We start from the raw sequence: 57671 nt of genomic DNA, 5'->3' as shown, positions 1-57671 counted from the left end.
AGAAACGCCTTGGACCCCCGGTCGAATCCAGGAGGAAAAGGGCCACCTGTCGCCTGTGCGTGGCGCGGGGATCCCGCAAGACAAGTTGGAGCCGATCCTACGTAAGGCCGCGCGTGAGCGCGGGGCCGATCTGCGGCTAGGCGTCGAGCTGTTGAGCTTCCTGCAAGACGCCGCAGGTGTCACCGCCGAAGTGCGCGACCGACTGACCAGCCAAGCTTATAAAATCCGCGCCTGCTACCTGATCGCAGCTGACGGGGCCGACAGTCCGATCCGCGAAAAGCTCAGCATCCCCCGGCAGGGGGTCGGCTACCTGCGAACCTTGCGCAGCGTGCTGTTCTATTGCCCGGCGGCGGACGAGGCCCTGCGCCATGGCATCCAGCAGTTCGAGATCGAACAACCGGGCTTCAAGGCGTTCGTGACCACCTACGGCGACGGCCGATGGGTGCTGATGTTCGGTGACGATCAGGAGCGCACCGACGACGAATTACGGACTGCCGTTCTCCGGGCGTTAGGCCGCGCCATGCCGTTTGAGATCATCACGACTGGGCGTTGGGATATGGCTGGGCGCATCGCCAAGCGCTACCGCGACGGCCGGGTGTTCCTAGTCGGTGACGCAGCTCATCAGCTCCCACCAACACGCGGCGGGTTCGGGGCTAATACCGGCATCGATGACGCCTACAATCTCGCCTGGAAGCTGCAACGGGTCATCGAGGGGGTGTCCACCCCGGCTCTGCTCGATACCTACAGTCCGGAACGTCAGCCGATTGGTTGGCTGCGCCACCAGCAGACCTTCGCCCGCCCCGACTACACGCGCTGGGTCGGCGACATCCTCAAGGGTGAACAGCTCTATGGCGATGCGGCCATGGAGCTGGGCCAGCTGTATCGTTCGGATGCGATCCTTGGTGCGGGACCGGAGCTACCTCCGGCTGCGCATCCGGACGTGTGGGCCGGTCAGCCGGGCACCCGTGCCCCGCACGTTTGGGTCGAATTCGGTGGGCAGCAGGTATCGACACTCGACCTATTTACGCGCGAGTTCGTGCTTCTGACGACCGAACCGCGCTGGTGCGCGTCGGCGCATCGCATCGGTGGCGTACGGGCCTACTGTGTCGGTCGGGACGTGGTGTTCCCCACGGCCGAGCCGTTCACTCAGAAATTTGGTGTCTTGCCCGGTGGGGCGACGTTGATCCGTCCAGATGGCGTGGTGTGCTGGCGGGCGGAAGGAATGGCCGCCGAGCCCACTTCCGCTCTCAGGGCAGCGATGCACCAAGCAGCGGCTTGGCCAGCCTGAGTTAAGTCCGCGAGGCGGGTGGTCATCAGCGTTGCCCCCGCCGGCCTATTGCGTTGTTAGTCCGCTCCAGAGCAGCTCCAGGCGCTTTTAGTGGGTTTGCTCTGGGGTCGGAGCAGGGTCGGATGCGATCCCGGCGGCTAGATCCGTTTCGATGCATTCGCTGTCCGGAAGCGGAAAGGCAGAAAACCACCCGGAGCGGTCCTACGGCTCGCGACCCGAGCCAGACGTAGAACGAGTTCGGTGCTCATCTCATAAGCGGACGTGCCGGGCGTACGCGGACGGACGCTCAGTGAACCCACTCCGCCTTGAATGAGCGTCCGCGCTTAAACGTCTTCCATTATCGACCGCCTGTCCGCCGATGATTGTCAGGGATCGCCAGCGCAATGGCGACCGGCGGCCGGTCGCAGTCTTGTCAAGGCAGGCGGCGGTAGACGCCCGCGAATACCACGCCGCCCTGCAGTTCGCAGGTGCCGGCCTGGATGACCTTCCAACCGTCCGCGCCGAGGCGCTCGAAGGTTAATCGACAGCGGCCGTTCAAGACGGTGGCTGTCCCTTTCCGGAGATCCAGGAATGCATCCGTGGCCGCGGTGTCCACGTCGCCGGCCTCCTCCCCGCCGGGCCCGACATAGTTAGACATCAGGGACACGCTGGCGAAGCCATGGACCGGTCCCACGACGTTGAGGATGCTGTGATTGCCCTTGGGCTCCTCGCAAAAGAAGTCACTGCCCACCTTTACCCCTCCCTCAGACCGCTGGAGTTCGGCGTTCCGCTCGTCGTAGGCTTCGGCCAGGCAGGCTGCTGTGGCACAGGCCTGCGCCTTCCCTAGCCACGCCCGCTGCCGAGCCTCGACGGCCTCGCGCTTCCCCACTTTCAAGGCGCCCGAGTAGAGCCTCGCCAGGATCTCGTCCCGGCTCCCGAGAGCGGCGTCCCCGCAGACGAGGCGTTCAATTCCGGTCGATGCCTTGGCGCAGTCGAAGCTTGCCGCATGGGCAACCGGCGCCGTGAAAGCGAATGCCGCCGACGCCCCGATGCGGGCCGCGGTACGGTGGAAGTCGCTCACCGCTCGCATGATAGGTCCCCGCCCGGGCAGGCTAGTTGATCAGTCAGGTCGCGGGTGCGGCGCTCAGTAAGGGCCGTCGCGCACTCGCCGATAAGCATGGGCATGATCGTGCCGTTTTCATCGGGGTGTTCGGCGTCGTAGCCGGTCTCAAGGTTGCATTCGAGGTCGCGGAAGCGCCGCCAAGCCTGCTGCGCGAGGTCGAGGTTGTGTCGCCCGCTCGGGTCGAGTTTGGCCTGCAGGGCCTCTCGCGCCTTCGCCAAACTGGCCTCGGCGGCGTCCAGCTTGCGCTTGGCGCATAGGGTCCCCTCGGCTTGGTTCGCGACGTCCGCGCAAAGTGCCGGCACCTCCCCCGTGGCCGCCGTCGACCAGAGTATCAGGACCACCAGTTGGGCGTGCTTCATCGCATGGACCCCGCCGGACAGAGGCCTCGTCGCGGTCCTGCCCCACCTTTGCCGGTGGTAGCACGGCGCGCTAGCCTCTCCCACGACCGAGCCCGAGGAGGCCACGACGCCGAACCGCATCACGACAGACAGGTCCGGAGATCCCGTCGTACGGGTGCTCGGCGGCTACCTCGCCGCCGTGGCGGCGGCGGTGACGACCTTGATGCTGGCCAGTGCGGCCGGTGCTCTGTTCGGAACTCCCCCGTCGCCCGCCGCCGAGCCTACCCTCCCCTCCGACTTGATCTCCGTCGCCATCACGTTCGTCATCGCCACGCTGTTCGTGACGGTCTTCGCGACGCCGGCATTCTTGCTGTGCCTGGCGGTCTCGATCCGGACGGGATGGCGCCATCCGACCATCCACGTGGCTTGCGGCGGCGCCATTGGTCTCGCCCTCGGGCATCTGTTTGCCGGCATGGTCGAAAGGCCGCTGCAAGCCGTAAGCGCCGGAGTGGTGGGGGGCGGAGTGTACTGGTGGCTCGCCGTGCGCGAGCGGCGATGGTCAGGGTCGTGACCTCACTGGTTACTGGTCGAGACACGGCTCTGGTCGAGCGTGCCTGATCTGTGAGCGACCGAGAGCGGACCTTCGGCTTGGCGACCGTACCGACCTCGGGGTAGCTTGGCCCCAGGCTGATGCTGCCTGTTGTAGTCGTCGCTCGGTTTTCAGGCCCTGCCGACCGGTCGCACGTCCGTGGCGGCGGCGAACGAGGTGAACCGGTCCGGCTCGTCGAGGGGTACGTCGAGGCTGCAGCGCAGACCCTCGGGGGCGAACTCCAGACGGACCTCGCCCCCCAGTTCACGGCTTACCCCGCCCGTGATCAGGCGCGTGCCGAAGCCGCGTTTGCCCGTCTCCCGCACCGGCGGGCCGCCGCTCTCCCGCCATTCCAGGGCGAGCCGCCTCGCGCCGCTCTCGCCGACGACGACCTTCCAGGTGACGTCAATCCGGCCCGTATCGGTCGAGAGGGCGCCGTACTTGGCCGCGTTGGTCGTCAACTCGTGCACCGTCATCCCGAGCGCCAGGACGTAGCGCGGCGGCAGGTCGACGTCGGCCCCTTCCAGGCCGAAGCGGTGCAACTGCTCGTCCCGAAAGGGTGAGAGTTCGTTCTCCAGCACCGTGCGCAGCGAGGCGCCCTCCCAATCGTCGCGCGAGAGCAGGTCGTGGGTCTTGGACAGGGAGAGGATTCGTCCCTCAAGCCGCTCGCCGCGGTCCTCGTCGCGGCGGGCCTGCCGCGCCAGGGACTGCACGGTGGTCAGGGTGTTGCGGACCCGATGGTTCAGCTCGTGCAGCATCATCGTCTGCCGCTCCTGCAGGACCCGGCTGCGGGCGACCTCCTCGCGCAACTCGCCCTGGTGCCTCTGCAGCGACGCCGCCATGGCGTCGAACGCCTCGCCGAGCCGGCCGAACTCGTCGGTCCCGGACAATCCGGTCCGGGTCCCCAACTCGCCCGCCCGCCACGCGCCGGCCGCCCCGAGCAGGCGCCGCACCGGCCTGCGGATGAAGGCGCGACCGGCCAGGAGCGCGGCCGCGACGGCCAGGATTGCGCCGACGCCGATCAGCACGACCCCGCGACGGGTCGCGGCATCGATGTCCGCGAAGGCCGTGGCGGGCGAGAGGCCCACCGCCACCGTCATACCATCGAGGTCCCCCGGCGCGCCTCCGGCCACCGCCGTGATCCGCGGGTTGCCCCGCAATCCGGTCAAGTCCGCGACGCCGCCGCGGTGGTCGGCCAGGGCCTTCCAGAAGGCCGTCGGCAGCGGCTTGCCGGCCCAGGCTTCGTGGTCGGGAAGCCGGACCAGGATCGTGCCGTTTCGGTCTGCGACCGTGAGGGCGGCGTCGGGCGGCAACCCGGCATCGGACTGCCGTGCCGCGAGGTAGGACAGGTCGATGCTCGTGATCACGATGCCTTCGGGGCGACCGTCGCCGTCGTCGTCGGCTATGGCTTGGGCGAACTGGATGGTGGGCCGTCCGGTGACCCGGCCGGACACGACCTCCCCGATGGCGAAGCCGCCGGTGCGCATCGCCTCCTGGAAGTAGGACCGGTCGGCGACCGAATAGGCCCCGACCGGGGATCCCAGGGTGTTGCACCGGATGCGCCCGTCCGGGTCGGCGACCCCGAAGAAGAACGAGCCGGGAACCTTCCCGCCGACCGTCGCGAGGTATGCCGTGCAGGCCCGGGGATCCCTGCCGCGGATCTCGGCCACGCCGGCCAGGATGGCGAGGATTTGCCTCGCCCCGCGACCGAACTGCCCGAGGTCGGCCGCGACGGCCTTCGCCCCGCGCATGGCCTCCCTCCGGACGGCCTCGGCCCGGGCGGCACGAAGCGCGTACTCGTTGTAGCCCTGGACGGCCAACGCCGGGATCAGCGCCAAGACGACGAGGCCTACGATCCGCTTCGTCAGTGACATCGAGTTCCCGAGCTCGGTGAAGCCCGTCGTCTTCCGGGACCCGGCCACCGAACTAGGTCGGTTCGGCTGCAAAGCCATGGGCAGCGCCTCGACCCGCTAGCCAGGTCTATCCATCGATCGAGGCGCGGCGGGCCCGATGGACGCACCCCGACCTGGGGACGGTCGCCGCGGGATTCCCCGCGACGGCGGTCAGTGCGCGCCGGTGCCGACGCCCCCCACCGCGCGCCTGAGGATGCGCGAGAGGTCGGCCACGGAGTAGGGTTTGCGCAGGAGCTCGAACCCGTGCGTCCCCTGCTCGGCGAGCACCTCGCTGTAGCCCGACGTCAGGACCACCGGCAGGTCGGGCCGGCGGCGGCGGAGCTCGCGGGCGAGATCGACCCCATTCATCCCCGGCATGACCACGTCGGAGAACACCACCTCGAACCGGTAGGGGATGCGCTCGAACTCGTTCAGGGCCTTTTCCGCGTCCACGGCCCACACGGTGCTGTAGCCGAGCTCTTCCAGCGCCTGCGCCGCGAAGGCCCCGACCTCGTGGTTGTCCTCCACCAGCAGGACGCAGGTGCCGTGGCCCTCGGCGAGGTCCGCCGGCTCGTGCGCCTCGGCCTCGGTGGCGGCGGGGGCCTTGGCGCGCGGGAGGTACAGGGTGAAGGTTGCGCCCTCGCCGAGGCGGCTCTCGGCGATGACCTCGCCGCCGGACTGCTTGGCGAAGCCGAAGACCTGGGACAGCCCGAGCCCGGTGCCCTGGCCGACGCCCTTCGTGGTGAAGAACGGCTCGAAGATCCGGTCCAGCGCGTCCGGGGCGATGCCGCTGCCCGTGTCGGTGACCGAGACCGCGACGAAGTCGCCGCGCATGGCCGGATGGGCCCGGACCGCGGGGACGACGCCGACCGGCCGCACCCGGATGGTGATGCGCCCTTCGCCCGACATCGCGTCGCGGGCGTTGACCACCATGTTGACCAGCGCGGTGTCGAACTGGCTCGGGTCGGCGTCGACGAGGCAGGGACCCTCTCGTCCCCTGGCGTCCCGGAACGGCTCGACCTGGGTCTCGACGTGGATGCGAGAGCCCGTGATGGTGCGGACCATGTCCGAGACCGAGGCGACGCCGCGCCCGACATCGAACACCTCCGGCTGGAGCGCCTGCCGCCGCGCGAAGGCGAGGAGCTGGCCGGTCAGCTTGGCCGCGCGGTCGACGGTGTCCGAGATGGCGTCGACGTAGCGGATCCGGCGCTCCTCGGCCAGGTTCGGCCGCTTCAGCAGGTCGGTGGACGACTTGATGACCGTCAGCAGGTTGTTGAAGTCATGCGCTACGCCGCCGGTGAGCTGGCCCACCGCCTCCAGCTTCTGGCTCTGCCGGAGTTGCTCCTCCAGGGCCTTGCGCTCCGTCACGTCCCGGCCCGCCGCATAGAAGTGGTCGTCGCGGGGGATGGCGTACCACGACAGCCATCGGAAGCCCCCGTCGCGCGTCCGCATCCGCACGTCCAGGCCGTCGAGGACGATACCGTTCACGAGGTCGCCGAACACCCCCTCCACGGCGGACCTGTCGGCCGGGTCGATGAATGCGTTGAAGTGCGCGCCGACGAGGTCGTCCTCGGACCAGCCGAGCGTCTCGGTCCAGGCCGGGTTCACCGAGCGGTAGCGGCCGTCGAAGCCGCAGACGAGGAACAGGTCGCGGCTCGTGCGCCAGACCATGTCGCGCTCGTCCGTCCTGTCGCGGGCGGTCTCCTCCAGGACCCGCTCGGCCTCGCGCCGCTCGGTGATGTCGTTGAACAGGATGGCGACCCGGCGCCGGGCCGGCTCGCCGATGCGCAGGGCGTGGACGTCGAACCACCGGCCGAGTGCCACCGCGCCGCTCTCGAAGCGGGCCGCCTCGCCCGTCAGGGCCACCCCGCCGTAGGCATCCAGCCAGGACCGCTCCAGGCCCGGGACGACTTCGCTGACCCAGCGTCCGGCCACGTCGCGGAGCCCGGTATGGCGTTCGAACGCCGGGTTGACCTCGACGAAGCGGTAGTCGACGGCGCGCCCGGCCGCATCGTAGCGCATCTCGACGATGCAGAAGCCGGCGTCCACGGCCTCGAACAGGGTGCGGTAGCGCGCCTCGCTCTCGGCGAGCCGGCCTTCCTCGGTGCGAAACCGGGTGACGTCGAGTTGGCTCGCGAAGAAGTAGCGCAGGTGTCCGTCCGGATCGAACACCGGGCTGACGTAGAGCTCGTTCCGGAACGGCGTGCCGTCGCAGTGGTAGTTCAGGATCTCCACGACCACGTCGCGCCGCGCCGCGACGGCGTCGCGGACCTTGGCGACGTCGGCGGGATCGGTGCCCGGGCCTTGGAGGAATCGGCAGTTGCGGCCGATCAACTCGTCGGCTCCGTAGCCGCAGAGCTCCTGGAATGCGCGGTTGGCGAAGACGATCGGGTTGTCGGGCAGGTTCGGATCGGTGACGATCTGCGGCATGCGGGTCTTCTCCGCCGCCGTGAACAGCAGGTCGGTCCCGGCCGCCGAGGTGCGCTCGTCGCCGGTCGGGGCATGGACATGCCCCTCGTTTCGCCGCCGCAGCCGCTCGATCTCAGCCTTCGCGTCCGCCAGTTGCCGGCGCAGGTCCTCGAAGTCCGTTTCCATCCTGCCTGTCCAGACCGGGTACTGGGTGGGTCCGTCCGTTGGTATCCCGACGGAGCCGTCGGTTTCCGCTGCGTGCCGTCGGCCGACGCATCCCGGAGCCGTATGACGGAGGCCGGGTCGTCCGGGAAGTGTGGCCCGGGATTGCAGGGCGAGCCGTTTCGCCCCGTTCCCGGCCCGACCGTGGTGACGCACAGCCCCGGACGAACGGGATGTGCACCCCCGTGTTCCCGGAACGCCGGCGTTCAAGACCGACATGGTACCGAACCGTCGGGCGGTCGAAGGCCCCATGAGCCGGTCGCGGGAACGTTTTTGCACCCCTGTTCCCGCCGGTTGAACGTCGGCAGCCGCTTCCGAGCAAGTGGCGATCTGCCCGGTCACCTTCCCGTGTCTGTATCGGCCACCTATGGCATAGAGCGTCTCAGTCATTCACATCAGATCCACAGGCCTGCCGGACCCAAACGACGGCCTGGGATCGACGCTGGGTGAACGGGTGGCCGTGGAACAGATCGACAGCACAGCGCGACGCCAAGCTGCGCTCGCCGCCTACGATATTCTCGACACGCCGACCGAGGCCGAGTTCGACGGCATCGTGAGGGTGGCGTCCGAGACCTGTGGCATGCCGGTGTCGCTGATCTCCCTGCTCGACGGCGAGCGCCAGTGGTTCAAGGCCGAGACCGGCTTTAGCCACAGCGAGACCCCGATCTCGCAATCCATTTGCGCCTACGCCGCGCAGCAGAACGACGTGTTCGAGATCCCCGATCTCACCCTCGATCCGCGGACCGCCGACAACCCCCTCGTGACCGGCGGGCCGGAGGTGCGGTTCTACGCTGGCGTGCCCTTGAAGACCGCGGATGGTGTCGCCCTCGGCGCCCTGTGCGTCCTCGACACCAAGCCTAATCGGCTGACCCCGTCACAGGCGTTCACCCTGCGCACGCTTGCCCAGCAGGTCATCACCAACTTGGAGCTGCGACGCGCGCTCAAGGAGCGCCGCGAGAGCGACCGGCGCAACAGGGCGATCCTGCAGAGCGCGATCGACTACGGCATCATCGCGATGGATCTGAACGGCCGCGTGACGAGCTGGAACGCGGGGGCCGAGCAGATCCTTGGGTGGACCGAGGCCGAGATGCTCGGTCGGCACGCCAACGTCTTCTTCACCCGAGAGGATGAGCGCGACCAGATCGCCGAGAAGGAGATGGGGGCGGCCCTGCTGCACGGGCGCGGCACCGACGAGCGTTGGCACCTGCGCAAGGACGGAACCGAGTTCTGGGCGAATGGCGAGATGATGCCGCTCACGGACGAGGACGGGCGGCCTGAGGGCTTCATCAAGATCCTGCGCGACCGCACCGAGCAGCGCAACGCCGCCGCCCGGCAGCAGGCCGATGCCGAGTTCATGCGCAGCGTGCTCGCCTCCTCGGCCGACTGTATCAAGGTGCTCGACCTCGACGGCGGCCTGACCTTCATGAGCGAGGGCGGCATGCGGGTGATGGAGGTCAGCGACTTCAACCTCGTCCGTGGCTGCCCGTGGCCGGACTTCTGGCAGGGCCAGGGTCATAAGGATGCCCTCGTGGCCCTCATGGCCGCCAAGGCCGGCGGCGTCGGCCACTTCCAGGGATCGGCCAATACCTATCTCGGCACCCCGAAGTGGTGGGACGTGCAGGTGACGCCGATCCTCGGCCCGAATGGGCAGCCTGAGAGGATCCTGTCGGTCTCGCGGGACATCACCGACCAGAAGACCGTCGAGCGCCAACTCGCGGTCAGCGAGGAACGCTGGCGCGGGCTGTTCAGCGGGATGCAGGAGGGGTTCCTCAGCGCCGAGCTGATCCGCGATGAGGCTGGCAAGGCGGTGGACTTCCGGTTCCTGGAGGTCAATCCAGCGTTCGCCGGGCTGACCGGGCTACCGGCCAGCAGCGCCGGGCGTACCATGCGCGAGCTTGTGCCGGCCATCCCGCAGTGGTTGATCGACACCTACGCCCGCACCGTCGAGACCGGCCAGCCCGAGAAGTTCGAGATCCACGTCCCCGAGCTGAACCGTACGTTCGAGGTCCGGGCACACAAGCAGTCTGGCCAGCAGTTCGCTGCGTTGTTCCTGGAGATCTCGGGCCGCAAACGGACCGAGGTTCGCCGCGCGGCCATGACGGAGCTGGGCGACCGGCTGCGCGACGTGGGCGACAAGGGCGAGATCAGCCGGATCGCCGCCGAGGTCATGGGGCGCACGCTCGGACTGAGCCACGCGGGCTACGGGCAGGTCGATCCCGACGCCGAGACGATCCTGGTGGAACAGGGGTGGACTGCGCCGGGCCTCACGGACATCGCCGGGCTGCACCATTTCCGCGCCTACGGTTCGTACATCGAAGACCTCATAGCCGGACGCAACGTCGTCATCGACGACACCGGCAGTGATCCCCGGACCGCCGCCGATGCCAAGGCACTGGCTGCCATCAGCACGCGCTCGCTTCTCAACTTGCCGGTGATGGAGCACGGCCGCTTCGTGGCCCTGTTCTACGCCGTGAGGGCGGAGCCGGGGGAGTGGGCTCAGGAGGACATCGCCTTCGTGCGCAACGTCGCCGACCGCACCCGGTCGGCCATCGCCCGCATCGAGGCGGAGGCACAGCAGCAACTGCTCAACCACGAGCTGAGCCACCGCATGAAGAACATGCTGGCGATGGTGCAGTCCATCGCCACGCAGACGATGCGTGGAGCTGCCGATCTCGACACCGCCCGGGATGTGCTGGCGAACCGACTGATCGCCCTTGGCAAGTCGCACGACCTCCTGCTCGGCGGCTCCCTGTCGAAAGCCCCGCTGGCGAGCGTGATCGAGAGCGCGCTCGACATCCACCGTGATTGTCCGGATCGGTTCGTGCTCGATGGCCCGGCTGTGATGGTCGGTTCCAGGGCGGCGCTTTCGCTGTCGTTGATGCTGCACGAGCTGGCGACCAATGCCGCCAAGTACGGCGCGCTCTCGAACGCGGAAGGGCGGGTCACCATCAGTTGGGATATCGACGGCGACGGCGACGACGCTCCGGTCACCTTGCGTTGGATCGAGGCAGGCGGTCCGGCGGTGGTCGCGCCGAAGCGCGCGGGGTTCGGCACCCGGCTGATCGGACGCGGGCTTGCTGGAAGCTTCGATGGCAAGGTGGACTTGAGCTACCCGCCCTCTGGTGTGGTCTGCACCATCGTCGCGCCGCGGCGCGGTCTCATGGCGAGCTAGACCTCGGATCCCACGACGGGAGCATGCCGGGCGATCAAACCGTCCCGCCGGCCGTATCCAGCTGGGCAAGGAGTTGGTTCAGGCGGTCCGGCAGGGGCGTTGCCGGGATCTGGGCGTACATGCCCTGCAACTTGCGTCCGAGGTGGTGCTGGATCGCGTGAGGTGAGCCCGGCTGCATCCATATGACCGACCCTTCCGGGAGAACTTGTCCGTTCTCGTCGCGAACAGGATCAATTCCAGCATCAGAGGCGCGTTTCCCCACCGAAATGCCTCCCTGGCCCCAGACCACGTAATAACGGGCAAACAGCCAATCTGGATTGAGTTCCCATTGAGGCCCTGAGCAATCGGCACAGTGCCATCGGCGCCACACCAACATCGCAGACGCCGACCACAGCGTCTTCTCCCACTAGAATGCAGACCGTCAGCTGGAACTAATTTTCCGTTCGTGAAGGGTGGTGAACGGTCCCGTAGCTCTGTCCGCTTCGATGCACCGGCCGTCCGGAAGCGGACTGGCAGAAAACTACCCCAAACGGCCATTCCGAAAGCGACCCAACCCAGTCGCCTCGATAGCTAGCGGCGTTGCCCAAAAGCGGCCGTTCCTTGGCTTTCTCAGCTGCTCGCCCGGCCAGCTTTTCATAGGTTGGGGCGCTTGCCCGGCATCGTATCTACGGTGCTGTGGTCGGCTTCGGCTGACCGCCACGCCCGTCCACAGATATGCCCCTCAAGCTGTCGAAGGCGGGCGTGGACGCTCCTGCTCCCCCATCGATGGTCTCGTCAGCGTCACCCGCACCTAGGCGTCGTGCGGCGGCTCGGGGATCCTGGGCAGGGCGCTGACCGCTTCACGAAGTACGAGCAAAAACCTCTATCCAGCTGCCATGTCGGAGGATGCGGCGAGGTTCTGCACGTACCGGAGACAGGTTCGCCTTATCTCAGGATCTGTGAGCGTCGCGAATAGCCTCAGAAGCTCTAATTCTTCCGATATGGCCGTGGCAGGCGACACGCCTCGGGGGTGGCCTTTCAGAAACACGTCCTCGCTGACGCTGAGCGCCTCCGCCACGCGCTTCAGGGCGCTCTTGGTACGGTCGCCATCCATTCTCGTCACCTTTTTGTGCCGAGAGCGAACCGCCCTCACCGTTCCAAGCCAAGAGAACAATCTTCTCCAACGTGCAACCCTATCCCGAATTGCAATTCACGATTGCGGCAACAGACCGCAGCTTGTGAACCCTGTTTGTCGGATGCGGTTTGTTGCCGCCCTCGTTGTCAGCGCAGCATTAATCGGGTTGAGAACGTGGGCACGGCGGAGGGAGCTAAATGTTCTCCATAGCTGGGATGGCTCCTGCCCTACGCGCAGCTGGGCTCATCGGCACCTGGGGCACGAACGTCGCTGCAGGTCGCTCCGTGCTCGATGAGGGTGCGGCCGCCCTGCTGGCGGGCAACGCCGCTCTCGCTGGCCAACCGCTCCCCCTTGAAGCAGCCCTCGCACGCACGCACCCAGACGATCGCGATTGGGTGTTCGAGCGCATCCGTCGCGTCCGGCAGACTGGCGGCCCATTCTCGGCGGAGTTCCGGATCCTGACGGATATGAACGAGGTCCGCTGGGTGCTGAACCGCGGGGCGCTCACACCCGATGAAACTGGTGCGATGCAAGGTCGTGGCGCTTACATTGACACTACCGATGCTCACCGCGACGCCTTCATCTCCGCTGCCTCGCTCAGCCAGGATCCTGTCAACACGTTAGACGTCGCTGCAGATCATTGCATCGCGGCGCACACGGCGCTTGAAAGGGGCGGCCACTTCGATCTGCATCGCATATCCGAGATGCTGTTGTTCGGTATTGGGCAGGCGCTCGCACGGCGCGGATAACGCGCGCTCTCGAAGGTCCGCTTCCGCCTTATGTTTGAGCGGAAGCGGACGGGTAGAAATCCACCCAACCCAGCCATTCAAAGGCGCCCGCCAACGCGACTGGAGCTGCCCGTAATGGCAATTCGGCATGACGTAGTCTGGCCGTAAGCGGAACGGCCGCTTCGGAGCAAGGCCGTTGGAAAAGCAGACGGGCTCCTAGCGACCCAACACGATCACTCTTGCGCGGCTGCCCGGATCCCGAAAGCAGACACATGTTTCGTTGCTACAATGGCGGCGATGCGCCTTTGGTCACCACTTGGCCGGGCCCGACAGTATCCCAAAGGCAGATGTCAAAGGGGATACCTTCGCCACAGCGTGGTGGCCGCTTTGCAGCTCACAGGGTTGGCACGTTTTAAGGCTCGACGAACTCGACTTGAGCGTGAGAGAGCGCACGCCACCAAGCGTCTGGCGCGTGGAAGGCATCGTAGGCCAACCGCAGGACGGTCTTTGGCTGCCGATGCGACGGGTCAATCCTGCCGCGCTCCTCGTTGCGGGCGAGGAGCATTTCCCAGGACAGGTCGAACACCTTCCACTCGACCGTGAGGCCATACCGCTCAATGACCTGAAGCTCGGCCTCGAACACCTCCCGGGTCAGGTGGGTGTCGGCCATCACCACACTGAACCCTGCCGCCAGGGCCGCATCCAGAGCGGCGACCTTCACACCGTGGAGCAGTCGGCGCGCCCGCTCGTCCCAGTCCGTCCGGCGTACCTGCCAGTAGACCTGACGGTCCGGCGGCCAGAACGTCTGACGTAGGTCGTCGAGGGTGAGGTGCACCCAGCCCTGGAGTGGGTCGTACCGGCGTGCGTAGGTCGTCTTGCCCGCCCCGGGGCATCCGATCAGCCCTACCACCCTCTGTCGGCGCGGGTATCCCTCATCGTCCATGAAGAGCGGGATCAGGCATGGTGGGCGACATCCTCGTCCTCATCGATCTCGGGGTCGGCCTCGACGGTGTCACCACGAAGATAGCGTGCTTGGACCTCGGCGACGCGGCGAGCGGCCTGGGCGTGGCGGTTGGACACAAGGCTGTCCGGGCCGAGCTCCGCGCCACGCTTGGCCGCGAGCAAGTCCGGGTCTCCCCATTGGTCTAGGAGAACCTGGAAGGCGTCGTGCCGGGCGACATCGAAGGCGATGCGCTGGCCCATCATGTCCTTGTAGGGGTGAGCCGGATGAATGCCGGCGCATGGGACCCAGCCCGCCGGGATCGGCGTGGTCGCCGCGTGCGTACGGCCTCCGCGCAAGAGCTTTGGCAGGACATGAGTGTGAGGCCCCTCCGGGCTGGTGCCGCCGGGTCCAGGGATCGGGGCGTAGACCTCGATGCGGCCGACCCGGGCGAAGAACACCCGGTGGGGGCTCAGCGTCACGAGTTGGCGGCCGATGGGGCTCGCAGGGTCGAACAGGGGAACCCCGACACCGGACCGAAGACAGGCGATGGCCTCCAGGTCGCTCGTGCGCACGCAAGCATCGACCGCTAGGAGGCCGAGCCCCAGGTCGAACAGGATGGCATCCCGATCCCGTTCGCGGGCGGCGTCCCGGTCGGGGCCGAGCTCGGTCACTTCGCCGCGCCGGTTCATAGCGCAACTCGCCTCGGGCAGGCACAGGGCGACGGCGTGGTTCCAGCCGGTCGCGACGGCGGTCTCATAGGCCACCGGACGCAGGTCGGGACTGGGAGCGAGCGCGATGGCGCCCCGCTCGGTCGACAGGCCCATGCGCCCGTCCAGCAGCGGCGACGTGGCCTCGTCGGGATCGCGCATGAACTCGGCGATGGCCCCGAAGCTGCCGAGGCTCCAGGCGGTGCCGGGATCCGCCAACGCCTCGCGCAGCAGGGTCGTGACCGCGTCAGCCTGTGATGGTGACGTCATCGCGTTCCTCCGTCTGAGCCCCGGACCGCGCCCAGGGCAGGATGTATCGGGATCCGTCAGAAGCCCAGCCCCGCTCGGCCGTGACCCCGAACGCCCTGGCGAGTAGGACGTCGGTCAGAGCTTCCTCCGGGGTATCGTCGGCCAAGAGGCGGCCACCGGTCAGCACGACGATGCGGTCGCAGAACCGGGACGCGAGCGTCAGGTCGTGCAGCACGGCGACGACACCGGTTCCGTCCTGCGCGGTGCGCCGGAGCAGCGCCATGGCGTCGATCTGGTGCGCCGGGTCGAGGGCCGTGACCGGCTCGTCGACGAGAAGCCAAGGCGCCTCGACCGCCAGAGCCCGGGCGAGCAGCGCGCGCATGCGCTCGCCCGAGGAAAGGGTCGGCTCGGCTCGGGCCGCGAGGTGGAGGATGTCAGTGCGCGCCATTGCCCGCGCGACCGCGGCATCGTCGACTTCGGTGGGGGATGCGAAGGCTCGGCGGTGCGGCAGCCGGCCGAGCGCCACGATCTCGCGAACCGTCATCGGCCAGCCGACCCCCGCACCCTGGAACAGGGCGGCGATGCGGCGGGCTCGCTCCTCGCGGCCCATGTCGGCTAGCGGACGGGCTTCGAGGGTGACCCGCCCCCGGTTCGGGGTGATCAGCCCCGCCAGGACGCGAAGGAGCGTGGTCTTGCCGGCTCCGTTCGGGCCGACCAGCCCGACGAAGCGGCCCGGCTGAAAGGTCAGATCGATGTCCGAGAGGATGGCCCGGCCATCCAACGTAACGTGGGCTTCGTGCAGACCGAGGCTCATGCCCGCCTCCCGCGACCGCGTAGGAGCAGCACGATCAGGAACGGCGCCCCGACCAGAGCGGTCACCACGCCGAGCTTGAGTTCCGGCCGGGTGGCGAGCAGGCGCACGCCGATATCCGCGGCAAGGACCAGGACCGCCCCCGCGAGGCCGCTCGGCAGCAGGCAGGCGCCGGGGCGGGCGCCGACGAGCGGCCGCATCAGGTGCGGCACGACGAGACCGACGAAGCCGATGGCGCCGGAAACCGCGACCCCGCTGCCGACGGCCAGGGCCGCACCGGTGACGAGACGCAGGCGCACGGAGACTAGGCCGACCCCGAGGCTCGCGGCGGTGTCCTCGCCGAGCGTCAGGGCGTCGAGGGCGGAGCCGGTCGACAGCATCAGGGTCCAGCCGACAGCCATCAGCGGTAGGCACAGAAGCACGTGGTCCAGACTACGGTCGCTGAGAGAACCCATCAGCCAGAACACGATCTCCAGGGCCGCATAGGGGTTCGGCGAGAGGTTCAGTGCCAGCGCGGTCAGTGCCCCGGCCAAGCTCGACAACCCGACTCCTGCGAGGATCAGCCCGAGGGTACTGCTGCCGCGGGCGGCGAGCGCGTTCAGAAGGAGCGCGGCAATACCGGCACCGGCGATGCCGCCGAGCGGCAGGGCAAGGCTCATGGTGGCGGCGAAATCGCCGTAGAAGACGATGACGGCACCGAGCGCCGCCGCGGAGGAGATGCCGAGGATGCCGGGGTCCGCGAGCGGGTTGCGCAGGTAGCCCTGCATCGCGGCGCCGGTCAGGCCGAGGCTGAAGCCGACCAGGGCTCCGAGCAGGGCGCGCGGGATGCGAAGCTCCCACAGGACCAGGGCCGGCAGCGTCGGGCGGCCGGCGACGAGGTCAGCGAAGGCGGCGGGCACGTCGAAGGGCGCGTAACCGATGGCGATGGAGGCGAGCGTCAGCGCAAGTGTGGTGAGCCCGAGGACGGCGATGACGGTTCGCCGGGCACGCGCCGTACCGAGGCGCCGGGATGCCGTGGAGTTGAGCGCGGAAATGGGGGCGTTCATGGTCCGGGCGCCCGTTCATTCGCAGCCTCGGCGAGGCGCGCCACGACCTCGGCCACCTGCGGTCCCGGACACGTCCAGAAGCGGTTCGGGATGTCGACCGTCCGGTGTGCCCGCGAGAGGGCCCTGAAGACGGGATGGTGCAGGAGCGTGTCGGCCAGGGAAGGCCAGCCCGGCGCTCCTTCATCGACGACGATCAGGTCCGGGTTCGCCAGCGCCGCCGCTTCGAGGGGCACCTGCCCCAGGCGGTCACGCCCGATCTCGGCCGAGACGTTGACGAGGCCGGCGGCGCGGATCAGCGCGTCCCCGAGCCCGCCGGGTGCCACCGTGAAGGCGTTCGGACGCATCACCAGGGCGCGTAGAGGCCGCTTGGCCGGCACGATGGCGGCAAGACGCGCATCGAGCGCCGCCACCATCGCCTCGCCCCGTTCGGGATGGCCGAGCGCCGCCGCGACCTGCCGGATCTGTGCGCGGACGCCGTCGAGGTCGGCCGGCACGCCGAGTTCGAGCACGGGGGCGCCGACGCGCTTGAGCATGCCCACCGTCGTGCGGGTGGTGAAGGCACCGGCGATGACGAGATCGGGCTTCAAGGCCACGACCTCCTCGGTGAGCCCCCGCGTCACCGGCAGCCCGACCGCCTCGGTCGCGACCGTCGACCCGCGCGAGTCGCGTGCGAGGTAGGTGACCGCCAGCACCTGGTCGCGGTCGGCCAGCCGCAGGACGAGCTCGTCGGCGCACAGGTTCATCGAGACCACCCGCACGGGTGCCGCCGCCGCGCCGATGGGTACGGCGGACATCATGGCCGCGAAGGTGATTACGAGGCGCGACGGCATCGGCGACCTCAGAACGACGTCACGCGGACGCCGCCGTAGACAGCGAGCCCCGGGCCCTGGAAGCCAGTCGGGTTCTGGTAGCGCTTGTCGAACAGGTTATCGATCCGCCCGAATACCGTCAGGGTCTCGCTCCAGGCGTAGTTGACCGACAGGTTCACTAGCGTGAAGCCGGGGGCCTTCAGGCGAGGCACGGAGAAGTCCCGGTTGCCGTCCACGAACGACCCCAGCACGATGAGCGTGCCGGTTATGGTCAGGCCCGGCATCAGGTTCCAGATCGCGGTGGCGCTGACCTTGTTGCGAGGCCGACGCAGCAGCTCCTGGTGGGCGATCTCGTCCTTCGTCACCGTGGTGGTCCAGTCGAGCCGCCCGCTCCAGAACTCGTTGAAGCGCAGGGCGACGAAGCTCTCGGTGCCGTAGGCAGTCGCCTGACCGACGTTCACGTTGGTGGAGAAGGTCGGGTAGTAGGCCGTCTGGATCAGGTTCTTGAAGTCGGTCTGATAGTAGGTCGCGCCCACGGTCATGAACCCGTCGAACAGCGGCTGCTCGAAGCCGCCGTCGAACCCGAAGCTTTCCTCCGGCCGTAGGTTCGGGTTCCCGAAGAAGCGGAAGCCCGGATAGTCCTGGTAGAGCTGGCTCAGGGTCGGCGGTTTGAAGCCGGTCCCGACGCTGCCCTTCAGGCGGGTGTCGGTGGCGGGCACGATGTAGCTCGGCGCCACCCGAAAGGTGGTCGCGCCGCCGAACTGGTCGTTCGAGTCGTGGCGGATGTTGGCGACCAGCGCGGCGCCCGCGAAGGGTGTCGTCTGAAGCTCGGCGAAGCCGGCGGAGTTGCCGTTGGACCGGTCGATGCCGGTCGTCTCGAAGCGCTCGTCCTCGCGCTGTGCCCCAAACAGGACGAGGTTGCCGGGTGAGACCTGCCAGTCGCCGCGGTAATCGAACCGGGTCCGCTCGCCGAGGTAGGTGGTGGGTGTCGGCGGCGCGAGCGGGTCGAGCGGGCCGGCGAATAGCCGGTCGAACTTCGAGTAGTTCGCCCCGAAGACGTTGTGGAAGCCCGGCACCGGCGTCCACTCGGCCTCGCCCCTCATGATCAGTTGCTGCTGGTCGTTGAGGTTCCGGTACGGCAGCGGCACGTACGGGAAGCCGCCGTCGGCCTGGTCGAGGTAGGCGCTGTCGGAGAAGCGCAGGACGTAGTTGAGGCGGAACTCGTCGGTGAGTTGCGCCCCGAGCTTGGTCGAGACCGTCTTGATGTCGGTGAAGGCGGTCCGCAGCGGTACGCCGCGGGGCAGCAGCTCGAACGGGGTGACCTGCACGGCGGATTGCCGGATGTGGCCGACCGACACCGAGTAGTCGAAGATCCCCTCCGAGCCGGAGACGTTGCCGAACTGGTTGAAGGTGCCGAACGAGCCGCCTTCGACCGTCGCCATTGCCCGAGTTGGCCCTTCGCCACGCTTGGTCACGACGGAGATGACGCCGCCGATGGCGTCGGCCCCGTAGAGGCCGCTCTGGGGCCCGCGCAGCACTTCGATCCGCGAGAGGTCGTAGGTCTGCAACTGGCTGAAGTCGAAGGCGCGGTTCGGGGTCGAGGGGTCGTTGACGTCGATGCCGTCAATCTGAACCTTCACGTGGTTCGAGTTGGTGCCGCGGATGAAGACCGAGGTCTGGCCGCCGGCGCCGCCGGTCTGCACGACGTTGAGGCCCGGCACCTGCTGCAGAGCATCCGGCACCGTCCGGCGCTGCTGCTCCTGAAGCAGGCGGTCGGTGAGCACGGTGACACTCGATCCTGTGTTGGCAATCGGCGTCGGCACGCCGGTGGCCGACACGGAGATCTCGGACAGCGAGACCGCGGCCTGCGCGCCTCCCTGAGCATCGGCGAAGGGCGCGGCGACCTGCTGCGAGCGGGCGGGAATGGAGACGAGCAGCGCGGATGCGGCGCAGGACAACGCCAGCGTGCGCCGGAGCGCGGAGGAAACGGGACTGGACACGGGACGGCCTCGGGGGACGGCTGTGGCACGTCACCGCGAACGAGGCCTCGGCGGTCGCGTCCTCCAAGGAACCACGACGCCGCGACACCTCCCAGGACACCCCGCCCGGCAAGCTCCGCGTGTGACCACGGCTGACGGCAGGTCTCCTGGCTCGCGGGTCGTCGCCCTCTCATCGTCTTCCCGGGCGAGGCCGCCCAGTGACGTGGTGATGAAGGACTCGCCGCTTACAGTTGCGGGGGCAGCCGCGGCATCGGTCGAGCCCTCACGGGCGTGACCTCACCGCGTTCCCTTTTGATCCCCGAGGGGAACCGTCACGCTCAAGCTAAGCTGCGGTGCATCTATCCGTCAACGCACGGAAGCACATTGTTCAGATGTGTGGCTTTTGAGGCGTCAATCGATGTCTGAGCAGGGTGGATTTCCGCCGATCCGTTTTGAATTCACACCCTCGCCAAGCGACGAACGTCCGCCGGGCTATCACAGGATTGAGGTGGGGCGTGCTGAACACCTCTGCGAAGGGTGTCCAATCCTCGGTCGCGGTGAACACCCTGTAGGAAATGGTTCACGGTCAAGCTTGGGCAGTGTATGACGTTCGGCAACGATCCTCATACCGCGACCCATACATGACCAAGTCGGCGACCCTCGCCGTCGCCGCGTTGGCGGCGAGCTTCCTCGGACCGCCCCAGACAGCCGCCGGGCAACTCACCTACTCGTGGCCCTCGAACGTCGGACCGCTGAACCCGCACCTCTACGCGCCCAACCAGATGTTCGCGCAGGCGAGCCTCTACGAGCCTCTGGTAAAGTACCGCGATGATGGATCGGTCGAGCCCTGGCTCGCGACCTCGTGGAACATCTCTGAGGACGGGCGGACCTACGATTTCGTCTTGCGCCCCGGCGTCACCTTCAGCGACGGGGTTCCCTTCGACGCGGCCGCGGTCAAGGCGAACTTCGACGCGATCCTGGCCAACCGCCCGCGGCACGCGTGGCTCGATCTCGTCCAGCAGATCGAACGCACAGAAGTTGTTGGGCCTCTGGCGTTCCGCCTCGTCCTGAAGGCGCCGCACTACCCGACACTGCTCGAACTTTCCCTGCCGCGGCCCTTCCGGTTCCTGTCTCCGAAGGCCATGGGCCCCGGCGGTACGACGGCCGTCAACATCAGGGCGCCGGTCGGCACAGGGCCGTGGCGGCTCGTCGACACCCAGCTCGGCGTCTCCGACACGTTCGAGAGCAACCCGGGTTACTGGGGCCCGAGACCCATCTTCGACCGGCTCGTCGTCAAGGTCATCCCCGATCCTAACACCCGCGTCATCGCCCTGCAGACGGGGGAGATCGACCTCGTCTACGGCGCGGGCGGACAGATTCCTTCGGAAGCCTTCGTCCGACTTCGAGACATGGCCCCGAACTTCGCCTCAGCGGTCTCGCCGCCGCTGGCGACCCGGGTGCTCGCGATGAACTCCGCGCGCTTCCCGACAGATGATCGGGCGGTCCGCCTCGCCATCAACCACGCCGTCGACAAGGACACGCTGGTCCGGACGGTACTCGATGGGATCGAGCCGCGCGCGGACTTCCTGTTTGCGCCGCGCGTGCCGTACGCCGACGTCGGGCTGAAGCCCTACGGCTTCGACCGGGCCGCGGCCTCCCGCATGCTCGATGCAGCCGGCTGGACGCTTGGGCGTGACGGCGTGCGTGCGAAGGACGGACGCCGCCTTGCCGTCGAGGTTGATTTCGTCGGTACAAACGCTCAGCAGCGGGCGATTGCCGAGGTTCTCCAGGCCGACCTTGGGCGCGTGGGCATCGATAGCCGGCTGATCGGCGAGGAGGAGAGTTCGATCCTGGCCCGCCAGAAGGACGGCCGCTTCGGCCTCATCTTCGGCGAGACCTGGGGGCCGCCCTACGATCCCGCCTCCTTCATCAGTTCGATGCGCACCCCGTCGCACGCGGACTATCAGGCGCAGGTCGGGCTGCCGGAGAAGCCCGGCATCGACGCGGCCATCGCGGAAGTCCTCGCCTCGACGGACGAGACTGAGCGCCGACGGCTTTATGCCAAGCTGCTGACTACCCTCCACGAGGCCGCGATCTACCTGCCGATCTCTCACTCCGTGGCCATTGAGGTCCATCGCCCGACCATCGCGGGCGTCGGCTTCGGGGCGACGATCAACGAGATCCCCTTCGCGGCGATGCGGCCGGCGGCCCGGTGACCGGCATGCCGATGCTCCGCTTCATCGCCGTGCGTCTCGCGCTGATCCCGCCGATGCTGCTCGGCGTGTCGATCCTCGTGTTCGTGATGCTCCGTCTTGGCCAAGGCGACCCGGCCCTCGACTACCTGCGCCTCTCGCAGATCCCGCCGACCGACGCCGCCCTCGCCGACGCACGCATCCTGCTCGGCCTCGACCGACCGTTCGTCGTCCAATACCTCGATTGGCTCTGGCGTGCGCTTCAGGGTGACTTCGGCCTCTCCTACGTCACGCGCCGGCCGGTCCTGCCTGAGCTCCTCGGCTACCTGCCCGCGACCCTCGAACTGGCCGGGACCGCGCTCGCCGTCACCATCGCGGTCAGCCTGCCGCTGGGCGCCTGGGCGGCCACGCATCGCGGCGGCTGGCAGGATCGCCTCGTGCGTGGGATCGCCGTGCTCGGCGTCTCACTGCCGAATTTTTGGATCGCCTTCCTCCTCGTCGCGCTCTTCTCGGTCACCTTGGGCTGGCTGCCGCCGATGGGCCGAGGCACGCTCGCCCACCTCATCATGCCGGCGCTGGCGATCTGCCTGATGTCGCTGTCGGTCAACGCGCGCCTCCTGCGGGCGAGCATGCTGGAGGCCGCGGGTGGGCGTCACGTCCTCTATGCGCGCCTGCGCGGGCTCTCCGAGGGAGCCGTGCAGCGCCGGCACGTGTTCCGCAACGCCCTGGTGCCGGTCGTGACCGCCACCGGCATGCATGTCGGCGAGCTCCTGGGCGGCGCCCTCGTGGTGGAGACGATCTTCTCGTGGCCGGGCGTCGGCCGCTACGCGGTCTCGGCGATCTACAACCGCGACTACCCGGTCATCCAGTGCTTCACCCTGGTCATGACCGCGGTGTTCGTCCTCTGCAATCTCGCCGTCGACATCGCCTACGCGTGGCTCGATCCGCGCATTCGGCTGGGTGCGGAGGAGGCGGCATGAGGCTGTCCGAATCCTTAAAGGCCACCCGCACGGGCCTTGGGCCCTTCGCGGTCCCGGTCGCGGTCGCCTTGGTAATCCTCCTTCTGGCGCTTCTCGGACCGCTAGCCGCGCCGCACGACCCCCTGGCCGTGAACCTCACGGTCCGCTTCGCGCCATCGAGCCTCGTCCACCCCCTCGGCACCGACCACCTCGGGCGGGACATCCTGTCCCGCCTGATCACCGGTGCCCAGACGACGCTTGGCGCCGTCGCGGCCGCCCTCGCGCTTGTGGTCGCACTCGGCCTTGGGGTCGGCGCCCTCTCAGGCATGATCGGCGGCCGGACCGACGCCGTGCTCATGCGTCTGTGCGACGTGTTCCTCACCGTGCCGACCTTCGTGCTGGCGCTGTTCCTGATCGGCGCGTTCGGCACCGGCCTCGTCAACGTCATCGCGGCCATCGCCCTGTCTCACTGGGCTTGGTACGCCCGCATCGTCCGAGGTCTCGTCCTCGAACTCAAGACGCGCGACTACGTCCTGGCCGCCCGGATCGCGGGGGCGTCGCCGGCGGCGGTCTTCATCGAGCACGTGCTGGCGGGGGTCCTGCCGCCGCTCGCCGCGCTCGCCACCCTGGACGTCGGCCACATGGCCCTCCACGTCGCCGGCCTGTCCTTCCTCGGCCTCGGCGTGCAGCCTCCGACCGCGGAATGGGGCGTGATGATCAACGAGGCCCGAACCTTCTTCTGGACACGGCCCCTGCTGGTCGTTTGGCCAGGGCTCGCGATCGCCGTCGCCGTCCTTGCGTTCAACCAACTCGGTGACGCGCTGCGCGACCGCCTCGATCCGACGCTGGTTGCGGAGCGGGGCCTATGAACCCGCGCGTGCTCCGGGCCGAGAACCTGCGCGTCGAGACCCGGCGCGGAGCCGAGGCCGTGCCGCTGGTCGCGGACGCGTCGTTCGAGTTGCGCACGGGCGAGGTGCTGGCCCTCGTCGGCACGAGTGGCTCGGGCAAGTCGCTGGCCTGCGCGGCGCTCCTCGACACGCTGCCGCCGGGGACCAGGCGCGTCGCTGGTCGCGTCCACCTCGATGGCACGGCGGTGGCACCCGCTGAGCTCCGCGGCCGGACAGTCACCACCGTACTCCAGGCCCCCCGCTCGGCCTTCAACCCGCTCCGCACGATTGGCGACCACGCCGGTGAAACCGGCGCGGCTGCGGGCCTCCGGCGTACCGAGAGCCGCGCGGCGATGCGCGAGGCGTTGGAGGCCGTCGGGCTCGGCGACGATCCACAGGTACCCGACCTCTACCCGTTCCAGATGTCGGGCGGCATGCTCCAGCGCGCCATGATCGCGCTCGCCTTGCTCGCGAGGGCTCCCTTCCTGGTCGCCGACGAGCCGACAACGGATCTCGACCTCGTCGCCCAGGCTCGTATCCTCGACCTGCTGGCAGCCCTCGTGCGCGACCGAGGCCTCGGCCTCCTGATCGTCACGCACGATCTGGGCGTCGTCGCCCGCCTCGCTGATCGCATGGCGGTGATGGCGGACGGACGGATCGTCGAGACGGACGACACGGCATCAGTCTTCGCACGGCCGGACCGACCGGAGACGCGGGCGCTGCTCGCGGCCCATCAAGCCCTCCATGAGGCCGCGCCATGACGGCCCTCCTGTCCGCCCATGGGCTCGGCAAAGTCTACGCCGGCACTGGCTGGCGCCCCGGCACGCCTCGACCCGTCCTCGCAGATGTCGAGTTTGCCATCGAGGACGGCGAGTGCGTCGCCCTGATCGGACGCAGCGGTTCCGGCAAGAGCACGCTCGCCCGCCTCCTCCTCGGCCTGGAACGACCCTCTGCCGGTGTCGTGCGGTTCCGCGGATTGGGTCTGGCCGGGCTCGACGACGCTGGACGGCGAGCTTTCAGGTCGGCGGTTCAGATGGTTCTCCAGGACCCGCTCTCGGCGGTGAACCCACGACACAAAGTAGGCCGGACGATTGCGGAGCCGTTGCGGCATCTCACCGGCCTCTCGGCGGCGGCGAGGCGAGCCCGGGTTCATGCGCTGCTGTCTTTAGTCGGGCTCGACCAATCCATGATCGGGCGGCTCCCCGGCCAGCTCTCCGGCGGCCAGGTGCAGCGCGTCGGCCTCGCCAGGGCGCTGGCGACCCGACCTGCGCTCATCGTGCTCGATGAGGCGGTCTCGAACGTGGACGCGCCGCTGCAGATCGAGATCCTCGACCGCCTCGCTGTCCTGCGACGTGAACAGGGAACCGCGTTCCTGCTCGTCACGCATGACATCCGTCTGGCGCGCCGGTTCGCGGATCGGGTTGTCGTTCTCGACGCCGGGCGGATCGTCGACGCGTCGCCGTGCCGACCGAGGCTTGCGCTGGGGCATCCGGCCGCGCGCGAGCTCGTCGACGCCGTCCTCCCGGCCTTCCCAGTGGTTGCAAGCTGATGCAGCGGATTACCGTCACCCTGGACCACGAACTCGTCGAAGCGGTCGACTGGATCGCCGAGGTCCGCTGCTACGCAGGCCGTTCGGAGGCGATGCGCGACCTGCTGCGTCGAGGGCTCGCGGAGGCGCGCCGGGAGCGCGACCCCGACCATGCCTGCGTGGCGACCTTCAGCTTCGTGGCGGAAGCCGGCGTGCGCGACCTCGGGCAGCGCCTCGCGGAGGAACAGCGGGCACGGCATGACCTCGTCATCACGCAGGTGCAGGTGCCGCTGGACCACGAAGCGGCGTTGCACACCCTCGTCCTGCGTGGGCGTGTCCGGGAGATCCACGCCTTCGTCGACGCAATCGCGACGCAGCGCGGCGTGCGCCACGACAGCCTGTCAATCATCCCAGCGCAGATCGAGGTCGTGGACCACCCGCACGGGCACGCGCCCCATCCACACGAGCATATCCGGACGTGACGATGCGCGCGCTCGATCCGACCCGTGCCCCTGTCCGTCGGCGACTGACCCGGCCGCCGCATCGCACGAGAAGCGGCACCGGCCTCGCGTTGGCGGCCGTGCTCTCCGCCGGTACGCCAGTGGGCGAGGCACGGGCGCAGGAGAGCGTCACGCTGGATGAATTGTCGGTTGAGGCAGTTGGGACTGGCGCCCCGGCCGGCACGACGACCGCCGCCGGCACGATTGGCCAGATCGGACCGACGCCGGGCTTCGGTGCCGGGCGGGCGGTGAGCAGCACCAAGATCGACACGCCGCAGCTGGACGTGCCCCAGGTCGTCTCCGTCGCGCCGCGCGAGGTCATCACCGACCTCGCCGCGACCCGCGTCGACCGGGTGTTCAACTACCTGCCGGGCGTCGCGCAACAGAACAACTTCGGCGGCCTGAGCATCTTCAGCTACGCCATCCGCGGGGTGACCACCTCGGAGATCTACCAGAACGGCTTCCCCCTCAACCGCGGCACGCCGCCCCCGCCCGACGCGCAGAACATCGAGCGCATCGAGGTTCTGAAAGGCCCTGGCGCCGGCCTGTTCGGACGCAGCGATCCGGGCGGGCTCGTCAACATCATCACCAAGCAGCCGACCGCACAACGCTTCGTCGAGTTCGGCAATCAGGTCGACTCGTTCGGCCTGACCCGCGGGACGGTCGACGCGGGTGGTCCGCTCAACGAGGACGGCACCGTCCTCTACCGCTTCAACTTCGCGGCCCAGGGCGCAGGAAGCTTCCGCGACTTCGTCGACAGCGACCGGCTGCTCGTCGCTCCGGTGGTGAGCTGGCAGATCACGCCGGACACGCGCATCACCGTCGAGGCCGACATCCAGCGGAACCGGATCATCTTCGACCGGGGCGTGATCGCCATCAACAAGCAGCTCGGCTTCCTGCCGATCTCGCGCTTCCTCGGGGAGCCGGGACAGAGCACCTACCAGAGCCAGAACATCCTCCAGGCGCGCATCGACCACCGCTTCAACGCGGACTGGCAGATGCGGCTGGCGACGCACTTCGCCACCGGAACCCTGGACGGCGAGTCTGCCGAGATCCGCTCTATCGCCTCCGACAACCGGACGGTGGCCCGAGACCGGAACGTGCGCGATTATCGCTGGGACGTCGCGGTCGGGCAGGCGGACCTGATCGGGCGCTTCGACACCGGCGGGATCAGCCACACGCTGCTTCTCGGCTTTGAGCGCGAGAGCACTGACAGCCGGACGCTCTACCTGCGCTCGAACTTCCGCACGAGCCCCTACGCCCTCGACATCTATGCGCCTGTCTACGGGCAGGCGCTGCCGCCGCTGACCATCCCGCGCAACAACCTGGAGCGGGTCACCAACACGGCCCTCTACGCCCAGGATCAGATCGTGCTGAGCCCGGAGTGGAAGGCGCTCGTGGCCACGCGGCTCGACATCTTCGAGGACTCCTTCCGCGAGCGCATCCCGCGCAGCCAGGCGGACCAGTCGCGGGTCGCTGCCTCGCCGCGGGCCGGCCTCATTTACCAGCCGATCCCATGGCTCTCGCTGTACACCAACGCCGGGACGAGCTTCCGGCCCAACATCGGCCCCGACGCCGCGGCCGTGTCGCCGGGCAAGCCACTGAAGCCGGAGACGGGACAGGGCTACGAGATCGGCGCCAAGGCCGAGCTGTTCGGCGGCAACCTGCTGCTGACTGCGGCGGCCTTCCGGGTGGATCGGCAGAACGTTTTGACGCCGGACCCGAACAACAGCGGCTTCTCGCTCGCGGCGGGCGCGGTGCGCAGCCAGGGCTTCGAGCTGACGGCGCAGGGGCAGCTCTCGCCGGAGCTGAAGATCCTGGCCGGCTATGTCTACGCCGACGCGGTGGTGACCAAGGACAACGTGCTGCCGGTGGGCGCGCCACTCATCAATGTGCCGCGCCACTCGGGAAGCCTGCTCGCCGTGTACGAGGTGCAGGGTGGGGACTGGAAGGGGTTCGGCATCGGGGGTGGCGTGCGCGGCGTCGGGGAGCGTCCGGGCGACGCGGCCGGCTCCGGTTTTGTCCTACCGGCCTACATCGCGGCCGACGCGTTGGCGTACTACCGCTACGAGAACCTCCGCTTCGGCCTCAACATCGAGAACGTCTTCAACACGGTCTATTATGAGAGCTCGCTCAACGTGTTTCGCGTTTATCCGGGATCTCCACGACGTATCACCGGGTCGTTCACGGTTCGATTCTGACCCAGTGATCCACGTAGATTTTCCTCGACCGCATTGTGGGCGCCGAGCTGATGTCCGCTTCGAGCCTTCACTAAAGGGACGTTGCACGACCATCATGGGTCGGGAACAATCCTCACCACCGGTACCGAAGGCCTCCGTAGATTGCCCGGCCGGTGCCAGGGTTGAAGATCTCTGAGCTGGCGTTAGCGATGCCGGCGATGGCCACGCTTGAGATGTAACGCTTGTCCAGGAGATTGCGTGCCTCAAGGTAGCCTGACCAAGCCGAGCCCTGATCGAAGCCGATCCTGAGGTTCAGGAGCGCGTAGGCGGGCACCGTCAGGCTGTTGGCGTTGTCGGCGAAGTAGGACTGCGGCGACCACTCCACGTTGGGGCCGGCGTAGAAGCCGCTAGGGTGTCGGTAGAGCACCTCGGCGCGCAGGTAGTGGGTCGGCACGCCGGGCAAGCGGTTGTTGCCATAGAGCGCGTCGCGAACGAAGAAGAAATCGTTGTAGGTGTAGGCGGCGTTGAACCAGACACGGTCTTCAACCGTGACGAGCGACTTCAGGAACGCCACCTCGAGACCGGCCTCGACACCCTGGTGAACGGTGCGGTCCGCGTTCACGATGCTGCAGGGGCTGAAGATCGACGTCGTCAGGCATTGCAGTTCGTTCTGGATTTCCGAGCGGTAGAGCGAGAGGTCCCAGCTCAGGTCCGGTCGGACCCCGCGCGTACCGACCTCGTAGGTGGTCGCGGTCTGGGCGCGCAGGTTTGAGGTTGCGAAGGTCGCGAAGGAGTTCGCGTCGAAGGTCGGCGCCTCGGCGCTGCCCGAGACGTTGCCGTAGACCTGCCACGTGGGGTCGACGTCCCAGAGCACGCCGAACTTCGGCTTGGCGATGTCGTAGGTGGAGCGGCCCGACTGGTCGCCGTCTGTCAGGAGCCGGTCCTTCCGGTCGCGGACCGCGCGCAGGAAGAAGCCGCCCCCGACGAGGGCGACGTTCGGCAGGATGAAGAACGAGTTCTCTGCATAGGCCGACAGGTTCTCCGAACGGTCGAGGGTCGAGAATGTTAGGGGGCCCTTCACGGCGCCATTCAGGTTGACGAACTGCCTGTAGTCGATGGTGCCGTTGTCGACGTTCACGCCCACGACCAGGCGGTTGCGAAAGCCGCCAATGACCCTGTCGTCGGTCGCGCGGACGAAGCCGCCGTAGTCCTGCACCGTGTAGTCGAGGTACTCGTAGATCGGATGGTCGACGTGGCGCTGGACCGTGAAGACGCCGAAGTCCAGGGTCGTCTCGTCGAAGCGCAGCGTGGTTTTGTTGGCGAGCCGCACCGAGTCGATGTTGCGCTGCTGGTCCTGCAGGACCCAGACCGGGTTCGCGGCACGTGGGTTCGTCAGCGCGGATTGCCGGGTCACCTCGCCGGGGATGCGCTGGTTGATGGTGTTGGCGTTGACGTAGAAGCGCGTCTCGGCGTCCGGCGAGAACTGGTAGCCGAAGTTGGCGTTGCCCCGAACCGAATTTCCGTCGCTGTGCTCGCGGAAGCCGTCGAACCGGTCGCCGGACAGCGTGAGGAAGTAGTCGAACGGGCCCGACACCCCGCCGGTGGCGGCCTGCCCCTTTAGGTATCCGAAACTGCCGGCATCGATGCGGGCCTCGAAGGGGGAAACGTCTCGGCCTGTCGGCGTGACTAGGTTGATCGCGCCGCCGAGCGCGTTGGCGCCGAACCGCAGCGCGTTGGCGCCCCTGAAGACCTCGACGTAGCGGTAGGCGGTCGGGTCGATCTCGAAGAAGTCGACGAGGCCGTCGGAGGTGTTGATGGGGATGCCGTCCTGGAAAACGTTGATGCCGCGGTTGCCGTAGTTGCGGGAGAGGCCCGAGCCACGGATGGACAGCCGGGCATCCGAGCCGAACCTGGGCTGCACGATCACGCCAGGCACGAAGTCGAGCACGTCCTTGAGCGTCTGGGCCGGCCTGTTCTTGAAGTAGGTGTCCGGCACGAGGGCGACCCCGCCCGGCGTGCGCTGAAGTTCCGCGCGCGCCTGCTCGATGGTCGGGACGGTCAGGCTCGCCGCCTGGGCGGCCGGTGGAAGCTGCGTCTCGGCCAGCGGTCCGGCGGAGCCGGAGACGCTGAGCTCGGAAAGGGTGACGGACTGGGTCGCGGCGGTCTGGGCGAAGACCGACGTGGTGGCGAGCAGCGTCAACAGCAGGGCGGCGTAGAGCTTGACCCGGGGAATTCGGTACATGGCATGAGGTCCGTGGCCTGGAGGATCGGGGTGATGCGACCGATCAGGCGACGGGCGGCGCGCGTGCACTGGCTCTGGCTCCTGGTGGCCCGCGCGGACAGGCGAGGACCTCCGGACGCCAGGTCACGGCAACGGCTTGGCGGAGGGGCCAGGCGACGGGAACCGCCTCCATGGACGGGACAGCCGCGGATCCCGCCACATGGGCGACGATGCAGCACTTCAAGTGCCCATGATGAGAGAGAGGCGACTTGGATAGCCCGTTGTCGATGGCTACGTCTGGCTGGCAAATGACGTGAACAGGGTCGAGAAAGACCGTGAGGCTCGCGCCGCCGAGCGCCGCCTGAAGCGCGAGTGCGTACAGGGCGACCACCGCGATGGCCGCGCGGAAGACACGCCGTCGCGGGGCCTGCATGGGTGCGGGCGCTGTGCTCCTCGATCGCATCAGAATGCCAGCCGCATGCCGCCGACGAAGTTGCGCGGAGCTCCCGCGAACACCGAGCCGGTGGTGTTGGCCAGGACGCTCGCGCCGTTCTGCAGGCCGGAGGTTGCGCTGATCGAATTTGCGAGGTTCTGGGCCGAGGCGATGTAGGTCTTGTCGAAGACGTTCCGCGCCTCGAAGAACAGGTTCAACCGCTTGGCGTAGCCGACCAGCTCCGTCGTGTAGTGGACGTTCAGGTTCACTATGGCGTAGCCGGGCGCCTTCAGCAGGTTGGCGTTGTCGATGAAGAATTCGTCCTGGAACACCGTCTCGACATAGGCGCCCAGACCGGCCAACGGGCCTGTGGCCTGCTCGTAGCCCACGCGCGCGAGAAGCTGGTTGGCAGGCACGCCGGGGATGTGGTTGCCCGCGCGGTCGAACCGCCTGGTGAGGCTGCCGGCGCTGAGCTGCTCGACGTACTTGGTGTAGATCTGGTCGTCGAAGGTGTAGGCGGCGGTTGCTCGCCAGCCCGGCGAGAAAGCCCAGTCCGCCCCGACCTCGACGCCGCGATGCTCCGAGGCCGGTGCGTTGAAGGTGTAGCTTAGGAGGCCAGCACCGGGCGATTGCGTGACGAGCTCGTTGCGGAAGAACTCGTAGAAGCCCGTGACGCTGAATCGGACGCCGGGCAGCGGCGTCCAGTCGGCTCCGACGTCGAAGCCGAGGTTCTCCTGTGTCTGCAGCTGCCCGTTGTTGCCGGGCACACCGGCGGACGTGACGGTGAGGTTCGAGGCCGAAGGCGTGGCGTAGCCGGTGGCGACCCGACCCCGGAACTGCCAGTCTGTGTTGGGCCGATACACCAGCGCGAGCTCGGGCGCGACGTTGAGAAAGCTGCGGTCGAGGTTGGCTAGGGTGGTCGTGAAGCCGCCGGCGGCCGGGAAGCCATAGGTGATGTTGCGGCCGTTGATCGTGGTGTTCTCGGCACTGATTCCGGCCACCGCGATCCACTGCTCCGAGAGCTGCACCTCGATCCGCGCGCGCCCGCCGAGGTTGGCCTGCGTAGCCTCAAGATCGGCGGTCAGCGCGCCGAGCCGCGGGCCGCCGTAGGGCGCGCGATTGTAGGTTAGGCTGTGACTGTCCAGGGTGTTGTAGGCGAGCGCCACGTAGCCGGTCGCCGGAAGGCCGAACAGGTCGCCGCGCCGGGTCAAGTCGGTGAGGAAGTTGAAGCCTGGGAAATCACCGCGTCCTGAGCTCGTGTAGAAGGGTTGGTTGATCTGGCGGTCGTCGAACACGAGTTGGGTGCGCCAGGTCGTGAAGGCATCGAAGTCATGTTCCCAGCGTCCGCCCACGATGGTGCGCCGGTCGCCGCGAACGAAGGCGCCCTCGTCGGCGGTGACCGGCACGGTGGCGCCGTTCCGGCCGTTGAGAAGCAGGTTGTAGGTCACGCAGCCGGGGGCCGCCGCGGCGGCCGTGGCGCAGCCCCGCTGGAAGGGGTTGAGCCGGAACTGGTTGAGCGAGCCGCGCCCCGGCAGGTCGGTGGAGACCTCGTTGTTGATGATTTTCAGGGTGAAGCGGTCGTCCGTGGTCGGCGCGTAGGTGCCCAGAAAGTTGATGGTCTGGGTGTCGAATGAGTTGTGGCTGAGGAAGCCGTTGCCCCGCGTGTCGCTGGTGAACAGGCTGTACTCGAACGGGCCGCTGACCCCGCCGAAAGTGGCGTAGTTGTTGAGGTAGCCGAAGCTGCCGGCATCGACCCCGTACTCGACGCCGTTGATCTCGGAACCGCGGCGGGTGACGAAGTTCAGCGCCCCGCCCGTGGCGTAGTTGCCGAAGAACGGCGACTGCGGCCCGCGGAACACGTCGATGCGCGAGTAGGCGCGCGGGTCGACAAGGTCGAAGCGGGAGGAGCCGTCCGCCTGGGTAACGGGAAAACCGTCTTCCAGCACGACGAAGTTGCGCGAGACACCGGTGGCGCGGGCGTTGTTGCCGCGGATCGAGACGACGACGTCGCGAGGCCCGTTGCCCTGCCGCACGGTCACGCCCGGACTATTGCGCAGGATGTCCGCCACGGTCGTAGCGGCGCGGTTGTCGATGACGCCCTCGCGCCCGACGCTGGTAACGACCTCGCCGACGGGCTTGTCCAGCGGAGTCGGGGCGGAGACCGGCGGCAGGCCCGGCCCGGGAGCGCCGGCCGACGCGGCCAGCACCCCACCCGACGCGCCGTTGCCCTCCGCGGTAACGGAGATCTCATCCAGGGCGACTGCTTGGCCGGCGCCCTGGGCCTGTGCGGCGGTGATAGCTAGCGGGCTGGCGGCCAGGATCAGGCCGAGCGCACGGGCTCGATGGCCGGGGCGGCATTGAGACATGACGGACACTCGTCGAGGGACAGCAAGCGGATGCGAACGCTGCGACCGGGAAAGGGGATTAGAACTGGGGGCATCCGGGACGCGTTCGTCCCAGACCGGACAGATCAGGGCGCCAAGCGCGGTCGCAGGATCTGGATGACGAGGTCGACGACGATCATGCCGACGATGGCTAGGCCGGTCAGCGGGAAGAGAGCGCCGAGACCGAGCACGATCGCCGTCACCGTGGCGGCGACGCGCCTTCGCGGCCAGGGCGGGACGCCGAGGCGACCGGCAGGCCGGCGCTTCCACCACATCACCGCAGCCGTGACCGACAGCAGGATGGTGGCGAGGCAGAAGACGAGCATCGCGAGCTGGTTGGCACGACCCCAGTGCTCGCCCTTGTGGATGCCGATGCCGTACTGGATGGCCCGGGCGACGCCACCGAGGTCACCGAAGCGTACGTCGACGAGCGGCTTGCCGGTGTACTGGTCGAGGGAGATCATCCGCTGCGCGGTTACGTCCTTCGGGTAGGCCGCCGCCGCGTAGACGCCGGTCTCGCCGACCGGCAGCGAGATCTCAAAGCCGCGGGGCATTCCGAGACCGCGCAGGATCTCGACGGCGCGTGTGAGGCCGATGGCAGCGGTCGCACTCGGCTGCGAGACCGGCACTGGCGCATCTTCCATCGCCCAACCGGTGGTGGTGAGCATCTCCTGCATAGGCACGTTCGATACGGGCTTGTTCGCCCAAAGCGCGCGCGGTTGGCCGACGCCGGCCTCGTTGGACAGGATGCGGACCTGCTGGCCCCACCAGACCGACCAGGGCAAGCCGGTCGCGGCGAGGAAGAACAGGCCGGCGCCCGCGACCATACCCGTGACCGCGTGTAGATCGCGCCACCAGACGCGCTTGCGCGGCGTGCCGCGGACGCTGACGACGCCGCCGGTCTGCTGGCGTGGCCACCAGAGATAGGTGCCGGTGACCACGAGGATGATGGCGAACCCAGCCACGACCTCGATGACGCCGTTCGCGACCGTGCCGAAATACGCGAGGCTGTGCAGGCGTCGCACCACCATCATGAACTCGCTGTCGCGGTCCACCCGGTCAAGCACGTCGCCGTTGTAGGGGTTCAGGTAGACGAGGGTCCTGCGCGGCCCCTCGGCCATCGTCACCACGGCCGTGGCGGCTGGATCGGCGGGGTCGGCCAATGACACCGGCACCGCCGTCGGTACGGCTTCCGTAGCGTTGAAGAGCAGGATGTCCGGGCTGAGCGGGCGGCTCGCCTGTGGCGCCACCGCCGTTCGGTAGGCGAACAGGGTACCGTTGATCTCGTCCTTGAAAAGGTAGAGCGAGCCTGTGACGGACAGCAGGATCAGGAAGGGCAGGCAGAGCAGGCCGGCGTAGAAATGCCAGCGCCACACGGCGCGGTACACGGCATCCTGCGCCGGGTGCGCGACAGCAACGGCGGTGAACGCCGTCGCGTCGCCCTGGAGGGACTGTGACATGGGTGAGGTCCGGGTCTGAGCGATCTTGACGACGGATCGGTCAAACGGCCGGCGGACCTCGTGGGCTTACGGACTGTTGGGGGGGCGCACGCGCCTGAACCATGCCGGCGTCGCGCCAGGCCACGGGGGCTACCTGGGGTGGAGCCCAGGCCACCGTCGCGAACACCGTCAGCATTGGGTGGATCAGCTGCACGGCCTGGACCGCCGTGCAGCAGGCGTGTTGGTGGCAGGCAGGACCCTGATCACCGGATGAGCTCGAACCGTCGTGCTCGGCGCAGATTACACTGCCGAGCGGCGCAGCCGGCAACGGAACAAGGCCACCGAGGAAGGCTTGCAGCACGAGCGCGTAGAGCGCGATCATGGCGATGATCGCGCGGCCTTGGACCGTCCGAGGCAGGCACCCGCGCATTCATCCACTTACGGTTCAGGTAGACGCCGGGTCAATCTACCGAAGGGCCTTTCGCGCTGAGGAAAATCCAGAGAATGCCCGCGTGTGGCAACTAGGTGACCCCTCGTATCCATCAAGCCGGTGTCGAGTGTTGCCGCGTCACTTGTAGCCGAGGCGACTACCTACTGGGCCAGGAAAGGATGCGGCTTGAACCGTTTCTTGGACAACACTCGAATATCCGGTCTCAAGATACTGCCGGGCTCGGCCGCGCAGTGGCGATGGCTGCCTAGCTCCGGAAAACGCGCACGCGTGCGGTATGGAAACGGCCGCACTCGAATGACTTCGCTGATTGGTAACCAGACCGTCGCATGCCCAAGCTGATGGGTCTGACCCTAGAGGTACTTGAGCCAAGCGAGGTCGCGCCGCGACGCCCTGAGGCGCGAGAACCAAGCCGTCGGGAAGTAGAGGGGCGGCATCAACACCGCGTACCAGACCACGACCCACACGTAGTTGTCGATGCCGAACACAGTGTTCTGCGTCGCTCCCCAGATCGCGAACGCGCCGTGGTAGAGCAGCCGCACAACCGTCAGGTGAAGCAGGTAGAAGAAGAGCGGCGCACCGCCGAACACCGCCAGCGCGGCGACGGCCGGGCGGTCGCCCAGGCGTTCCAACACGACGAGCAGTAGTGCTCCGATCCCCAGCGTTAGGAGAAGGAACAGCAGCGAGGGCGGATACTTCGTCAGCGCGAAGAAGCTCATCGCGGTCCGCATGGCGCTGTCGTCGACGACGAACCAGGGCTTGTCGCCGTAGCCGTTCGCCAGACGCAGCAGCGCGAAACCGGCCAGCATCGTGATGCCGGCTGCAGCGAAGCGGCGCTCCCGCGTACCCGCGGCGACGCCGGGCAGGAACCACGGACCGATGGCATAGCCGAGCAGGATGACCCCGATCCAGGGAAGCACCGGGTAGGTCGTCTTAGCCACCAGACCGAATGGGAGCGCGATGACGTCGCGCTGGTGCAGCATGGCCCAGACGGCGAAGAAGGAATCATCGGGCCGGAGTTGGATCGGGTCGAGGAGGTTGTGACCGCAAACGAGCAGCATCCCGAAGGCGAGAAGAAACGACCGCGGCAGGCCGATCAGCGCGGCCAGGACGATCATGCACACGCCGATGCACCAGATCACCTGAAGCCACAGCGTCGGGCTGGCGACGCCCCAGTACAGCTCCGAGAGGTAGAAGACCTCAAACGCTATCAGGACGAGGCCGCGCTTCACGAGATAGGCGCGCGTTTCCCCCAGGGTGTGCCGGGTGCTGAACAGGTACGCGGCCACCCCCGTCAGCACGATGAAGATGGGCGCGCACAGGCTGACCGCGAGGCGGGCGAGATACAGGGCCGGCATGGCGGTCCTGGCATCCATCGGGTCGGCGACGGGCACGTGCAGGAACCAGGTCTCGCGCAGGTGGTCGAGGAGCATCAGCACCATCACCAGCCCGCGCAAGGCGTCGATAAAGGCGATGCGTCCGGTCCTGGCCGATTCCTCTGCCGTCGCCTCCAGAATGCCCGGATGCACGCCCATCAGAACCGCGCCGTCATGCTGACGATCACCCGCCGGGGCTCGCCGACGCCGACCCAGAAGGCGTTGTAGGAGCGCTCGTAGTAGGTCTCGTCGAAGATGTTATCGACGTTTAGCCCGAAGCGCAGGTTCTCGTAGCGGTAGTAGACCAGGGCGTCGGTCAGCACGTAGCCCGGGAGCCGGAACCGCTCGTTGCCGCTGTCCCCGAGACGCGAGCCGACGGCCCGGACGCCTCCGCCGAACCCAAAACCCTTCCAGTCGCCGGCCTGGACCTCGTAGACGCCGAGCAGGCTGCCGGAGTGGCGCGGGATGTTGAGGAGCGGCGAGCCGACCCTCAGGACCTCGTCGCGGGTCACGGCGGCGTCGATGAAGGCGTAGCCCCCGATCACACGAAACTCCGGCGTTACCTGTCCGACGAAGCTCAAGTCGAAGCCCTGGCTGCGCACCGCCCCGGCGGCGATCTGGAAGAAGAAGTCCCTCGGGTCGGTGGTGAGGACATTCTCCTTCTCGATGTGGAAGGCCGCTCCCGTCACGCTCAAGCCCGTGAAGAGGTCGAGCTTGACCCCGGCCTCGTAGCCGAAGCCGGTCTCGGGGGCGAAGGGGCGGGTCGCGATGTCGAAGCCGGTATTGGGCCGGAACGAGGCCGCCACGTTGCCGTAGAACGAGAGGAAGGAGAGCGGCTGGTAGACGAGACCCGCACGCGGTGAAAAGCCGGTCCGGTCCTGCTCCGTGCGCTCGTTGCTGACCTTGTCGCGGAAGGTCTGGTTGTAGAAGTCGGTCCGGTTGCCGAGGAGCAGCTTCCACTCCGGACTAAGCGCGATCTGGTCCTGCACGTAGACGGCGGTGTTCCCGACGTTCTCGCTCGCGCTGTAGCGCCGCGTGATGGGCGGCTTCGGCTGGCCGTAGACCGGGTTGAACAGGTCGATGGCGAACGGGTCGAGCCGCGGCGTCGAGCGCAGCAGGTTGTCGGTGCTGTTGTAGCGCTCGTGCTCAAGGCCGAGCAGCACGGTGTGCGCGAACGGCCCGGTGGCGAAGTGCCCGACGAGTTCGGCCTGACCGATGGCCACGCCCCAGGTAAAGTCGTGCCGGCGGAACTCGCGCAGCAGGGTGCGGCCGTCGTCGAGGAGGCCGGTCGCGCCGGTCTGCAGGCCGGTCAGGCTGCCGGTGTTGAAGTGGCCGGCAACCCTGAGCTGCCAGTCGGCATTGAAGGCGTGATCCAGGCGGATCTGCAGGATCCCGGCTTCTGACACCGAGTCGTCGCCCGGCTCACCGAAGAATCGCGAACGCGGGACGAGGCCCAGGCGGTTGTTCACCGCGACCGTCCCGCGGTCGAAGGTCTGACGGTTGCGAAGGTACTGCGCCTCGACGGTGAGCTTGGTATCTGGGCTGATCAACCAACTCACCACGGGCGCGACCAGGACGCGGTCGCCGTCGACGAAATCGCGAAAGCTGTCCTGCCGGGCGAGCGCGCCGTTGAACCGGTAGAGGACGGTGCCCTCCTCGTTCAGCGGTCCGCCGGCGTCGACGGTGGTGCGCGCCGTGCCGAAACTTCCGAACAGCGTGCCCATCTCGACGAAGGGCAAGGCGACGGGCTGCTTAGTGAGGATGTTGATGGTGCCGCCCGGATCGCTGCGCCCATAAAGTGCCCCGCTAGGTCCTTTAAGCACCTCGATGGACTGCACGTTCTGGGTGTCCGGCGCGCCATTGTATCCGCGGGCGATGTTGAAGCCGTTGAAGAAGATGTCCTGGGTGGCGAAGCCGCGCACTGAGTAGAGCGCGAGGTTCTGGGCTCCGAAATCGTTCTGCTTGCCGACGCCCGGCACGTAGTCGAGGGCGCGCTCGACGCGCGTGGCGGCGGTGTCCCGCAGGACCTCTTGAGGCACGACGTCGACGTGCTGAGGCAGCGAGAGACGCGGCGTGACCGTCTTAGTGCCACTGTAGAGGTCCTTGACCTGGTACTTGGGGGCGGCCGTGTAGCTACCCTCGACCGAGAGCGGGTCGAGAACGACCGATGCCGGGGCGGTCTCGGCTCGTGGGCTCTGGGCGGTGGTTGGGGTCACCCCCTGGAGGGCGAGCGCGAGCGACGCGACGGACGCGCGAAGCCACCATTGCGGAGCGGGACGGGACACGGGCCTGGGACCTCGGGACGGCTGTGGCACGTCACCGCGAACGAGGCCTCGGCGCCTACCTCACCGGGCGGCGCTTCAACACCCGCCAGGACACCCCGCCCGACGCGTTTCGCGTGTGACCACGGCTGACGGCAGGTCTCCTGGCTCACGGGTCATCGCCCTCGCACCGTCTTCCCGGGGCTTGACCCAGTGACATGGTGGTGAAGGACTCACCGCTTACAGTTGCGGGGGCAGCCACGGCATCGGGCTGTCACCCTCACCGCGTTCCCTTTTGATCCCCGAGGGGAACCGTCACTGCTCAGCTACAGCCTCACGAACTCGTGAGTCAACGCGAGCGTCGTAATAGCGCCGCCGTGACGCCGGCTTTGGCGTTTGGCCAGCTCCTGCAATGGGTCGAACGACCGCTCTTTGGGTTTGATGCTTCAAAGCCGATTGGCCGGAAACCACCCTAAGCCGCCGTTCGGCTCCCAACCCAACCTAGAGCTGCGCCCGAGCGTGTTGGGACGGCTCGGGCTCTGAGACGTTGAGGGGTGAAGGAGCATGCCGATGCCTTCACCGTTGTCCGTCGATCTACGCCAGCGTGTCGTCTCCGCCATTTCGGAGGGGGCCTCCTGTCATCAGGCGGCAACCCGGTTCGGTGTCAGCGTGTCCAGTGCCAGTCGCTGGTCGGAACAGTTCCGCCAAGATGGGCAGCTCACGCCCAAGCCGTCGGGTGGCGATCATGCCTCGCACCGGATCGAGGCGCAGGCCGAACTGATCCTGACGACCTACGAGGCGCAGTCGGCGATCTTCCTGCACGAGTTGCGCGACGCCTTGGCCGAGCGCGGCGTGCAGACCAGCACGAGCAGCTTGTCCCGCTTCTTCGCCCGGCACGGCATCACCCGTAAAAAGGGGCGATCCACGCTGCCGAGCAGGCGCGCGAGGACGTAAGGGCCGCTCGCGAGGCTTGGTTCGAGAACCAGGACGCCCTCGATCCCGACAGGCTGGTCTTCCTCGACGAGACGGCTGCGGCCACCAACATGGCGCGCCGCTACGGTCGAGCCCCGCGCGGTGAGCGCTGTCGCCTCGCCGTCCCGCACGGACACTACAAGACCACCACCATCACCGCCGCCCTGCGCAGCGATGGGCTGTGTGCCACCACCCTGTTCGACGGCGCCACCAACGGCGCACGCTTCCGGACCTACGTCACCGACACGCTCGTGCCCGTGCTCAGGCCCGGCGATACCGTCATCCTCGACAACCTGCAGGCCCACAAGGTGACGGGTGTGCGCGAGGCCATCGAGGCTGCCGGTGCGAGTTTGCTCTACCTTCCGCCCTACAGCCCGGATTTTAATCCAATCGAGCAGATCTTCGCCAAGTTGAAGGGCCTGCTCCGAACCGCGGCGGCCCGCACTGTCCCAGACCTATGGCACACCATCCGGCAGGCCTTCGCTCGCTTCACAGCCCACGAATGCCGCAACTGCATCGCTGCCGCCGGTTACGATACCGACTTGGCCGTTGCTACCTGAGCGGGCACGGCTCTAGCCGTGCGGACGGCCATCGAAGCGTCGTGAAAGCAGCCACTGAACCGCACCCCGTTTTGACCGGACAGGCGGCATAGCTCACGAAGGCATAGGCGTTGGCCTATGGGTAAGGCTATGTCATCCGATCCGACCGCCCCGCCGGTGCACGGCGAGATCATGACCGGCGTTCAGCGTCGCCGGCGCTGGTCCACCACCGAGAAGATCCGCCTCGTCGAGGAGAGCCAGCAGCCCGGCTCGTCCGTGTCGTTCGTCGCTCGCCGCTACGGCCTCTGGCCCAGCCTGCTGTTCTCGTGGAAGCGGCGCATGCTGGAGGGCGGCCATCAGGCCGTGCACGCCGACGAGGAAGTCGTTGGAACCAGCCGCGTGCGCGAGCTGGAGCGGCGCATGCGCGACCTCGAACGTCTGCTCGGGCGCAAGACCATCGAGGTCGAGATCCTGAAGGAGGCGCTCGACCTCGCGCGCACAAAAAAACCGACCTCGCCGCTCAGCTCCTGGGGCGGTTCGACAGGCGGTTCGCGGTGAAAGCGGTCGCCGACACGCTCGGTGTAGCCCGCTCCCACCTGGCCGAGCGCCTAAGTCGACCTGTTCGGCCGCGCGGCCTCTACCACAAGCCCGAGGATGCACGGCTGCTGCCGACGATCCGCGCGATCGTCGATGCCCGCCCGAGTTACGGCTATCGCCGCGTCACCGCACTGGTGAACCGGGCACTGCACTCGCGCGGCGAAGCGAGCGTCAACGCCAAGCGGGTGCTGCGCATCCTGCGGGCGAACGGGCTCACCCTCGCGCCGCACACCGCCCATCGTCCCGGCCGCACCCACAACGGCACTGTGGTGGCGTTGCGCTCGAACGTGGAGCGGGTAGCTCGGATCACCTCGAACTGCGCTGCCGGGACGGTGCGGTCGTCCGCGTGCTGTTTGCCATCGACGTGTGCGACCGCGAGATCATGGCGTGGTCGGCGACCACGACGGGCGTCTCGGCCGAGATGGTCTGCAACCTGATGATCGCCTGCTGCGAGCGCCGGTTCGGCGCGACGAAGACCCCGCACCCGGTCGAGTGGCTGTCCGACAACGGCGCCGCCTACATCGCCAAGGAGACAGCACAGACGGCCGCCGCGCTCGGCCTACGGCTGCTGTTCACCCCGGTGCGTTCGCCGCAGAGCAACGGCATCGCGGAGGCGTTCGTGAAGACGCTCAAGCGCGACTATGCCCGCCTGGCCATCTTGGCCGACGCCGAGACCGTGATGCGGCTTCTGCCGGCTTGGTACGAGGACTACAACACGATCTACCCGCACTCCGGCCTGCGCATGCTCTCACCCCAAGAGTACCTCAGCCGGAGCGCCTAAACCCGCCCCGCTGCCTGTCCGGTCAAACAGGGTGCACTCCACCAAGGCCCAGACGGCCGTGCTCAACGCGCACGGAGGTCCTGACCGGATCCTCGGTGCAGGGAGAGCCAGAGGCCGTCAGGTGGTTCGTCCCGACCCACGATACATAGGAGAAAGCCCGGCATCTCGTGCGCCGATCGCCTAACGATGTCCTCGATGCTCGCGAGATCCCGTGGGGAGGGCGACGGCGTATTCTCAGGGTGCGTATGCCAGTCTCCAAGGTAGTCGAGCCCCCGCGCGTAGAAAGCGGCGATCTCGCGCTGCTCACGCCCCCGGTCCGGCACGAAGCGAAGGCGGCACCTCCGGTCGCGGCGGTTCGGCCCCGTCGCATGGGTGACCTTCCACCGCTTTCGTCCGGCGCGACCGAACAGTTGGCCACCGGCCTCCCGGTGGAAGAGGCGGGTTTGACGATGAGCGGCGAAGACTGACAGCGGACCAGCCTCGACTTGCACTTCGATCCCGTCCACTTCGAAGACAAGCGTCCCGTTCACGGTTCCGCCCACGGCCCGACCTGCATCTGTCCGAGGGGACCTGGGATCCCTCGCGCGGCGACCCAATCGTCCGTCCAGCGCCCGCCGGCGTCGGCGAGAGCCGCCGCGTCGGTCAACCAAGACCACCAGGTCGTTTCCACCGACCGGCCCCTAAGGAAGTCGATCGCGAGGCGCGCCGACAACATCTCGGCTTGGGCGAGCTCGACGGCGCCGAACGGTGAAGCGGACGCTCCGCATTCGGCAGGGATCGGTTTGTCGCTGATCGAGGCAGTGATCCCGGGGTTTCCAGCCTCATCGTAGCCAGCCCTGTAGGAGTGGCCGGGCATGATCAAGACAGCGTGGGCGGCGAGTGCGTGTGCCTCCATCCACGCGTAGAGGACTGGGATCCCGCCGGCCTGCGTCACGAACTGGTCCAGGGCGCAGTTCGCGGACCAATCCGCCGTGCAGGCGAGCACCAAGTCCACGCCTGCCAGCGCACCTGGATCCCGCGCCAACAACCCCTCAATCGCGACATCGAGCGCCCGGACGGAGCCGATATCCGGGTTCTCGCGCGCGAGTGTCCGTCCGAGCGCCGTTGCCTTCGGCATCCCGACGTACTCCGCCCCGAGCCGATGTCGGCGGATGTTCTCCCAGCCCAGCGTCTCGGGGTCCACGAGCACGATGTGACCGATCCCGGACTTCGCGAGAAGCCGGGCCACGCCCGAGCCGAGTGCGCCGCAACCTACCACCGCTACCCGTGCGGCCGCGAGCCGATCATACTCTTCATACGGCAGGCGCGTTGTCGAGGCATCAAGTGCGTCCGTGGCGAGGCGGGTGACCCGCATGCGGGTGCAGTGAGCCTCGGCGGTCATGCTACAGCGTACGTAACCCTGCTCAATCAGCCGACGGTTCACCGGGCGGCCCCCAGCTTCCGTGGGACGCGCGAGCATCAGGCCGACCGCGTGGCGACGGCCGGAGGGCGCGGTGCCAGCCAGGACCACCAACAACCCTTTAGGCGTCTGACCAAGGAGATCCTCAAGGAGCTTCGTCCCACCCGTCGACCGAGAGGCGACGAGTTCCCAAAGTTCGGCCCCCGTGGAGGGGTAAAGATCCGGGTGGGGGAGTTCGTCGAGGATGACGAGAGCACCCTGCCGCACCTTTGTCCTGTCCGTGCCGAAGCGATGCCACCACCACTTTCGCAGAGCGCCCGGGGTGTCGAAACCGTAGACAGCGGGACCCGCCGCAGTCCACGCGATGGGGCGCGAAGCGTCCGCGTCGCGTAGGAGCAGCCGCGCACGGTAGCCGCCGTCCGCCGCATGTCCCCAATAGAGGCCGAAATCCTCCTCAAAGTCGCGGTCCTCCGAGCCAGCAGTTATGGCGCGCAGGAGGCTGCGGGCCTCACGGAGCGCCGCGGCCACGGCGGCTTGCGGGTCGGATGGCACCGCGGGGTTCCGCAGGCACAATCGTCCGCGCCCCTCGACGTGCGGCATTGCCCGCCGTTCGCCGCATAGGTGAACCTTGGGCGCCGAGTAGGGGAATGCAGCGTCAACGACCACCACCAGTTCCCGCCCGAGGGTCGAGACGACCCACGCAGCGGCACCCTCGGGCACGAGCGGGTCGCCCGGGGGCAAACGTCCCCGGAAGGAGGTGCCGAGCTTGGCGAACCACCTGTCGGCGAGCGCTACAGCATCCACCGGGAGCGGGTGGACGTGGACAGTCATGCGTAGCCTTGGCCTCCGACTTTGATGGTGGGCCCGCGGTTGGTCTTCCTATCCAACTCGTCCTCGTCGTCTGGATCGGGCTGGTTGGCGAACCAGTCGGAAAGGAAAAATTTGTCCCAGGCCTTCATGGCCTGCTCGTGCGTGCAGTTCGGATCGTCGAGCACGTCGAGCAGGGGGAGCTTGTCGCCAAGCTTCTTGCGCAGGAACTTCGCCTTCGCGCTGCCCACCGGCAGGATGTTCTCGTTCAGGGTCGGGTGCGCCACCCAATCCTTCCACACGAGGCGATCTTTGACTGCGCGGAGCACGTTGCGAAGCGCGACATCGTCGCGGTCCACGCTCTCCACGAAGTGGTCCGAGACGAGCCGCGATAAGGCGAACCCCCCGGCGATCTTACCACTCCAGTGGGGACGGCTGCGCGCGAAGGCCTTCACAAGACGGACGACGCGCACAAACTGTCCCTTGTCGCCATCCTTAGATGAGTCGCCGCTCGTGTCCTCGTTGCGCCTGTTGAACCACTTGGTCACGTTCAGCGCATCGGATTCCTTCCAATCGGCACTTGCCAACTCGTACTTGTCCGTGATTTGGCCCGTATACGGGTGCTTCGTTCGGGTACGACGGTAGACTGGAACGTCAACGTGGTAGCTGTTGGGCTTCGCATACTGGATGCGGACGCAGTTGTTCCTGACCTCCGGTTTCTCGCTGAAGCGCTTGTCCTGAAGGGCGTCGCAGACCATTTGGCGCGCGGCGAGCGCAGACATCACGCCGCCGTTCGGGCCGACGAGGTCCTCCTGGGCGAAGTAGACCCCGTCGTCGACGTCGTAATCTCCGTCGTCGTTCTGGATCATCGTCCGCATGGCGTAGGATCCCTGCGTCGCCGAACCGACCGGCGTCGGCTTTCCATCGCGGGCTAAGCCGTTCCGCAAACGGTTGCGGTTCGACTTGGCCTTGCCGAAAATGTCCCTGCGGCCTGTTGCGTCCATCCAGACGCGGTCGCCGTGGAAACGGCGAAGCTGTTCGTTTGTGTCCCTCGTCACAACGCACTCCAATCCACGCCCGTCGCCGGCATAGCCGGCAGATCCATCATCAGCGCTCTCACCATTCGACCGTCGGCGTTGTTCGGGTCGTCGCAGGCGCTCTTCGTCACGTCGGCATCGGAGTTCGCCTGCTGGATCAGACGATCCACGGCCGCCTTTCTCGCGTCGTCGAGGGCGAGGAATGGCATCATCTCTGCCGGCACATCCTTTTTGGGAAAGCGCAGCGTCCGCACTGGCCTGCCCGCTTGCGTCAGGATGCCGGCAAAGAACCGCGCCATGTTGTCGAAAGCGAACTCCTGCGCGGTGATGCTGAGGGGGGCCACGTCTGCCCCGAGCTTCCATTTCAGCATCGAGCGGTGGACCTCGCGCTCGGTGAGGTGCTCGCCCTCGGGGCGGGAGCAAGTGCCGAGCGAGAACACCTCGATGGGCTGTCCCGGCGGCGCGACCGCCAAGGCGTCAATCATGCCAACCAGGATCGGGTTGTTCGCCCATAGGCCGCCGTCGGCGAAGATCTGCTTGAGCCCGTGCTTGGCCATGGGGTCGTCGATGGCCGCGAGAGAGCGGTAGATGGGTGCAGCGCTCGACGCCATGCAGACGTCCACCAACGGGTAGAGATCGTCTCGCGGGCCGCTCTTCGGCGTCTTCTTGAAAACCCAGGAACGATGGGTCTTCATCGCCACGGTCGGCACCGAAAGCGAGATCCCCCGACGCTCATAGACATCGATTACGCGAAGCTCGCCGAGCACGCCGACAAGGGCTTCCCGCAAGGCGCCGTCGCCGGCTCGCACTACCGTGTCGCCAAGCAGGAGAGCGCGGTAAAGCGCGCTCAGAACGCCTTTGATGCGGTGGGGAAAGATGTGACGCCCGTTCTCCCTGTAGAGTTCGACGACCTCATCCAACGGCTTTCCAATGGCCAAGGCGCAGGCGACGATGGCACCTGTGCTCGTACCAGTGATGAGGTCGAAGCCCTTGCCGAGATCGAGTGCTTCCTCGCCCCTGATACTCGCAAAGTAGCTGGTCAAGCGGTTCAGAAACTCGGCGGTGTAGACACCTCGCATCCCGCCACCGTCAAGACTTAGTACGCGGTACGGTCGCATCGCCGTCTTGGGTAGAGCAGCGGCGGGCCGCTTTACATTATCCATCTTGGACACCTTCCACCCTTTCTGGGCTATAGCTAAGCTTGATCCCGTTTTGTTCTTTGAAGCATCCGGCGGCGGGCTACGCCCGCCGCCATGTTGGTGCTCGTTAGATCAGTCTCTCAGTCGTTTTCCCGGTTAAGACCGCCAGTGATACTCGCGGACTGATGCAGTTCAGGGCCCTGTAGCCGCAGCGAGCTAGCTGACGGCCGAACAAATTTGGCAAGTTGTGCCTCTCGGCGGCGGGCCTTTGAGAAGCAAAAGTGATCACCTTTTGCCTCACGCTACATTTATCGTACGAGCCGTCGGCGTATCAGGAGCACCCTGTCGTCGAACCGCAGGTGTCGCACTTCAGGCAGGTGCCGTTGCGGACCAGCGTGAAGTTCGCGCATTCCGGGCAAGCCTCGCCGACATAGCCCTTCATCTTCGCCTCGGCCCGCCGGTCTGCGACGCTCCTCTCCGCCTTGGCGAAGGGGAGGGTGTCGGCGATCGTCTCGGCCTGACCGGCCACCGCAGGCTCCGCCTTCAGCGCCGTGCTGCCGCGGAGCGCGTGGACCGTGCCGCCGGCAGGCGCCGACTGGCCGGCGCTCGCCGCACCGACCCCGAGGCTGGCACCGGCCGGGCCACCCTGGATCAGGGTGAGCCGGTCAGCCGAGCCGCGCAGCAGGCCGCGGGACACGACCGAGGAGGCCGGCGCGGGCTTCGGGCCCTCGCGGGTCGTGTCGCCGCTCTCGCCGCCGCCGATCACCGTGCCGCCGATCTCGGCGGGGCTGACATGGGCGAGGTCGGCGCGGCCGAGATACGAGACCGCCAGCTCGCGGAACACGTAGTCGAGGAGCGAGGTCGCGTTCTTGATCGCGTCGTTGCCCTGCACGAAGCCGGCCGGCTCGAACCGCGTGAAGGTGAAAGCCTCCACGTATTCCTCGAGCGGCACGCCGTACTGGAGGCCGAGCGAGATCGCGATGGCGAAGTTGTTCATCAGGCTCCGGAAGGTCGCGCCCTCCTTGTGCATGTCGATGAAGATCTCGCCGAGGCGGCCGTCGTCGTACTCGCCGGTGCGCAGGTAGACCTTGTGGCCGCCCACCACCGCCTTCTGGGTGTAGCCCTTCCGGCGGGCCGGCAGCTTCTCGCGGGAGCGGATCCGCTCGACGCGCTCGATCACGCGCTCGACGATCTTCTCCGCGGCGGCGGCGGCCTTGGCGGCGGCCGGCGCCTGGATCAGGGCCTCGATCCCCTCATCGGCCTCGTCTTCGTCATCCGAGATGAGCGCCGAGTTGAGCGGCTGCGACAGCTTCGAGCCGTCGCGATAGAGGGCGTTCGCCTTGAGGGCGAGGCGCCAGGACAGCAGGTAGGCCGCCTTGCAATCCTCGACCGTGGCGTCGTTCGGCATGTTGATGGTCTTGGAGATCGCCCCCGAGATGAAGGGCTGCGCTGCCGCCATCATGCGGATGTGGCTCTCGACCGAGAGGTAGCGCTTGCCGATCCGACCGCACGGGTTGGCGCAGTCGAAGACCGGGTAGTGCTCGAGCTTCAGGCCCGGCGCGCCCTCCAGGGTCATAGCCCCGCAGATGTGGGTGTTGGCGGCCTCGATCTCCTTCTTGGTGAAGCCGAGGAACGGCAGCAGCTCGAAGGTCGGGTCCGACAGCTTCTCCGCGGGGACCCGGAGGGTCTGCGTGAGGAAATCGTCGCCGAGCGTCCAGCGGTTGAACACGAACTTGATGTCGAAGGCCGACTTCAGGCCCTTCTCCACCGCGGCGATCTTCTCGTCCGTGAAGCCCTTGGCGCGCAGCGTCGTCGGGTTGATGCCCGGCGCCTGACCCATCGAGCCGTGGCCGACCGCGTAGGCCTCGATCTCGGCGATCTCGGATTCGCGGTAACCGAGCGCCCGCAGGGCGTCCGGAGCGGCCTGGTTGATGATCTTGAAGTAGCCGCCGCCGGCGAGCTTCTTGAACTTCACCAGGGCGAAGTCGGGCTCGATGCCGGTCGTGTCGCAATCCATCACGAGGCCGATCGTGCCGGTCGGCGCGATCACGGTGGCCTGGGCGTTGCGGTAGCCGTGCTCCTCGCCGAGCTTCAGCGCCCGGTCCCAGGCGGCGCGGGCGTGGTCGCCCAGATCCGCCTGCGGGATGTTGGCGTGGTCGAGGGCGACCGGCGCGACGTTGAGGAACTCGTAGCCACCGGCCTCGCCGTGGGCGGCCCGGCGATGATTGCGGATGACCCGCAGCATCGCGTCGGCATTTTCGTCGTAGGCCGGGAAGGTGCCGAGTTCCGCGGCCATCTCGGCCGAGGTGGCGTAGGCGACGCCGGTCATGATCGCCGTGAGCGCGCCGGCGAGCGCCCGGCCCGCGTCGGAATCGTAAGGAAGGCCCATGGTCATCAGCAGGCCGCCGATATTGGCGTAGCCGAGACCCAGCGTCCGGTAGCGGTAGGAGAGTTCCGCGATCTCCTTGGACGGGAACTGCGCCATCATCACGGAGATCTCGAGCACCACCGTCCAGAGGCGGTTGAGGTGCTCGAAGGCCTCCACGTCGAAGCGCTTGGTGTCCCGGTCATACATCGTCAGCAGGTTCGCCGAGGCGAGATTGCAGGCGGTGTCGTCGAGGAACATGTACTCGGAGCACGGGTTCGAGGCCCGGATCCGCCCGCCCGCCGGGCAGGTGTGCCAGTCGTTCATCGTGGTGTTGAAGTGCAGGCCCGGGTCCGCAGAGGCCCAGGCGGCCTCGCCGATCCGCTCCCACAGGTCGCGGGCCTTCAGAGTCTTTGTGACCTTGCCGGTGGTGCGGGCGGTCAGCTGCCAGTCGGCATCCGCCTCGACGGCGCGCAGGAAGTCGTCGGTCAGCGAGACCGAGTTGTTGGAGTTCTGGCCGGCGACCGTGAGGTAGGCCTCCGAATCCCAGTCGGTATCGTAGACGGGGAACTCGATCTTGGTGAAGCCCTGGCGGGCGAACTGCACCACGCGCTTGATGTAGGAATCCGGCACGGAGGCGCGGCGGGCGGCCTTGATCTCGCGCTTGAGCGCCGGGTTGCGCTCCGGATCGAAGCAGGCATCGCCCTCGGCCTCGCACTGCGTGCAGGCCTTCATCACCAGGGTCAGGTGCTTGGAGACGACCTTCGAGCCCGTCACCAGGGCGGCGACCTTCTGCTCCTCCTTCACCTTCCAGTCGATGAAGGCCTCGATATCCGGATGGTCGATGTCGACGATCACCATCTTGGCGGCGCGCCGCGTGGTGCCGCCCGACTTGATCGCGCCGGCCGCCCGGTCGCCGATCTTCAGGAAGCTCATCAGGCCCGAGGACTTGCCGCCGCCGCCGAGCTTCTCGTTCTCCGAGCGCAGCATCGAGAAGTTCGAGCCGGTGCCGGAGCCGTACTTGAACAGGCGCGCCTCGCGCACCCACAGGTCCATGATGCCGCCATCGTTGACGAGGTCGTCCTGGACCGACTGGATGAAGCAGGCGTGCGGCTGCGGGTGCTCGTAGGCCGAGGCCGACTTGGTCAGCACGCCGGTCTGCGGGTCGCAATAGTAGTGGCCCTGGCTCGGGCCATCGATGCCGTAGGCCCAGTGCAGGCCGGTGTTGAACCATTGCGGCGAGTTCGGCGCCACCATCTGGCGGGCCAGCATGAAGCGCAGCTCGTCCATGAAGGCCGAGGCATCCTCCTCCGACGAGAAGTAGCCGCCCTTCCAGCCCCAGTAGGTCCAGCAGCCGGCGAGCCGGTCGAAGACCTGCGTGGCGGAGGCTTCGGAGACGAAGCGCTCGTCCTCGGGGATCTCGGCCAGGGCCGCGTCGTCCGGCACCGAGCGCCAGAGGAAGGAGGGGACCGCGTTCTCCTCGACCTTGCGCAGCCGCGCCGGAACGCCCGCCTTGCGGAAGTATTTCTGCGCGAGAACGTCGCTCGCGACCTGGCTCCAGCTCTCCGGCACGTCGATGCCGTCGAGGCGGAACACGACCGAGCCGTCCGGGTTGCGGATCTCGCTCAGGGCCTTGCGGAAGGGGATCCCGGCGTAGGGCGATTGTCCGGCCGTGGTGTAGCGACGCTCGAACCGCATGAAACACACCTCTCCCGTCGGGACACGAGGGTCCCGGCCCCGCGCGACGCGGGGTCTAGCCCGATAGTGGGATTCGCGGCCGACCACGCCCGGCTGAGAGACGTGCCTCGGTCCCGCGAACGAAAATTAGGAACGGCCGCCCCTGCCCAACGCACCACTTCCGCGGGGCGCGACCGATGCAGGGAGATTACCGCCGCCTTCACTCTCACGTCAACAAGTGGTGTTCGACGGCCTTGTTCCCCGCTAGATGTTGTGCCGGCTCGCAAAAGCCTGTGGATATCGTCCCGGGCCGGGATAAGTGTCCTTCCGGCTTTCGGGAATCGGATCGGGAAAATTTTAGATTCACAACCCTAGGGAGCGGAGCCGGCGGATGGCCGGAACCGGAGGCCGAAAGCGCGGGCCGAGCGTTGCCCCGGGGCGACACTTCCGTCATGCGGCTGGACTCACACGCGCGCGGTCACCATAACGGCGCCGACGAGCGCCCTCGCGGCGCGCCACGATTCCGGGACCGGCGATGGCGCTGAAGGACACTTTGCTGCGCATCTTCACGTGGTGGAACGGCCAGACCGTCTCCGTCGCGCTCCAGACCGCGCGCACCGGCATCTTCGTCGGCGAGGACGAGTTCGGGAACAAGTACTACAAGGCGGAGGGCGCGCTGATCGACCGCTCGGTGGGCTCGGAGCGCCGCTGGGTCGTCTACAACGGCTACGCCGACGCCTCGAAGGTGCCCCCCGGCTGGCGCGGCTGGCTCTGCCACAACGTCGACGTCGCGCCGAGCGAGGAGACCTACCAGCCGAAGGCGTGGCAGAAGCCCCATATCGAGAACCAGACCGGCACCGCGAACGCGTATAGGCCGGCGGGCTCGCAGCTCTCCTGGGGCCAGCGGCCGGCCGCGACCGGCGACTACGTGTCCTGGACGCCGGGCGAGTAGAGCCGCGACCCGTCGCGGAGCCGGCGCCCTTTTGCCGCCACCGTTCCGGTGTTCATGACGGGTCAATCCCGATCGCCCGCCGCGCACCCGTTGGCGCGGCCGGTCACCCTCGTCCAGGGGTCCGAGCCTTGAGCCGCATCATCGCCCTCGCACGCCGCGCGCTCGCCCCCGGCCTCGCGCTCCTCGTCTGCGCCGGCCCCGCCGCCGCCGACAAGATCAAGAACCCGACCGCGGTGTTCTCCGGCCTCGACAAGATCACCGGCCGGATCGTCAATTTCGAGGTGGCGGTCGACGAGACCGTGCAGTTCGGCGCCCTGCAGCTCACCCCGCGGGTCTGCTACACGCGCCCGCCGACCGAGAGCGCCAAGACCACGGCGTTCCTCGAGGTCGACGAGGTCACCCTCGACAACAAGTACCGCCGGATCTTCACCGGGTGGATGTTCGCGTCGAGCCCCGGCCTGCACGCGATCGAGCACCCGATCTACGACGTGTGGCTGGTCGACTGTAAGGGCGGCAGCGACGTGATCGCCGAGGCCAAGGAGCAGGAGGACGTCCCGGCCGTGGCGGCCAAGCCCGAGAAGGCGAAGCGCCCCGGCAAGGACGCGACCAAGACCGCCCAGCAGCTCAATGCCAACGGGCAGGTGGACGTGGAGGCGCCGCGCGGCGTGCCGGTGCAGCCCCGCCAGAAGCCCTCGCGCAAGTTCTTCCCGTCGAACGAGGGGCCGGCGCCGGCCCCGCCGCCGCAGCAGCAGCCGCAGAACCTGTTCGACGCGCTGTTCCGCTGACGCCGCCCGCGGGCGGGTCGTCGCCTCAGGCGACGTTGAGCCGTCGCCCGCGATTCCACGCCAGGAACGGGACGCCGGAGAGCAGTCCGGCGAGCGCCGCGCGCGTCTGGTGGCAACCGTTCACCGACACCCGGGGCAGGGCCTGGAGGTGCGCGGCGTGCTCGGCGAAGAGGTGGCCGGGCCGCGTGGTCACGGCCGTCGCGAAGCCCATCTCCCGCGCCAGGGCGAATTCCCGCGGGCCGGCGGAGGTCGGATCCCCGACCGGGTAGGAGAGGTGCCGCACCGGCCGCCCGAGTTCCGTCTCGATCCGCGCGCGCCCCTCGGCGATCTCGCGCGCCGCGATCGCGGGAGCGTGCTTGGCGAGCATCGGATGGCTGACCGTGTGGGCGCCGACGGTGACGGACGGGTCGGCGGCGAGGTCGCGCAGTTCCGCCCAGGACAGGCACAGATCGGCGGCGAGGCGTCCGGGTGGGAAGCCGGCCTGCCGGCAGAGGGCCGCGATCCGGTCGAGGAGGTCCGCCTCGTCCCCGCGCCGCAGGTCGCGGTACAGGGCTTCGAAGGCCAGCGCCTTCTCCTGCGGGCTTCGCGCCGGAAGGTCGAGACTCCGCGCGCCGACGTCGATGCGCACCCGGTCCAGGCGCGCGATCGCCTGCTCCAGCTCGATCCACCAGAGCCGCCCGGCCTGGTCGGCGAAGCCGCTGGTGACGAACAGGGTCCACGGCGCGCCGTGGCGGGCCAGCACGGGACGGGCGTGCTCGACGTTGTCGCGGTAGCCGTCGTCGAAGGTCAGGACCGCGAAGGGCGGCCCGTAATCCGGTTCGGCCAGCCGCTCCGGCACCGAATCGAGACCGATGATCTCGAAGCCGCGGGCATCGAGCTCGCGCAGGGTCAGATCGAGGAACTCGGGGGTGATGCCGAGCAGGCGGTTCGGCGCGAAGGCCGGGACCGGGTCGGGGCTGACGTGGTGGAAAGTGAGGATCACGCCGAGGCCGCGCGCCGCGGGGCTGAGCCAGCGGTCCGCCCCGAGCGCCTGGATCGCGCGGAACCCGGACGCGAAGACCCGATGCTTGGCACGCGACGACAGCATGGCCCTGAACCGTTCGGGCCCGCGGCCCAGCTCGGCACAGCCTTGGCTCGCCCGGGTAAACAAAGCCGAAAGCATGCGTGGCCGCGGAGAAAGCAAGCTATCATTAGCCACGACTGTTCTTTGACGGACCGTCCGGCGCCGGTATCGCGCCATCATCGATCGGAGTGACGGGCTGTTCAGCCGCTTGCCGTCAGGGTTTGCGCGGCACGGGATCGCGCGCGGTCCCCGGGAGATCGGGTCATGGCGGTCGGTGTCCACGTAGCGGGAACGGACATGGTCGATTCGCGCAGCGCCGGGGGGCTCGTCGCGGAGGTCATCCCCGATCTGACCGCGGCGGAGGCGCTGTGGCGGCGCCTGGAAGCCGATCCGGCGAGCCTCGGCACGCCGTATCAGCGGTTCGACTGGATCAGCGCCTACCTGCGGGCGACGGGACTGGCCGAGCGCGCGCGCGTCGCGGTCCTGCGGGATGACGACGGACGGCCGCGCATCCTCGTCCCGTTCACCCTGAGCCGGGAGCACGGGCTGCGCCTCGCGCGCACGGTCGGCGGCACGCACGCCAACTATCACATGCCGCTCTTCGCCACCCGCGACGCGGCGGCCATCGGGCCCGGCAGCATCGTCGCCGCGCTGATCCGCGCCGGCCGCGCTGAGGGGATCGACGCCTTCGCGCTCAAGCACCAGCCCCGGATGTGGGACGGGGCAGCGAACCCGCTCGCCGCGACCGGCGAGGCGGAGGCCAGCGACGGCTACGGCCTCATGCTCGGGCCGGATCCGGAGGCGACCGTGCGCCGGGTTTTCAGCGCGGACGCCCGGAAGAAGCTGCGCTCCAAGGAGAAGCGCCTCGTGGAGGCGCACGGCGCGATCGTCTACCGCCGCGCCGAGTCCGCCGACGAGGCGGCGCGCCTGCTGGCGGCGTTCTTCGCGCAGAAATCGGCCCGCTTCGCCGGCATGGGCGTGGCCGACCCTTACGCCGATCCCGCGATCCGGTCCTTCCTGACGGCCGCGTCGACCGGCGCAGAGCCCGCCGTGGAGCTGTACGCCCTGTGTCTCGCCGAGAGCGGCCGCGTTCTCGCCACCTTCGGCGGTGCCGTCAGCGACCGACGGTTCAGCGGCATGATGACGGCGTTCGACGGCGACCCCGAGGTCGCCCGTTACAGTCCCGGCGACCTTCTCCTGCAGCATCTCGTGCGCGACCAGACCGCCCGCGGCCGGCAGGGCTTCGATCTCGGCGTCGGCGAGGCGCGCTACAAGGCCAGCATCTGCGACGAGACGATCAGCCTCGTCGAGACGATCATCCCGGTCACCCTGCGGGGCCGGGCCTACGGCGCCCTGCGCCGGGGCCTGACGCGGACGAAACGGCGGATCAAGCGCGACCCGCGCCTCTACGCCGCCCTCAAGCGGCTCCGCACCTTGCGCCGGTCCTGATCGGCGCGCGGCCTAGGCGGCGTTGAGGCGCAGCTCCGCCCGCGCCTCCTCGACATCGGACGCGGCTGGGCGATCCTGCGCGACCAGGATCTGCCCCGCGCCGGCCTCCTCGGCGAGGGCGTAGAGGTCGGCCAGCGCCGGATCCTCGGCATCGGCGTTCGACGCGATGACGACGCTGTCCATGAAGCCGGCCACGAGCTCGAGGAGGTCGACGGCCCCCGGCGCGGCGTGGAGCCGGAAGACCACCCAGTCGTAGGCCTCGGCCATGGCCTCGAAGGTCAGGGCCAGGGCATCGGGCTCGTCGAACAGGACGGTCGACTCCAGCAGCCCCGCCTCGATCCGATGCTGGCCGCCGTCCCGGCGTGCCTGGATCACGTCGAGGAACGCGGCCTCGCCGGCGATGAGGTCGGCGAAGCCGAGCCGCGCCGTGCCGTCGTTCGGCAGGTTCAGGTCGACGGCGACGAGGCTCCCCTCGCGACCGAGGGCGCGGGTCAGGGCCTCGGGCAGCGTCGGGACGCCGCGACGGGCTTCGGTCTCGACGATCAGGACGCGGCGACCCGCCTGCGCCTCCGGTGCGCGGGGCGCCGCCGCGATGCGCGCGACGAGCGGCGCGAGATCGAACGTGTCGGGGGAGCGGAGCGCCGTGGCCGCGGCGGGCGCCGCCGACGCGGCGGCAGCCGCGCCCGACGCCTCGGACCAGCGGGCGGCCGGCGTCGCCTCCGGGAAGGTGAAGGACGGTCGATCCAGCACCGGCTCGCGGCGCCGCCGATCGTCAGCCGGATCGCCGTCGCGGTCGCCGGCGGCGCGGCCGGACTCGGCCAGCAGCGCGCTGGCGATGACCCCGCCGACCGAGAGCATCAGCGTCAGCAGCGTCGCGAAGGCGACGATCGGCAGCTTCTTCGGGAAGGACGGAACCTCGGGCGTCACCGCGCGGGACACGATGCGGGCGTCAGCTGGGGTCGCGGCCTCGCCGTCGCGCGCCGCCGCCTCGCGGTAGCGGCCGAGATAGGATTCGAGCTGCTCGCGCTGCGCCTTGGCCTCGCGCTCCAGCGCGCGGAGCTGGATCTCGCTGGCGTTGCCGCGGACGACGACGTCCTGCTGGCCGTCGACGGCGGCCTGGAGGCTCTCGACCCGGGCGCCCGCGATCTTGGCGTCGTTCTCCATCGTGCGCACGACGCGCTCGGCCGAGGCCTTGATCTGGGCGTCGAGGTCCTCGAGCTGGGCGTGCAGCTCCTTGATGCGCGGGTGAGCCGGCAGGAGGGTCCGCGACTCGAGGGCGAGCTGGGCGCGCACGGAGATCCGGTTCTCGACGATCCGGCGGATGACCTCGTTGTTGGCGACGTCGGGAATCTCGAAGGCGCGCCCGTCCTTGATCAGGTCCTTGATGGCCTTCACCTTGCCGTCGAGGTCGGCCTTCAGGCTCCGCGCCGCGGAGAGCTGGCTCGACAGCTCTCCGAGCTGCTGGGCGTTGAGCGGCCGCCCGGCCAGGCCGGTGCTGCCTACGAGGCCGTTCTTGGCGCGGAACGCCTCGACCTTGGCCTCCGCCTCGGCGACGCGCTTGCGCAGCCCGTCGATGTTGCCGCCGAGCCAGGTGGAGGCGTAGCGGGCGGTGTCGACCTTATCGGCCTCCAGCGAGCCGATGTAGAGCTTGGCGATGGTGTTGGCGGCCTCGGCCGCGAGCTTCGGATCCTTCGCGCGGAACTCGATCGTCAGGATGCGCGACTTGCCGGCAGGGAAGACCAGGAGGTGGTCGAAGTAGGCGTCGAGGACCCGGTCCTCGGCGGGGCGGTCCAGGGGATTGGGACCGATGCCGAGCATCATCAGCACGCGCTGCACGGCGCCGATGCTGCCCGCGCCGGGATCGAACTCGGCGTTGCCGACGAGCTTGAGTCGGCGGATCGCCTCGCGGGCAAGATCGCGGGACATCACGACCTGCACCTGGCTCGCCACCGCCTGCTCGTCGATCGGCGCGAGCTGGTCGCCGCGCTCCTGCGCGGTGCGGGCGAAGGCCGGGTCGCGGCTCTCGAGGAGCACCTTCGCCTCGCCGGTGTAGCGGGGGCTGACCACGTTGACGAAGACGCTCGCGCCCAGGGCGACCACCAGGGTCGGCCCGACGATCCAGCCGATCGAGCGCCGCAGGATCCGCGGCAGCTGCGCGAGGCCGAGGCCTTCCTCGGCGCGCGGCTGGGATCCGGGCACGGCGTAGATCGAGCGTTGACGGATCGTGGACATGCGGACGCTCTGAACGCGGAGACAGGCCGGGCGGGCATTACTGCCGTCCCGCGGCCATTAGTGGATGTTAAGGTTGCTCAAGAGTTAAGGGCCGCGCGGGCCGGTGACGGCACCGCCTCCGTCGCGCGGTGATCAAGTTTCATTAACCTTAACGGCCTACATCACCCCGCAACTGCATCCATGACGGCGATGGTGATGAACCGGCGCGCTCTGCTCCTCGCACTCGGCTCGACTCTGGCGCTCGGCGGCTGCCTGCGGCCGAGCTTCCGCACCGACCAGCTCGATGCCACCGGCACCGGCTCGATCGCCGCGCGGTACACGCTGGCGGCGGGCGACAAGCTGCGGGTGATCGTGTTCGGCCAGGACAACCTGTCCAACATATACGCGGTCGACGGCGCGGGGCGCATCGCCATGCCGCTGATCGGGACCGTGCAGGTGGGCGGTCAGACGACCGCGCAGGCGGCCAAGGCGATCGAGGCCAAGCTGGCCTCCGGATACGTGCGCGAGCCGCACGTCACCGTGGAGGTGGACGCCTACCGACCGTTCTACATCCTCGGCGAAGTCACCACCTCCGGTCAGTACCCGTTCGTCAACGGCATGACCGTGGAGACGGCGGTGGCGATCGCGGCCGGTTTCGGCCCCCGGGCAGCGCGCGATTACGCCGTCCTGACCCGCGACGCCGGCGGCTCGCTGATCTCCGGGATCGTGCCGATGACCTACGCGGTCCGGCCGGGCGACACGATCGTCATCAAGGAACGCTTCTTCTGAGCGGCGCCGCGCCGGTCACTGCCCGCCCTGCCACGGGTTGATCACCCGCATGGCGGTCTTCTGCGCTGGGATCGGCGTCGCCACCTCGGGCATCGGCTGCCGGGCACGGGCCATCATCCGCCGCGCCTCCTGCGCGGGCACGGCGCCGACCGGCGTGAACAGCCCGGCCAGGACCTTCCGCGTGCCCCGGCTCACGAAGCGCGAGTTCTGGACCGGCTCGAAATCCCGGATCGCGTGGCGCTTGTCGGGATTCCCGGTGAACACCCGGGCGCCGGAATTCAGCACCACGATGTCGCCCGGCCGCAGCGTCTCGTCCTTGAGCAGCGCCGCCGTCGCGCCGCCCTTCATGTCGATGGGGGTCTGGCGCTCGCTGATCTCCCGCTCCTTGACGCGGATCTTGAGCGGGAGCGCCGCGTAGCGGGTCTGGAAGCGGCGGCGCGCCGCCCCGAGCCGCGGGGTCGCGTGGCGGCCGAAGGCGCGGCCGTCGAAGGCGGGGGCTGGGGTAGAAGCCGGCTGGGCCTGCTGCGGGGCCGGCCGGGCGCCGAACAGCATCTCGAGGAATCCGACCTCCGCGGCCTGGGCGCGCATCGCCGTCCCGGCGAGGAGACCGCCGGCCGCCATGACGGCCAGCAAGCTGCTCGTGCGAAGCCTCATAGCACCCTCCGGAAGCGACGCCCGACGCGAGCATCCGACCCTCAACCGCAAGGCGTACTGGAGGGTTCCGGATGATTTAGAGTCTGCTTAGGAATGCCCCGCGGCGACCCGCCGGCGCGGGATTCGACGTCCCCGCGGTCAGGAGCCCGGCGCGCCCGAGCGCGCAGGGACGCGGTCTAGCCCGGCGCCGATTGCTCGCCCTCGCCGATGCAGTCGAGGGCGCGCTCCACGGCGCTCACGGCATCCAAG

The 57671-nt window shown here is 68.3% G+C and carries 42 protein-coding genes, 1 pseudogene and 2 riboswitches (2 of these 45 only partly in view); of the genes and pseudogenes, 17 read left to right on the top strand and 26 right to left on the bottom strand.

Features of this window, described 5'->3' with window-relative positions; all coding sequences use genetic code 11:
* Positions 1–1288, top strand: partial view of an FAD-dependent monooxygenase gene (locus tag ABIC30_RS06335; protein WP_354454444.1) — the 3' portion only. It extends 260 nt beyond the left edge of the window; only the last 1288 of its 1548 coding nucleotides appear in the window; the start codon falls outside the window, past its left edge; the stop codon is at positions 1286–1288.
* Positions 1289–1700: 412 nt separating this feature from the next.
* Here ABIC30_RS06335 and ABIC30_RS06330 read toward each other — a convergent pair whose 3' ends face one another.
* Positions 1701–2348, bottom strand: a complete 648-nt coding sequence (locus ABIC30_RS06330) for a lysozyme inhibitor LprI family protein (protein ID WP_354454442.1) — start codon at positions 2346–2348, stop codon at positions 1701–1703.
* The gene (locus ABIC30_RS06325) at positions 2345–2749 is read right to left on the bottom strand and encodes a lysozyme inhibitor LprI family protein (RefSeq protein WP_354454440.1); all 405 of its coding nucleotides are present in this window, start codon (positions 2747–2749) and stop codon (positions 2345–2347) included. The genes ABIC30_RS06330 and ABIC30_RS06325 overlap by 4 nt, the downstream gene beginning before the upstream one ends.
* Positions 2750–2903: 154 nt before the next feature.
* Between ABIC30_RS06325 and ABIC30_RS06320 the strand changes: the two genes are divergently transcribed.
* Positions 2904–3299, top strand: a complete 396-nt coding sequence (locus tag ABIC30_RS06320; RefSeq protein WP_342167387.1) for a hypothetical protein — start codon at positions 2904–2906, stop codon at positions 3297–3299.
* 149 nt (positions 3300–3448) lie between these two features.
* Here the strand turns inward: ABIC30_RS06320 and ABIC30_RS06315 are convergent, their stop codons facing one another.
* Both ABIC30_RS06315 and ABIC30_RS06310 read right to left on the bottom strand, forming a co-directional pair.
* A complete protein-coding gene (locus ABIC30_RS06315; RefSeq protein WP_354454438.1) occupies positions 3449–5191 on the bottom strand; it encodes a sensor histidine kinase in 1743 nt (580 codons plus the stop codon).
* Between the two features lie 189 nt (positions 5192–5380).
* The gene (locus tag ABIC30_RS06310) at positions 5381–7804 is read right to left on the bottom strand and encodes a PAS domain S-box protein (protein ID WP_354454436.1); all 2424 of its coding nucleotides are present in this window, start codon (positions 7802–7804) and stop codon (positions 5381–5383) included.
* 496 nt (positions 7805–8300) lie between these two features.
* Between ABIC30_RS06310 and ABIC30_RS06305 the strand changes: the two genes are divergently transcribed.
* Positions 8301–11012 (top strand): PAS domain S-box protein, encoded by a 2712-nt coding sequence (locus ABIC30_RS06305; RefSeq protein WP_354454434.1) that lies wholly within the window; start codon positions 8301–8303, stop codon positions 11010–11012.
* Between the two features lie 34 nt (positions 11013–11046).
* Here ABIC30_RS06305 and ABIC30_RS06300 read toward each other — a convergent pair whose 3' ends face one another.
* Positions 11047–11190 carry a NepR family anti-sigma factor gene (locus ABIC30_RS06300; RefSeq protein ID WP_354454470.1) on the bottom strand — a complete coding sequence of 48 codons (144 nt, stop codon included), beginning with the start codon at positions 11188–11190 and terminating at the stop codon, positions 11047–11049.
* 1220 nt (positions 11191–12410) lie between these two features.
* Between ABIC30_RS06300 and ABIC30_RS06295 the strand changes: the two genes are divergently transcribed.
* Positions 12411–12875, top strand: coding sequence for a PAS domain-containing protein (locus ABIC30_RS06295; protein ID WP_354454432.1), 465 nt, complete (start codon positions 12411–12413; stop codon positions 12873–12875).
* Positions 12876–13266: 391 nt separating this feature from the next.
* Here the strand turns inward: ABIC30_RS06295 and ABIC30_RS06290 are convergent, their stop codons facing one another.
* Genes ABIC30_RS06290 through ABIC30_RS06265 form a run of 6 tightly spaced genes read right to left on the bottom strand, consistent with a single transcriptional unit; the run spans position 13267 to position 19419 of the window.
* Entirely contained in the window at positions 13267–13797 is a 531-nt protein-coding gene (locus tag ABIC30_RS06290; RefSeq protein WP_075381776.1) for an AAA family ATPase, read from the bottom strand.
* An 11-nt stretch (positions 13798–13808) separates the two neighbouring features.
* Positions 13809–14774, bottom strand: coding sequence for a DUF6925 family protein (locus ABIC30_RS06285; protein ID WP_354454430.1), 966 nt, complete (start codon positions 14772–14774; stop codon positions 13809–13811).
* Positions 14752–15567, bottom strand: coding sequence for an ABC transporter ATP-binding protein (locus ABIC30_RS06280; protein ID WP_075381778.1), 816 nt, complete (start codon positions 15565–15567; stop codon positions 14752–14754). Before ABIC30_RS06280 ends, ABIC30_RS06285 begins: the two co-directional genes overlap by 23 nt.
* Complete coding sequence (locus tag ABIC30_RS06275; protein ID WP_354454428.1) at positions 15564–16610, bottom strand: FecCD family ABC transporter permease; 1047 nt, start codon at positions 16608–16610, stop codon at positions 15564–15566. The genes ABIC30_RS06280 and ABIC30_RS06275 overlap by 4 nt, the downstream gene beginning before the upstream one ends.
* Positions 16607–17440, bottom strand: coding sequence for an ABC transporter substrate-binding protein (locus ABIC30_RS06270; protein WP_278305694.1), 834 nt, complete (start codon positions 17438–17440; stop codon positions 16607–16609). Before ABIC30_RS06270 ends, ABIC30_RS06275 begins: the two co-directional genes overlap by 4 nt.
* An 8-nt stretch (positions 17441–17448) precedes the next feature.
* Positions 17449–19419, bottom strand: a complete 1971-nt coding sequence (locus ABIC30_RS06265; RefSeq protein ID WP_354454425.1) for a TonB-dependent receptor plug domain-containing protein — start codon at positions 19417–19419, stop codon at positions 17449–17451.
* Positions 19420–19538: 119 nt separating this feature from the next.
* Positions 19539–19747: riboswitch (cobalamin riboswitch) on the bottom strand.
* A 292-nt stretch (positions 19748–20039) separates the two neighbouring features.
* Between ABIC30_RS06265 and nikA the strand changes: the two genes are divergently transcribed.
* Genes nikA through ABIC30_RS06230 form a run of 7 tightly spaced genes read left to right on the top strand, consistent with a single transcriptional unit; the run spans position 20040 to position 27665 of the window.
* Entirely contained in the window at positions 20040–21614 is a 1575-nt protein-coding gene (gene nikA / locus ABIC30_RS06260) for a nickel ABC transporter substrate-binding protein (RefSeq protein WP_043348906.1), read from the top strand.
* Positions 21615–21625: 11 nt separating this feature from the next.
* Entirely contained in the window at positions 21626–22570 is a 945-nt protein-coding gene (gene nikB, locus ABIC30_RS06255; RefSeq protein WP_043348966.1) for a nickel ABC transporter permease subunit NikB, read from the top strand.
* Positions 22567–23418 carry a nickel ABC transporter permease subunit NikC gene (gene nikC / locus ABIC30_RS06250; RefSeq protein ID WP_085987635.1) on the top strand — a complete coding sequence of 284 codons (852 nt, stop codon included), beginning with the start codon at positions 22567–22569 and terminating at the stop codon, positions 23416–23418. Before nikB ends, nikC begins: the two co-directional genes overlap by 4 nt.
* Positions 23415–24197, top strand: coding sequence for an ATP-binding cassette domain-containing protein (locus ABIC30_RS06245; protein WP_075381781.1), 783 nt, complete (start codon positions 23415–23417; stop codon positions 24195–24197). The genes nikC and ABIC30_RS06245 overlap by 4 nt, the downstream gene beginning before the upstream one ends.
* Positions 24194–24985, top strand: a complete 792-nt coding sequence (locus ABIC30_RS06240) for an ATP-binding cassette domain-containing protein (protein ID WP_354454422.1) — start codon at positions 24194–24196, stop codon at positions 24983–24985. The genes ABIC30_RS06245 and ABIC30_RS06240 overlap by 4 nt, the downstream gene beginning before the upstream one ends.
* Positions 24985–25446: a nickel-responsive transcriptional regulator NikR gene (gene nikR, locus ABIC30_RS06235; protein ID WP_354454420.1), complete on the top strand. Its 462-nt coding sequence runs from the start codon at positions 24985–24987 to the stop codon at positions 25444–25446. The genes ABIC30_RS06240 and nikR overlap by 1 nt, the downstream gene beginning before the upstream one ends.
* A gap of 2 nt (positions 25447–25448) precedes the next feature.
* Complete coding sequence (locus tag ABIC30_RS06230; protein WP_354454418.1) at positions 25449–27665, top strand: TonB-dependent siderophore receptor; 2217 nt, start codon at positions 25449–25451, stop codon at positions 27663–27665.
* A gap of 112 nt (positions 27666–27777) precedes the next feature.
* On the opposite strand, the gene ABIC30_RS06225 is transcribed toward ABIC30_RS06230, so the two are convergent.
* From ABIC30_RS06225 to ABIC30_RS06200, 6 genes are all read right to left on the bottom strand, one after another.
* Positions 27778–29886, bottom strand: a complete 2109-nt coding sequence (locus ABIC30_RS06225; RefSeq protein ID WP_354454416.1) for a TonB-dependent receptor family protein — start codon at positions 29884–29886, stop codon at positions 27778–27780.
* A gap of 441 nt (positions 29887–30327) precedes the next feature.
* Positions 30328–32664, bottom strand: coding sequence for a TonB-dependent receptor family protein (locus ABIC30_RS06220; protein WP_354454415.1), 2337 nt, complete (start codon positions 32662–32664; stop codon positions 30328–30330).
* A 104-nt stretch (positions 32665–32768) separates the two neighbouring features.
* Positions 32769–34142, bottom strand: a complete 1374-nt coding sequence (locus ABIC30_RS06215) for a PepSY-associated TM helix domain-containing protein (RefSeq protein WP_075381786.1) — start codon at positions 34140–34142, stop codon at positions 32769–32771.
* A 40-nt stretch (positions 34143–34182) separates the two neighbouring features.
* A complete protein-coding gene (locus ABIC30_RS06210) occupies positions 34183–34503 on the bottom strand; it encodes a hypothetical protein (RefSeq protein ID WP_354454413.1) in 321 nt (106 codons plus the stop codon).
* Between the two features lie 419 nt (positions 34504–34922).
* The gene (locus tag ABIC30_RS06205; protein WP_354454411.1) at positions 34923–36104 is read right to left on the bottom strand and encodes an acetyltransferase domain-containing protein; all 1182 of its coding nucleotides are present in this window, start codon (positions 36102–36104) and stop codon (positions 34923–34925) included.
* Positions 36104–38230: a TonB-dependent siderophore receptor gene (locus ABIC30_RS06200; protein WP_354454410.1), complete on the bottom strand. Its 2127-nt coding sequence runs from the start codon at positions 38228–38230 to the stop codon at positions 36104–36106. Before ABIC30_RS06200 ends, ABIC30_RS06205 begins: the two co-directional genes overlap by 1 nt.
* Positions 38231–38343: 113 nt before the next feature.
* Positions 38344–38538: riboswitch (cobalamin riboswitch) on the bottom strand.
* 238 nt (positions 38539–38776) lie between these two features.
* Here ABIC30_RS06200 and ABIC30_RS06195 point away from each other — a divergent pair.
* A protein-coding gene (locus ABIC30_RS06195; protein WP_089231886.1) for an IS630 family transposase occupies positions 38777–39738 on the top strand; the annotation gives its coding sequence in 2 pieces (ribosomal slippage) (positions 38777–39128 and positions 39128–39738; 963 coding nt in all).
* A gap of 117 nt (positions 39739–39855) precedes the next feature.
* Positions 39856–41095 (top strand): annotated as a pseudogene (locus tag ABIC30_RS06190) (IS3 family transposase).
* A 62-nt stretch (positions 41096–41157) separates the two neighbouring features.
* Here ABIC30_RS06190 and ABIC30_RS06185 read toward each other — a convergent pair.
* The 5 genes from ABIC30_RS06185 to ABIC30_RS06165 all read right to left on the bottom strand — a co-directional run bounded on the left by ABIC30_RS06185 (position 41158) and on the right by ABIC30_RS06165 (position 49540).
* Positions 41158–41586 carry a Mov34/MPN/PAD-1 family protein gene (locus ABIC30_RS06185; RefSeq protein ID WP_354454466.1) on the bottom strand — a complete coding sequence of 143 codons (429 nt, stop codon included), beginning with the start codon at positions 41584–41586 and terminating at the stop codon, positions 41158–41160.
* Positions 41587–41621: 35 nt separating this feature from the next.
* Positions 41622–43325 carry a ThiF family adenylyltransferase gene (locus ABIC30_RS06180; RefSeq protein ID WP_354454407.1) on the bottom strand — a complete coding sequence of 568 codons (1704 nt, stop codon included), beginning with the start codon at positions 43323–43325 and terminating at the stop codon, positions 41622–41624.
* Entirely contained in the window at positions 43322–44359 is a 1038-nt protein-coding gene (locus ABIC30_RS06175; protein WP_354454405.1) for a cyclic GMP-AMP synthase DncV-like nucleotidyltransferase, read from the bottom strand. Before ABIC30_RS06175 ends, ABIC30_RS06180 begins: the two co-directional genes overlap by 4 nt.
* Positions 44356–45456: a patatin-like phospholipase family protein gene (locus tag ABIC30_RS06170; RefSeq protein ID WP_354454464.1), complete on the bottom strand. Its 1101-nt coding sequence runs from the start codon at positions 45454–45456 to the stop codon at positions 44356–44358. Before ABIC30_RS06170 ends, ABIC30_RS06175 begins: the two co-directional genes overlap by 4 nt.
* A gap of 352 nt (positions 45457–45808) precedes the next feature.
* The gene (locus tag ABIC30_RS06165) at positions 45809–49540 is read right to left on the bottom strand and encodes a vitamin B12-dependent ribonucleotide reductase (protein WP_020091665.1); all 3732 of its coding nucleotides are present in this window, start codon (positions 49538–49540) and stop codon (positions 45809–45811) included.
* Between the two features lie 514 nt (positions 49541–50054).
* On the opposite strand from ABIC30_RS06165, the gene ABIC30_RS06160 reads away from it, so the two are divergent.
* Together ABIC30_RS06160 and ABIC30_RS06155 are read left to right on the top strand one after the other, a co-directional pair.
* Positions 50055–50471, top strand: coding sequence for an NADH:ubiquinone oxidoreductase subunit NDUFA12 (locus ABIC30_RS06160; RefSeq protein WP_020091666.1), 417 nt, complete (start codon positions 50055–50057; stop codon positions 50469–50471).
* A gap of 128 nt (positions 50472–50599) precedes the next feature.
* Complete coding sequence (locus tag ABIC30_RS06155; RefSeq protein WP_020091667.1) at positions 50600–51256, top strand: DUF2155 domain-containing protein; 657 nt, start codon at positions 50600–50602, stop codon at positions 51254–51256.
* A gap of 25 nt (positions 51257–51281) precedes the next feature.
* On the opposite strand, the gene ABIC30_RS06150 is transcribed toward ABIC30_RS06155, so the two are convergent.
* Positions 51282–52343 carry a polysaccharide deacetylase family protein gene (locus tag ABIC30_RS06150; protein ID WP_020091668.1) on the bottom strand — a complete coding sequence of 354 codons (1062 nt, stop codon included), beginning with the start codon at positions 52341–52343 and terminating at the stop codon, positions 51282–51284.
* A gap of 273 nt (positions 52344–52616) precedes the next feature.
* Between ABIC30_RS06150 and ABIC30_RS06145 the strand changes: the two genes are divergently transcribed.
* Positions 52617–53768, top strand: a complete 1152-nt coding sequence (locus tag ABIC30_RS06145; RefSeq protein ID WP_020091669.1) for a GNAT family N-acetyltransferase — start codon at positions 52617–52619, stop codon at positions 53766–53768.
* A gap of 12 nt (positions 53769–53780) precedes the next feature.
* Here ABIC30_RS06145 and ABIC30_RS06140 read toward each other — a convergent pair whose 3' ends face one another.
* Complete coding sequence (locus ABIC30_RS06140; RefSeq protein WP_354454402.1) at positions 53781–56000, bottom strand: GumC family protein; 2220 nt, start codon at positions 55998–56000, stop codon at positions 53781–53783.
* Between the two features lie 189 nt (positions 56001–56189).
* On the opposite strand from ABIC30_RS06140, the gene ABIC30_RS06135 reads away from it, so the two are divergent.
* Complete coding sequence (locus ABIC30_RS06135) at positions 56190–56768, top strand: polysaccharide biosynthesis/export family protein (RefSeq protein ID WP_020091671.1); 579 nt, start codon at positions 56190–56192, stop codon at positions 56766–56768.
* A gap of 15 nt (positions 56769–56783) precedes the next feature.
* On the opposite strand, the gene ABIC30_RS06130 is transcribed toward ABIC30_RS06135, so the two are convergent.
* Together ABIC30_RS06130 and ABIC30_RS06125 are read right to left on the bottom strand one after the other, a co-directional pair.
* Positions 56784–57422 carry a hypothetical protein gene (locus ABIC30_RS06130; protein WP_026604712.1) on the bottom strand — a complete coding sequence of 213 codons (639 nt, stop codon included), beginning with the start codon at positions 57420–57422 and terminating at the stop codon, positions 56784–56786.
* 176 nt (positions 57423–57598) lie between these two features.
* Positions 57599–57671, bottom strand: the 3' end of a protein-coding gene (locus ABIC30_RS06125) for a hypothetical protein (protein WP_012317333.1). It continues 176 nt past the right edge of the window; the window shows 73 of its 249 coding nt (coding positions 177–249); its start codon lies off the right edge, out of view — the gene reads right to left on this strand; it ends in the stop codon at positions 57599–57601.

Origin of the sequence: Methylobacterium sp. 1030 (genome assembly GCF_040544715.1) — a bacterium.
In the GTDB taxonomy this organism is placed as follows: domain Bacteria; phylum Pseudomonadota; class Alphaproteobacteria; order Rhizobiales; family Beijerinckiaceae; genus Methylobacterium.
This window is presented reverse-complemented; position numbering and strand designations above follow the sequence as displayed.

Coding starts and splice junctions, on each gene's coding strand:
- ABIC30_RS06325 (WP_354454440.1), bottom strand. CDS start 2,749: ATGAAGCACGCCCAACTGGTGGTCCTGATACTCTGGTCGACGGCGGCC.
- ABIC30_RS06315 (WP_354454438.1), bottom strand. CDS start 5,191: ATGTCACTGACGAAGCGGATCGTAGGCCTCGTCGTCTTGGCGCTGATC.
- ABIC30_RS06310 (WP_354454436.1), bottom strand. CDS start 7,804: ATGGAAACGGACTTCGAGGACCTGCGCCGGCAACTGGCGGACGCGAAG.
- ABIC30_RS06300 (WP_354454470.1), bottom strand. CDS start 11,190: ATGCAGCCGGGCTCACCTCACGCGATCCAGCACCACCTCGGACGCAAG.
- ABIC30_RS06290 (WP_075381776.1), bottom strand. CDS start 13,797: ATGGACGATGAGGGATACCCGCGCCGACAGAGGGTGGTAGGGCTGATC.
- ABIC30_RS06285 (WP_354454430.1), bottom strand. CDS start 14,774: ATGACGTCACCATCACAGGCTGACGCGGTCACGACCCTGCTGCGCGAG.
- ABIC30_RS06280 (WP_075381778.1), bottom strand. CDS start 15,567: ATGAGCCTCGGTCTGCACGAAGCCCACGTTACGTTGGATGGCCGGGCC.
- ABIC30_RS06275 (WP_354454428.1), bottom strand. CDS start 16,610: ATGAACGCCCCCATTTCCGCGCTCAACTCCACGGCATCCCGGCGCCTC.
- ABIC30_RS06270 (WP_278305694.1), bottom strand. CDS start 17,440: ATGCCGTCGCGCCTCGTAATCACCTTCGCGGCCATGATGTCCGCCGTA.
- nikA (WP_043348906.1), top strand. CDS start 20,040: ATGACCAAGTCGGCGACCCTCGCCGTCGCCGCGTTGGCGGCGAGCTTC.
- nikB (WP_043348966.1), top strand. CDS start 21,626: ATGCTCCGCTTCATCGCCGTGCGTCTCGCGCTGATCCCGCCGATGCTG.
- nikC (WP_085987635.1), top strand. CDS start 22,567: ATGAGGCTGTCCGAATCCTTAAAGGCCACCCGCACGGGCCTTGGGCCC.
- ABIC30_RS06245 (WP_075381781.1), top strand. CDS start 23,415: ATGAACCCGCGCGTGCTCCGGGCCGAGAACCTGCGCGTCGAGACCCGG.
- ABIC30_RS06240 (WP_354454422.1), top strand. CDS start 24,194: ATGACGGCCCTCCTGTCCGCCCATGGGCTCGGCAAAGTCTACGCCGGC.
- nikR (WP_354454420.1), top strand. CDS start 24,985: ATGCAGCGGATTACCGTCACCCTGGACCACGAACTCGTCGAAGCGGTC.
- ABIC30_RS06230 (WP_354454418.1), top strand. CDS start 25,449: ATGCGCGCGCTCGATCCGACCCGTGCCCCTGTCCGTCGGCGACTGACC.
- ABIC30_RS06225 (WP_354454416.1), bottom strand. CDS start 29,886: ATGTACCGAATTCCCCGGGTCAAGCTCTACGCCGCCCTGCTGTTGACG.
- ABIC30_RS06220 (WP_354454415.1), bottom strand. CDS start 32,664: ATGTCTCAATGCCGCCCCGGCCATCGAGCCCGTGCGCTCGGCCTGATC.
- ABIC30_RS06215 (WP_075381786.1), bottom strand. CDS start 34,142: ATGTCACAGTCCCTCCAGGGCGACGCGACGGCGTTCACCGCCGTTGCT.
- ABIC30_RS06210 (WP_354454413.1), bottom strand. CDS start 34,503: ATGATCGCGCTCTACGCGCTCGTGCTGCAAGCCTTCCTCGGTGGCCTT.
- ABIC30_RS06205 (WP_354454411.1), bottom strand. CDS start 36,104: ATGGGCGTGCATCCGGGCATTCTGGAGGCGACGGCAGAGGAATCGGCC.
- ABIC30_RS06180 (WP_354454407.1), bottom strand. CDS start 43,325: ATGACTGTCCACGTCCACCCGCTCCCGGTGGATGCTGTAGCGCTCGCC.
- ABIC30_RS06170 (WP_354454464.1), bottom strand. CDS start 45,456: ATGCGACCGTACCGCGTACTAAGTCTTGACGGTGGCGGGATGCGAGGT.
- ABIC30_RS06165 (WP_020091665.1), bottom strand. CDS start 49,540: ATGCGGTTCGAGCGTCGCTACACCACGGCCGGACAATCGCCCTACGCC.
- ABIC30_RS06160 (WP_020091666.1), top strand. CDS start 50,055: ATGGCGCTGAAGGACACTTTGCTGCGCATCTTCACGTGGTGGAACGGC.
- ABIC30_RS06150 (WP_020091668.1), bottom strand. CDS start 52,343: ATGCTGTCGTCGCGTGCCAAGCATCGGGTCTTCGCGTCCGGGTTCCGC.
- ABIC30_RS06145 (WP_020091669.1), top strand. CDS start 52,617: ATGGTCGATTCGCGCAGCGCCGGGGGGCTCGTCGCGGAGGTCATCCCC.
- ABIC30_RS06140 (WP_354454402.1), bottom strand. CDS start 56,000: ATGTCCACGATCCGTCAACGCTCGATCTACGCCGTGCCCGGATCCCAG.
- ABIC30_RS06135 (WP_020091671.1), top strand. CDS start 56,190: ATGGTGATGAACCGGCGCGCTCTGCTCCTCGCACTCGGCTCGACTCTG.
- ABIC30_RS06130 (WP_026604712.1), bottom strand. CDS start 57,422: ATGAGGCTTCGCACGAGCAGCTTGCTGGCCGTCATGGCGGCCGGCGGT.